52 protein-coding genes and 1 pseudogene are annotated in these 56,292 nt (G+C 60.9%); 26 read left to right on the top strand and 27 right to left on the bottom strand.

The genetic code is table 11. From position 1 onward, the window contains the following. The first annotated feature begins 35 nt into the window (after nt 1-35). The 8 genes from PG881_RS18325 (at nt 36) to PG881_RS18290 (ending at nt 6,693) form a co-directional block, all read left to right on the top strand. Nucleotides 36-776 (top strand): heme ABC transporter permease, encoded by a 741-nt coding sequence (locus PG881_RS18325; protein ID WP_011705299.1) that lies wholly within the window; start codon nt 36-38, stop codon nt 774-776. A gap of 2 nt (nt 777-778) precedes the next feature. After that, nucleotides 779-985, top strand: coding sequence for a heme exporter protein CcmD (ccmD, locus tag PG881_RS18320; RefSeq protein WP_011705300.1), 207 nt, complete (start codon nt 779-781; stop codon nt 983-985). After that, nucleotides 982-1,473: a cytochrome c maturation protein CcmE gene (ccmE, locus tag PG881_RS18315; RefSeq protein ID WP_011705301.1), complete on the top strand. Its 492-nt coding sequence runs from the start codon at nt 982-984 to the stop codon at nt 1,471-1,473. Before ccmD ends, ccmE begins: the two co-directional genes overlap by 4 nt. Before the next feature lie 82 nt (nt 1,474-1,555). Continuing rightward, nucleotides 1,556-3,511: a heme lyase CcmF/NrfE family subunit gene (locus PG881_RS18310; RefSeq protein ID WP_060388876.1), complete on the top strand. Its 1,956-nt coding sequence runs from the start codon at nt 1,556-1,558 to the stop codon at nt 3,509-3,511. Further along, on the top strand, nt 3,508-4,038 hold the full coding sequence (locus tag PG881_RS18305; RefSeq protein WP_005298853.1) for a DsbE family thiol:disulfide interchange protein: 531 nt from the start codon (nt 3,508-3,510) through the stop codon (nt 4,036-4,038). Before PG881_RS18310 ends, PG881_RS18305 begins: the two co-directional genes overlap by 4 nt. Nucleotides 4,039-4,049: 11 nt before the next feature. After that, the gene (locus tag PG881_RS18300; protein WP_270801913.1) at nt 4,050-4,529 is read left to right on the top strand and encodes a cytochrome c-type biogenesis protein; all 480 of its coding nucleotides are present in this window, start codon (nt 4,050-4,052) and stop codon (nt 4,527-4,529) included. Next, entirely contained in the window at nt 4,526-5,800 is a 1,275-nt protein-coding gene (gene ccmI, locus PG881_RS18295) for a c-type cytochrome biogenesis protein CcmI (protein ID WP_270801911.1), read from the top strand. Before PG881_RS18300 ends, ccmI begins: the two co-directional genes overlap by 4 nt. Before the next feature lie 80 nt (nt 5,801-5,880). Continuing rightward, a complete protein-coding gene (locus PG881_RS18290) occupies nt 5,881-6,693 on the top strand; it encodes an MlaA family lipoprotein (protein ID WP_029301472.1) in 813 nt (270 codons plus the stop codon). A 125-nt stretch (nt 6,694-6,818) separates the two neighbouring features. On the opposite strand, the gene sodB is transcribed toward PG881_RS18290, so the two are convergent. Beyond that, entirely contained in the window at nt 6,819-7,403 is a 585-nt protein-coding gene (gene sodB / locus PG881_RS18285) for a superoxide dismutase [Fe] (protein WP_011705306.1), read from the bottom strand. A 286-nt stretch (nt 7,404-7,689) separates the two neighbouring features. On the opposite strand from sodB, the gene PG881_RS18280 reads away from it, so the two are divergent. Next, nucleotides 7,690-8,034, top strand: coding sequence for a Grx4 family monothiol glutaredoxin (locus PG881_RS18280; RefSeq protein ID WP_010673955.1), 345 nt, complete (start codon nt 7,690-7,692; stop codon nt 8,032-8,034). Nucleotides 8,035-8,112: 78 nt separating this feature from the next. Here the strand turns inward: PG881_RS18280 and PG881_RS18275 are convergent, their stop codons facing one another. Next, nucleotides 8,113-9,324, bottom strand: coding sequence for an RsmB/NOP family class I SAM-dependent RNA methyltransferase (locus PG881_RS18275; RefSeq protein WP_029303566.1), 1,212 nt, complete (start codon nt 9,322-9,324; stop codon nt 8,113-8,115). A gap of 209 nt (nt 9,325-9,533) precedes the next feature. Between PG881_RS18275 and PG881_RS18270 the strand changes: the two genes are divergently transcribed. The 7 genes from PG881_RS18270 (at nt 9,534) to PG881_RS18240 (ending at nt 18,931) form a co-directional block, all read left to right on the top strand. Next, nucleotides 9,534-11,513 carry a reprolysin-like metallopeptidase gene (locus tag PG881_RS18270; RefSeq protein WP_270801909.1) on the top strand — a complete coding sequence of 660 codons (1,980 nt, stop codon included), beginning with the start codon at nt 9,534-9,536 and terminating at the stop codon, nt 11,511-11,513. Then, a complete protein-coding gene (locus tag PG881_RS18265; protein WP_270801907.1) occupies nt 11,510-11,833 on the top strand; it encodes a hypothetical protein in 324 nt (107 codons plus the stop codon). Before PG881_RS18270 ends, PG881_RS18265 begins: the two co-directional genes overlap by 4 nt. 168 nt (nt 11,834-12,001) lie before the next feature. Next, nucleotides 12,002-12,640, top strand: a complete 639-nt coding sequence (pdxH, locus tag PG881_RS18260; protein ID WP_270801905.1) for a pyridoxamine 5'-phosphate oxidase — start codon at nt 12,002-12,004, stop codon at nt 12,638-12,640. 29 nt (nt 12,641-12,669) lie between these two features. Beyond that, entirely contained in the window at nt 12,670-13,284 is a 615-nt protein-coding gene (locus tag PG881_RS18255) for a glutathione S-transferase family protein (protein ID WP_029303563.1), read from the top strand. Beyond that, nucleotides 13,284-14,903, top strand: a complete 1,620-nt coding sequence (locus PG881_RS18250; protein WP_270801903.1) for a GNAT family N-acetyltransferase — start codon at nt 13,284-13,286, stop codon at nt 14,901-14,903. The genes PG881_RS18255 and PG881_RS18250 overlap by 1 nt, the downstream gene beginning before the upstream one ends. Before the next feature lie 32 nt (nt 14,904-14,935). After that, nucleotides 14,936-15,445 (top strand): GNAT family N-acetyltransferase, encoded by a 510-nt coding sequence (locus PG881_RS18245; protein WP_017409969.1) that lies wholly within the window; start codon nt 14,936-14,938, stop codon nt 15,443-15,445. 618 nt (nt 15,446-16,063) lie between these two features. Then, entirely contained in the window at nt 16,064-18,931 is a 2,868-nt protein-coding gene (locus PG881_RS18240; RefSeq protein ID WP_270801900.1) for a hypothetical protein, read from the top strand. 142 nt (nt 18,932-19,073) lie between these two features. On the opposite strand, the gene PG881_RS18235 is transcribed toward PG881_RS18240, so the two are convergent. The 15 genes from PG881_RS18235 to PG881_RS18165 all read right to left on the bottom strand — a co-directional run bounded on the left by PG881_RS18235 (nt 19,074) and on the right by PG881_RS18165 (nt 35,110). Further along, nucleotides 19,074-20,204, bottom strand: a complete 1,131-nt coding sequence (locus PG881_RS18235) for a ribosomal protein uL16 3-hydroxylase (protein WP_039215278.1) — start codon at nt 20,202-20,204, stop codon at nt 19,074-19,076. Between the two features lie 165 nt (nt 20,205-20,369). Continuing rightward, nucleotides 20,370-21,740 carry an adenylosuccinate lyase gene (gene purB / locus PG881_RS18230; RefSeq protein ID WP_039215277.1) on the bottom strand — a complete coding sequence of 457 codons (1,371 nt, stop codon included), beginning with the start codon at nt 21,738-21,740 and terminating at the stop codon, nt 20,370-20,372. Nucleotides 21,741-21,866: 126 nt separating this feature from the next. Then, the gene (hflD, locus tag PG881_RS18225) at nt 21,867-22,481 is read right to left on the bottom strand and encodes a high frequency lysogenization protein HflD (RefSeq protein ID WP_270801894.1); all 615 of its coding nucleotides are present in this window, start codon (nt 22,479-22,481) and stop codon (nt 21,867-21,869) included. 212 nt (nt 22,482-22,693) lie between these two features. After that, nucleotides 22,694-23,800 carry a tRNA 2-thiouridine(34) synthase MnmA gene (mnmA, locus tag PG881_RS18220; protein ID WP_139706758.1) on the bottom strand — a complete coding sequence of 369 codons (1,107 nt, stop codon included), beginning with the start codon at nt 23,798-23,800 and terminating at the stop codon, nt 22,694-22,696. A gap of 158 nt (nt 23,801-23,958) precedes the next feature. Beyond that, entirely contained in the window at nt 23,959-24,426 is a 468-nt protein-coding gene (locus tag PG881_RS18215) for an NUDIX hydrolase (protein ID WP_077096047.1), read from the bottom strand. A 95-nt stretch (nt 24,427-24,521) separates the two neighbouring features. Then, nucleotides 24,522-25,466, bottom strand: a complete 945-nt coding sequence (gene rluE, locus PG881_RS18210; RefSeq protein ID WP_270801889.1) for a 23S rRNA pseudouridine(2457) synthase RluE — start codon at nt 25,464-25,466, stop codon at nt 24,522-24,524. A gap of 77 nt (nt 25,467-25,543) precedes the next feature. Continuing rightward, on the bottom strand, nt 25,544-26,311 hold the full coding sequence (locus tag PG881_RS18205) for a PTS sugar transporter subunit IIA (RefSeq protein WP_270801886.1): 768 nt from the start codon (nt 26,309-26,311) through the stop codon (nt 25,544-25,546). Next, nucleotides 26,312-26,617: a PTS fructose transporter subunit IIB gene (locus tag PG881_RS18200; RefSeq protein WP_017409976.1), complete on the bottom strand. Its 306-nt coding sequence runs from the start codon at nt 26,615-26,617 to the stop codon at nt 26,312-26,314. Between the two features lie 252 nt (nt 26,618-26,869). Next, on the bottom strand, nt 26,870-28,276 hold the full coding sequence (uhpT, locus tag PG881_RS18195) for a hexose-6-phosphate:phosphate antiporter (RefSeq protein ID WP_024943880.1): 1,407 nt from the start codon (nt 28,274-28,276) through the stop codon (nt 26,870-26,872). Between the two features lie 413 nt (nt 28,277-28,689). Then, a complete protein-coding gene (locus PG881_RS18190; protein ID WP_270801879.1) occupies nt 28,690-30,597 on the bottom strand; it encodes a PTS fructose transporter subunit IIABC in 1,908 nt (635 codons plus the stop codon). Nucleotides 30,598-31,177: 580 nt separating this feature from the next. Beyond that, nucleotides 31,178-31,969, bottom strand: coding sequence for an XAC2610-related protein (locus tag PG881_RS18185; protein WP_242795636.1), 792 nt, complete (start codon nt 31,967-31,969; stop codon nt 31,178-31,180). A 333-nt stretch (nt 31,970-32,302) separates the two neighbouring features. Beyond that, nucleotides 32,303-32,779 carry a GNAT family N-acetyltransferase gene (locus PG881_RS18180; RefSeq protein WP_158197698.1) on the bottom strand — a complete coding sequence of 159 codons (477 nt, stop codon included), beginning with the start codon at nt 32,777-32,779 and terminating at the stop codon, nt 32,303-32,305. A gap of 44 nt (nt 32,780-32,823) precedes the next feature. Beyond that, nucleotides 32,824-33,099, bottom strand: coding sequence for a hypothetical protein (locus PG881_RS18175; protein WP_270801872.1), 276 nt, complete (start codon nt 33,097-33,099; stop codon nt 32,824-32,826). A gap of 203 nt (nt 33,100-33,302) precedes the next feature. Continuing rightward, complete coding sequence (locus PG881_RS18170; protein ID WP_252376789.1) at nt 33,303-34,508, bottom strand: hypothetical protein; 1,206 nt, start codon at nt 34,506-34,508, stop codon at nt 33,303-33,305. A 182-nt stretch (nt 34,509-34,690) separates the two neighbouring features. Then, nucleotides 34,691-35,110 (bottom strand): MerR family transcriptional regulator, encoded by a 420-nt coding sequence (locus PG881_RS18165; protein WP_039214297.1) that lies wholly within the window; start codon nt 35,108-35,110, stop codon nt 34,691-34,693. A gap of 223 nt (nt 35,111-35,333) precedes the next feature. On the opposite strand from PG881_RS18165, the gene PG881_RS18160 reads away from it, so the two are divergent. After that, nucleotides 35,334-36,578: an NADH:flavin oxidoreductase/NADH oxidase family protein gene (locus PG881_RS18160; protein WP_270801864.1), complete on the top strand. Its 1,245-nt coding sequence runs from the start codon at nt 35,334-35,336 to the stop codon at nt 36,576-36,578. A 21-nt stretch (nt 36,579-36,599) separates the two neighbouring features. Here the strand turns inward: PG881_RS18160 and PG881_RS18155 are convergent, their stop codons facing one another. Next, complete coding sequence (locus tag PG881_RS18155) at nt 36,600-37,637, bottom strand: Mal regulon transcriptional regulator MalI (RefSeq protein ID WP_029301454.1); 1,038 nt, start codon at nt 37,635-37,637, stop codon at nt 36,600-36,602. A gap of 274 nt (nt 37,638-37,911) precedes the next feature. Here PG881_RS18155 and malX point away from each other — a divergent pair, with 274 nt between their 5' ends. Together malX and PG881_RS18145 are read left to right on the top strand one after the other, a co-directional pair. Continuing rightward, complete coding sequence (gene malX, locus PG881_RS18150) at nt 37,912-39,498, top strand: maltose/glucose-specific PTS transporter subunit IIBC (RefSeq protein WP_270801860.1); 1,587 nt, start codon at nt 37,912-37,914, stop codon at nt 39,496-39,498. Nucleotides 39,499-39,571: 73 nt separating this feature from the next. Further along, nucleotides 39,572-40,774, top strand: a complete 1,203-nt coding sequence (locus tag PG881_RS18145) for a MalY/PatB family protein (RefSeq protein WP_270801858.1) — start codon at nt 39,572-39,574, stop codon at nt 40,772-40,774. Nucleotides 40,775-40,801: 27 nt separating this feature from the next. Here PG881_RS18145 and PG881_RS18140 read toward each other — a convergent pair whose 3' ends face one another. From PG881_RS18140 to PG881_RS18130, 3 genes are all read right to left on the bottom strand, one after another. After that, entirely contained in the window at nt 40,802-41,590 is a 789-nt protein-coding gene (locus PG881_RS18140; protein ID WP_270801855.1) for a hypothetical protein, read from the bottom strand. A 91-nt stretch (nt 41,591-41,681) separates the two neighbouring features. Then, nucleotides 41,682-41,969: a hypothetical protein gene (locus tag PG881_RS18135; protein WP_041217730.1), complete on the bottom strand. Its 288-nt coding sequence runs from the start codon at nt 41,967-41,969 to the stop codon at nt 41,682-41,684. A 194-nt stretch (nt 41,970-42,163) separates the two neighbouring features. Beyond that, complete coding sequence (locus PG881_RS18130) at nt 42,164-44,050, bottom strand: PTS fructose transporter subunit EIIC (RefSeq protein ID WP_270801852.1); 1,887 nt, start codon at nt 44,048-44,050, stop codon at nt 42,164-42,166. 735 nt (nt 44,051-44,785) lie between these two features. Here PG881_RS18130 and PG881_RS18125 point away from each other — a divergent pair. Then, on the top strand, nt 44,786-44,935 hold the full coding sequence (locus tag PG881_RS18125) for a hypothetical protein (RefSeq protein WP_011705333.1): 150 nt from the start codon (nt 44,786-44,788) through the stop codon (nt 44,933-44,935). A 76-nt stretch (nt 44,936-45,011) separates the two neighbouring features. Here the strand turns inward: PG881_RS18125 and PG881_RS18120 are convergent, their stop codons facing one another. Together PG881_RS18120 and manA are read right to left on the bottom strand one after the other, a co-directional pair. Continuing rightward, the gene (locus tag PG881_RS18120) at nt 45,012-45,518 is read right to left on the bottom strand and encodes a hypothetical protein (RefSeq protein ID WP_270801850.1); all 507 of its coding nucleotides are present in this window, start codon (nt 45,516-45,518) and stop codon (nt 45,012-45,014) included. A gap of 239 nt (nt 45,519-45,757) precedes the next feature. Beyond that, nucleotides 45,758-46,957 (bottom strand): mannose-6-phosphate isomerase, class I, encoded by a 1,200-nt coding sequence (gene manA / locus PG881_RS18115; RefSeq protein ID WP_270801848.1) that lies wholly within the window; start codon nt 46,955-46,957, stop codon nt 45,758-45,760. Between the two features lie 129 nt (nt 46,958-47,086). Between manA and PG881_RS18110 the strand changes: the two genes are divergently transcribed. Continuing rightward, nucleotides 47,087-47,962, top strand: coding sequence for a helix-turn-helix transcriptional regulator (locus PG881_RS18110; protein ID WP_270801846.1), 876 nt, complete (start codon nt 47,087-47,089; stop codon nt 47,960-47,962). Between the two features lie 202 nt (nt 47,963-48,164). Then, entirely contained in the window at nt 48,165-49,418 is a 1,254-nt protein-coding gene (icd, locus tag PG881_RS18105; protein WP_017786499.1) for an NADP-dependent isocitrate dehydrogenase, read from the top strand. Nucleotides 49,419-49,505: 87 nt separating this feature from the next. Here the strand turns inward: icd and PG881_RS18100 are convergent, their stop codons facing one another. The 3 genes from PG881_RS18100 to dsdX form a co-directional block, all read right to left on the bottom strand. Beyond that, on the bottom strand, nt 49,506-49,682 hold the full coding sequence (locus PG881_RS18100; RefSeq protein ID WP_011705338.1) for a hypothetical protein: 177 nt from the start codon (nt 49,680-49,682) through the stop codon (nt 49,506-49,508). A gap of 334 nt (nt 49,683-50,016) precedes the next feature. Then, a complete protein-coding gene (locus tag PG881_RS18095; RefSeq protein WP_270801843.1) occupies nt 50,017-51,348 on the bottom strand; it encodes a D-serine ammonia-lyase in 1,332 nt (443 codons plus the stop codon). A gap of 16 nt (nt 51,349-51,364) precedes the next feature. Next, complete coding sequence (dsdX, locus tag PG881_RS18090; RefSeq protein WP_270801840.1) at nt 51,365-52,702, bottom strand: D-serine transporter DsdX; 1,338 nt, start codon at nt 52,700-52,702, stop codon at nt 51,365-51,367. 214 nt (nt 52,703-52,916) lie between these two features. On the opposite strand from dsdX, the gene dsdC reads away from it, so the two are divergent. From dsdC to PG881_RS18075, 3 genes are read left to right on the top strand one after another with little or no spacing between them, the layout of a single operon-like run. Next, the gene (dsdC, locus tag PG881_RS18085; protein ID WP_270801838.1) at nt 52,917-53,876 is read left to right on the top strand and encodes a DNA-binding transcriptional regulator DsdC; all 960 of its coding nucleotides are present in this window, start codon (nt 52,917-52,919) and stop codon (nt 53,874-53,876) included. 42 nt (nt 53,877-53,918) lie between these two features. Beyond that, nucleotides 53,919-54,584 carry a class I SAM-dependent methyltransferase gene (locus tag PG881_RS18080; protein WP_077097107.1) on the top strand — a complete coding sequence of 222 codons (666 nt, stop codon included), beginning with the start codon at nt 53,919-53,921 and terminating at the stop codon, nt 54,582-54,584. Beyond that, nucleotides 54,568-55,629 (top strand): HNH endonuclease, encoded by a 1,062-nt coding sequence (locus PG881_RS18075; RefSeq protein ID WP_270801836.1) that lies wholly within the window; start codon nt 54,568-54,570, stop codon nt 55,627-55,629. The genes PG881_RS18080 and PG881_RS18075 overlap by 17 nt, the downstream gene beginning before the upstream one ends. Before the next feature lie 189 nt (nt 55,630-55,818). Here the strand turns inward: PG881_RS18075 and PG881_RS18070 are convergent, their stop codons facing one another. Continuing rightward, nucleotides 55,819-55,983, bottom strand: coding sequence for a hypothetical protein (locus PG881_RS18070; RefSeq protein ID WP_270801832.1), 165 nt, complete (start codon nt 55,981-55,983; stop codon nt 55,819-55,821). Here PG881_RS18070 and PG881_RS18065 point away from each other — a divergent pair. Further along, a pseudogene (locus PG881_RS18065) lies at nt 55,927-56,165 on the top strand (transposase); the annotation flags it as partial. The gene PG881_RS18070 and the pseudogene PG881_RS18065 overlap by 57 nt on opposite strands. Nucleotides 56,166-56,292 lie beyond the last annotated feature (127 nt).

Below are 56,292 nucleotides of genomic sequence, written 5' to 3'. Positions count from 1 at the left end.
GCCACGATATTAATAACAGAAAGGTTTTGTGAGCTATGTGGAAATGGTTGCACCCTTACGCTAAACCCGAGCGCGCGTACCAGTTGGCAGGGACCCTGCTGCCCTGGTTTGCCGTGACAAGCCTGCTGGCATTCATCATCGGCACCCTCTGGGGGCTGGCCTTTGCACCTGCGGATTATCAGCAGGGCGACTCCTTCCGGATCATCTACATCCATGTTCCGGCCGCGATCCTCTCCATGGGGGCCTACTCCACCATGGCGGTGGCCGCCTTCATCGGCCTGGTGTGGCAGTTACGGATGGCGGACATGACGGTGGCCGCGGTCGCGCCGGTCGGCGCCGTGTTCACCTTCATCGCACTGTTTACCGGCGCCGCCTGGGGCAAACCCATGTGGGGCACCTGGTGGGTGTGGGATGCACGACTCACCTCCGAGCTGATCCTGCTGTTCCTCTACCTCGGTGTCATCGCCCTCTACAACGCCTTCAGCGACAAGGTGCTGGCCGGTCGCGCCGCCGGCATCCTGGCGCTGGTGGGGGTGATCAACCTGCCCATCATCCACTACTCGGTGGAGTGGTGGAACACCCTGCACCAGGGCGCCAGCATCACCAAGTTTGACAAGCCTTCCATCTCGCCCGAGATGCTGTGGCCGCTGCTCATCATGATCCTGGCCTTTGCCGCTTTCCTCGGGGCCCTCTCCCTGATGCGTTTTCGAAACGAGCTCTTGATGCGGGAGTGGCACCGCCCCTGGGTCAAAGAGATAGCCGAGCAGGAGAAGTAAGCATGCACTTTGCCTCATTCAGTGACTTTCTGGCGATGGGCGGTTACGCCTTCTACGTCTGGCTCTCTTTCGGTCTGACCCTGCTCTGCCTGGTCGGCATCGTCATTTCCACCCGTATGAAAACCCGCGCCCTGCTCGGTGAACTGCGCAACAAGCAGGCGCGCGAGGCCCGCCGCAAGGCGGCCCAGCAGATGGAGAACACCCTATGAACCCGAGACGCAAGAAACGCCTCACCATCATCCTGGCGATCAGTGCCGGGCTTGCCGCGGTGATCGGCCTGGTGCTCTATGCCCTCAGCCAGAACATCGATCTCTTCTACACCCCGAGCGAGCTGGTGGAGGGCAAGGGCCCGGACAAGATCAAGCCGGAAGAGGGACAGCGCCTGCGCATCGGCGGTCTGGTGGTACCGGGTTCGGTACAGCGGGATCCCCAGAGCCTCAAGGTGGCCTTCAAGCTGGTGGACAACGGCGGGCATCTGGTGACCGTCGAGTTTGACGGCATCCTGCCGGACCTGTTCCGTGAGGGGCAGGGCATCGTCGCCCAGGGCACCCTCAAGGATGCCACCACGGTCGCCGCCTTCGAGGTGCTGGCCAAGCACGATGAGAACTACATGCCGCCGGAAGTGGCCGATGCTACCAACGGCATGCACTTCAAGCCGGAATATACCGAGGCGCAGCTGAAGGGGAGCAAGCAATGATCCCGGCAGCATTCGCACCGTTTTCACCTTTTCAAGCCGGTTTACAGGGTCGTGCTGCGGCTCATTTGAAAGGAGTTCAGCCATGATCCCTGAATTGGGACAGTTTTCACTGATCCTGGCCTTCGCCACCGCCCTGCTGCTGGGCAGCTATCCGCTGCTCGGAGCCAAATGGGGGCGCCTTGGCATGATGTCGGCGGCCCGTCCGCTCGCCTATGCCCAGTTCCTGCTGCTGTTGCTGTCGTTCCTGTGCCTGACCTGGGCCTTCATCGACAACGATTTTACCGTGCAGTACGTGGCCACCAACTCCAACAGCTTGCTGCCGCTGGCCTATCGCATCTCCGCGGTGTGGGGTGCCCATGAAGGCTCTCTGCTGCTGTGGGTGCTGACCCTGGGGGGCTGGACGGCGGCGGTCGCCATGTTCAGCCGCCGCCTGCCGCTCGACGCGGTGGCGCGGGTGCTCGGCGTGCTCGGCCTCATCTCGGTCGGTTTCACCGCCTTCGTGCTGTTTACCTCCGACCCCTTCACCCGCACCTTGCCCTACTTCCCGGTGGATGGGCGCGACCTCAACCCGCTGTTGCAGGATCCCGGCCTCATTTTCCACCCGCCGATGCTCTACATGGGCTATGTGGGCTTCTCGGTGGCCTTTGCCTTCGCCATAGCGTCCTTGATGACCGGTCGGCTCGATGCCACCTGGGCGCGCTGGTCGCGTCCCTGGACCATGGCGGCCTGGGTCTTCCTCACCCTGGGTATCGTGCTGGGCTCCTGGTGGGCCTATTACGAGCTCGGCTGGGGTGGCTGGTGGTTCTGGGATCCGGTAGAAAACGCCTCCTTCATGCCCTGGCTGGCGGGCACCGCCCTGCTGCACTCGCTGGCGGTGAGTGAAAAGCGCGCCACCTTCAAGGCCTGGACCGTGCTGCTGGCGCTTTCCGCCTTCTCCTTGAGCCTGCTCGGTACCTTCCTGGTGCGCTCCGGCGTGCTGGTGTCGGTGCATGCATTTGCCTCCGACCCGACCCGCGGCCTGTTCATTCTGGGCTTCCTGCTGGCGGTAATCGGTTCATCCTTGCTGCTGTTTGCCTTCAAGGGCTCCCAGGTGAGAAGCCACGGCAAGCATGAACTGTGGAGCCGCGAGACCCTTCTGCTGTGCAACAACATCATGCTGGTGGCGGGTCTGCTGACCGTGCTGCTCGGCACCCTGCTGCCGCTGGTACACAAGGAGCTGGGGCTGGGCAGCATCTCCATCGGTACTCCCTTCTTCAACCACATCTACAGCTGGCTGATCATTCCGTTCGCCCTGTTGCTGGGGGTCGGCCCGTTGTTTCGCTGGCGTCGCCAGGAGCTGGGTGAGCTCAAGGGCAAGGTGGTGCTGGCGCTGGTATTGAGCCTGGCCGCCGCCATCTTGCTGCCGCTGCTGCTGGCCGAGGAGTTCAAGCCCTGGGCTGCGCTCGGTATCGGGCTTGGCGCCTGGATCATCGTGACCAGCGTGCAGGAGACCTGGGTGCGTGCCACCCACAAGCACAGCTTCGCCGTCGGCGTGCGCCGGCTTGGCAACAGCCACTGGGCGATGATCCTGGGCCACGTGGGCCTCGCGGTCAGCATCATCGGCATCGCCTGTACCCAGAACTACAGCATCGAGAAGGATCTGCGGATGCAGGCCGGCGATCGGGTCCAGTTTGCCGACTACGAGTTCGTCTTCACCGGCATCAAGGAGAAGAACGGCCCCAACTACGACGGCTTCAAGGGCGTACTGGAAGTGCACAAGGACGGCAAGCAGGTCGCCCTGCTCAAGCCGGAGAAACGCATGTACAAGGTGACCCGGATGCCGATGACCGAGGCGGCCATCGATGCCGGCTTCACCCGGGATCTCTACGCGGCACTCGGTGAGCAGCTCGACAGCGGCGCCTGGGCGGTGCGGATCTACTACAAACCCTTCGTGCGCTGGATCTGGTTCGGCGGCGTCTTCATGGCCATCGGCGGCGTGCTGGCGATGCTGGACAAGCGCTACCGTTTCGGTCGCCGTGACGAGGAGGCCAAGGCATGAGCAAGAAGACCTGGTTGTTTCTGATCCCCTTCATCGTGTTTCTGCTGGGGGCCGTGTTTTTGTTCAAGGGGCTCTACTCCGATCCTACCAAGCTCGAGTCCGTGATGGTGGGCAAGGAAGTGCCCGTGTTCACCCTGCAGGACATCTACGACCTCAATAAGCAGCATGACAGGAGCATCCTCAAGGGGCGCCCCATGCTGCTCAACGTCTGGGCCACCTGGTGCCCGACCTGCTATGGGGAGCACACCTACCTCAAGCAGCTGGCGGGGCAGGGGATCTACATCGTCGGCATGAACTACAAGGATGAACGCGCCAAGGCCATCAACTGGCTGGCGGAGCTCGGCAATCCCTACCAGATCAATCTTTATGATCCCGACGGCATGCTGGGGCTGGATCTGGGGGTCTACGGCGCGCCGGAGACCTTCTTCATCGACAGTCAGGGCATCATTCGCTATCGCCACGTGGGGGACGTCAACCCCGAGGTGTGGGCCAGCACCCTCAAACCCATCTATGACGCCATGAAGTGAGGGAGAGCCTGATGAGAATGTTTATTGCGTCCCTGCTGCTGCTGGCAGGACTGGGCGGGGCGGGCCAGGCGCTGGCCGCCATCGATGTCTACACCTTCGACAGCGACGCCCAGGAGCAGACCTTTCGCGAGCTGACCAAGGAGCTGCGCTGTCCCAAGTGCCAGAACCAGGATATCGCCGACTCCAACGCGGGCCTGGCCAAGGACTTGCGGGACAAGACCTACCAGATGGTGCGCGAGGGCAAGGACAAGCAGGAAGTGGTGGATTACATGGTCGCCCGCTACGGCAACTTCATCCTGTACAACCCGCCGCTGATGGCATCGACCCTGATCCTCTGGCTCGGCCCTCTGCTGGTGATCGTCATCGGTGTCGTCATGGTGGTGGTGCGCAGTCGCCGTCGTCCCGCGGCTGCCACGCCGGCGGATAGCGCCCTGAGCGCGGAGGAGCAGCGTCGTCTGGCTGCCCTGCTCAAAGAGGAAAAGAAACAATGACCGCATTTTGGATAGTGATCGCGGCCCTGCTGGCGCTGGTGAGTCTGGCACTGGTGCTGCCGTTGTGGCGGGGTGAGGGCAAGCAGAGCATCAGCCGCTCGGCCCTCAACAAACAGCTCTATCGCCAGCGTCTGCTGGAGATCGGGGAAGAGCGCGAGCAAGGGGTGCTGGCGGAAGAGCAGGACTCCCTGATCGAGCTGCAACGCAGCCTGCTGGACGACATTCCCGACGTGGAGCAGACCGCCCGCGGTGGCAAGAGCATGATCTGGATCCCGGGTGTGCTGGTGCTGCTGGTGGTGAGCCTGGGGCTCTACTACAAGCTCGGCTCCTGGCAGGAGGTCAGCCGCTGGCAGGATGCCAACAGCCGGCTGGGCGAGCTCAGCAACCGCATTCTGGTGGAGCGGGACGCCGAGGTCACCGAGCAGGATCTGCTGGACTTCACCCTGGCCCTGCGTACCCGCCTGAAGGACGAGCCGAACGATTACCGTGGCTGGCTGCTGCTGGGTCGGCTGTCGCTGGATGGCAATGATCCCGAGATGGCCCGCGAGGCGCTGGAGCGGGCCTACGGGCTGGCCCCGCAGAAGGCGATGGTGGCGGTGCCCTACGCCCAGGCGCTGATGATGACAGGGGATGACGCGCAAGCCGATCAGCTGCTGCGGGTGGCCATTGCCCAGGATCCGGCCAATATCGAGGCGCGCTCCGTCTACGCCTTCATGGCGCTGCAAAAAGAGGACTTCAAGACCGCTCTGCAACGCTGGCGCGAGATGTTGCCACTGATGGAGAAGGGCTCGACCCGTTACACCATGGTGGAGCGCTCCATCGACTATGCCGAGCAGCAGTTGAAGAAGCGCGGCATGGCCAGTGTGGCCGTGCCGGCTGAGGCGAGCGGGCAGAACGCCGCCTCTGACCAGGTGCTGGAGGTGAAGGCTGGCGAGTTCCCGCTCAAGGTGACGCTGGCCGATGGCATTGCACTGCCGGAAGATGCCCATCTGTTCGTGTTTGCGGTGATCCCCAACGGACCGCCCATGCCCATCGCGGTGAAGCGTATCCCGGGGCCGCACTTCCCGCTGACCCTGTCGCTGGGTGACGGTGACGCCATGATGGAAGGCAACAAGCTGGCTGCCTACCCCGAACTGCAGTTCAAGGCGCGCCTCTCCCGTGGCGGCAACGTCATGAACAAGGAAGGGGCGTTTGAAGGTGTCTCCGTTCCGGTCGCCACTGGTTCGATTCCTTCAGCGCCGATTGACATCCGCATCGATCACGCCCTCTAATACGCCTTTGGCCCGGCCCCTCGATGGGGCCGGGCTGCCTATAATTCAGATTAATCACAATAAAAAGCTAGGACTTCCATATGTATGTGCGTGTAGGGGCATTGATGGTGGCCTTGTTGCTGGGGGGCTGTGCTGGCGGCCCGCCCAAGCAGGGGCCCGAGAGCCTTGACCTCAAGGAGACGCCGAGCCGGCCCGGTGCGACCAGCACGGCCAGCGATGGTCGTGACCCGTTTCAGGGCGCCAACCGGGCCATGTGGGCTGTTAACTACGATGTGCTGGAGCCCTATGTGGCCCGTCCCGTGGTGCATGGCTATGCCCGCTATATCCCGCAAGGAATGAAGGACGGCATCGAAAACCTGGTGGAAAACTTCAACGAGCCGAGCAGCATGGTCAACCATCTCATCACCGGCGATTTGAAGGGGGCGGGTACCAACCTGGGTCGCTTCACCCTCAACACCACCGTGGGTCTGCTGGGTATCTTCGACGTGGCCAAGCATGCCGGTCTGGCGCGCAACAAGCTGGAGCTCAATACCGTGCTGGGTCGCGCCGATATCGGCGATGGCGCCTACCTGATGGTGCCGGTCTACGGCCCGACCACCACCCGCAAGCTGGTGGGGGATACCATCGATACCATCTACTTCCCCTATGCCTTGCTGACCCTGCCTCTGCGCATCACTCACTGGGCGCTGGATGGTCTGGGTACCCGTTCCAAGCTGATTGATCAGGAGCGGATCATCGACAACGCGCTCGATCCTTACGCCCTGACCAAGGACTTCTATCTGCAGTACAACCAGAACAAGGTGACCGGCCGTCAGACCGAGCTCAAGCAAGAGCAGCAGGAGAAGCAAGACGACAGCAATCTGGATGACTATCTGGATGAAATCGACCAGTGATGCCAGCGCATCCGGCTCGAGTAACGTAACAAAGGCGCCTGCGGGCGCCTTTTTCGTCTCAGCTGTTGCACAGGCATAAAAAAACGCCCCGCAAGAGCGGGGCGTTTTGGCAAGAACGGGGGCTATCAGGCAGCCAAGTTCTTGGCCACAAATTCCCAGTTGACCAGGGTCCAGAAGGTTTCCATGTACTTCGGACGCAGGTTGCGGAAATCGATGTAGTAGGCGTGTTCCCACAGGTCAACGGTCAGCAGCGGAGTGGTACCGGCTTCGGTCAGCGGGCAACCGGCGTTGGAGGTGTTGACGATGGCCAGGGAGCCGTCAGCCTTTTTCACCAGCCAAGTCCAGCTGGAGCCGAAGTTGCCGATGGCGGACTTGGTGAACGCATCCTTGAACTCGGCGAAGGAGCCAAAGGCCTTGGTGATGGCATCGGCCAGGGCGCCAGTGGGCTCGCCACCGCCGTTCGGGGAGAGGCAGTGCCAGTAGAAGGTGTGGTTCCAGATCTGGGCGGCGTTGTTGAAGATGCCGCCAGTGGAGGTCTTGATGATCTCTTCCAGAGACTTGCCTTCAAACTCGGTACCCGGCACTAGGTTGTTCAGGTTGACCACATAGGTGTTGTGGTGCTTGCCGTGGTGGTATTCCAGAGTTTCCTGGGAGATGTGCGGTTCCAGAGCATTGATTGCATAGGGCAGAGCGGGAAGTTCGAATGCCATTTTCTACTCTCCATTGGCTGGCCGTGCGAAGGCGACGGTTGCAAGACATTGCGTACTCTTTTCTATCTTGAAAAGAATTGTTCTTGAAATAAGGGGGCCAGATGGCCCAAAGCCCATCGATTGTACCAGCATCAAAGATGGGCTAACAACTCTTGATTCTCGCCATGATCCGGATCAAGCTGCGGCGTATTGATTCATCACTTCTTGCATCCGAGGTGGTTTGCCAGTTTGTGGTCTGCCCGGATTGCAGTAGAATGGCCGCCGAAATCGCTCTAGTGAGGCACCTATGGAAACTATTGAAAAGATCAAACAGCAGCTGGCTGAAAACCCCATCATCCTGTACATGAAGGGCTCCCCCAAGCTACCCAGCTGCGGTTTCTCTGCCCAGGCCTCCCAGGCCCTGATGTCCTGTGGCGAGCCGTTTGCTTACGTCGACATCCTGCAAAACCCGGATATCCGCGCCGAATTGCCGAAGTTTGCCAACTGGCCGACCTTCCCCCAGCTGTGGGTGGAAGGTGAGCTGGTCGGTGGCTGCGACATCATGATCGAGATGTTCCAGGCCGGCGAGCTGCAGACCCTGATCAAGGAAACTGCCGCCAAACACAAGCAGGATGACGCCGCCGCCGAATAAGGCAGCATCCGCATCATGCAAAAAAGGGGAGCCAGTGGCTCCCCTTTTTTATTTCACAACTTTATGTCACAACAGGCATCAGGCGATGCGTTCGATGCGTGCCATGTAGAAGCCATCGAAGCCGGTAGCGGCCGGGCTGACGGTGTGGTCATCCCGCAGGCGGTAGTTTTCATTGGCGGCGAGGAACTTGTCCACCTGCTGACGGTTCTCTTCCGGCAGGATGGAACAGGTTGCATAGACCAGCAGACCGCCCACCTTCACCATCTGGCTATAGCGCTGCAGGATCTCCGCCTGCAGGGCAACCAGTACCGGCAGCCGCTCCGCGGTGTCGCGCCACTTGGCATCCGGATTGCGCTTGAGCACGCCGAGGCCGGAGCAGGGCACGTCCAGCAGCACGCGATCGGCACTCTCTTTGAGGCGTTTGACGGTCTTGCTGCTGGTGATCACCCGTGTCTCCACGTTGTGGGCCCCGGCGCGGCGGGCGCGCTGCTTGAGGTTTTCCAGCTTCCACTCTTCCACATCCATCGCCAGCAGGCGGCCCTTGCCCTCCATCATGGCGGCCAGATGCAGGGTCTTGCCGCCAGCCCCGGCGCAAGCATCGATGACGCGCATGCCGGGGCTCACTTCCAGCGCGGCCGCAACCTGCTGGGAGCCGGCATCCTGCTGCTCGAACCAGCCATCGGCAAAGGCCTTGGTACGAAACAGGGCGGCATCCGAGGTCACTTGCAGGGCTGAGTCGACCCCTTCCACTGGAATGGTGGTGACCTGCTCTTTGGCCAGTGCGGCCTGCAGCTCTTCACGGGTGCACTTGAGGCTGTTCACCCGCAGATAACGCTTGGGCATCCAGGCCAGCGCGGCACGTTCGGCAGGCCAGGCTTCGCCCAGTTGCTCGCTGCCGAGTTTTTCCAGCCAGGTCGGGCAGCCATCCATCAGCACCGGGTTCTTCTTGGCTTCGGTCAGACGGCGACGAAACGCCTCTTCATTGAAGCGATCCAGTGTCGGATGGTTGGGTTGGGCTATCTTGTGAAAAGCGTGCCAGCTGTGCAGCAGCGGCCAGACGTTCTTCTCGGCCTGACGGACCTGGATGCCGGTCAGGGCGCAATAGAGGCTGAGGCGACGCAGCAGATCGCCGGTGACCAGGGCAATCCTTGCCTGTTCTTGCGGTTTGAGTTCGATGCCGGAGAAGTGACGGGCATAGGCGCGGTCCAGGGTGAGACCCTGGCCCAGCACATCGTCAACAATGGCAACGACCAGGTCCCCGAAACGGGGCAACAGTGGGGATTTGAGCATGAGATTAACCTTGGTCAGATAAAGACGAACCGTCGTCATGGTGACGCGGCTCAAAAACTGATAAATCCGCGCAATGATAGGGGCTAGACAGGGTTGGTGCAACACTCCCCATTCGGGGAATATCCGCTAGCTGGTGCTGGACTAAGCAGGGCGGCAGGCGAATGATGCCAGTTGCAGTTTGGGTGAGTGCATTTAAAAGGACTAAAAAGATGCAGTTGATGAAATTTTCTCCCTTGGCGCTGGTGGTAGCCAGCCTGATGAGCTCGGGTGGCCTCGCGGCCAAGGAGTGGGACACGGTGGCGGCGCGCGCCAGCGCCGCCGACGGCTATGAAGTGCGGGCCAACCAGTTTCGGGTCGCCAAGGTCCCCATCGATTATTTTGCCGGCCTGCAGGCCGGGGCCCGTTCGCTGACCCTGCCGTTGCCCGACGGGGGAGAGGTGACCTTCACCCTGCAAGCCTATGATCTGCTGCCGGCCGATCAGGCGGCCAAATTCCCCGAGATCCTGACCTTCAAGGGCCATAACCCGGCAGCACCGGTAGAGACGGGACGTTTTGACCTGGGGCCGCTGGGCTTTCACGCCATGTTCACCCATCAGGGCAAGACGGTGTTCGTCGACCCGCTGCGCAATGCCGACGGTTATGCCGTCTATTACCAGCAGGATGCCTACAGCCGGCTGGAAGAAGAGGCGGACAAGGTTATCGGTAGCGAGGCCAGTAGGGCGCTGGCGCACAAGGTGCAGGTGGATGGCAACGTGCGCAAGCGTTACGTCATCGCCATCTCGGCGGCGGGGGAGTACACCCAGTTCCACGGTGGCTCCAAGGTGCTGGCCACTGCGGCCATCGCCACCCTGCTCAACCGGGTCAACGAGGTGTACCAGCGCGATGTGGGGGCCGAGTTTCAGCTGGCCAGCGGCAACGACAACATCATCTTTACCGATCCGGCCAGCGATCCCTTCACCAATGGTGATGCCGACGTCGACATCAACAGCGCGGTACAGGCCAATGCCCAGACCCTGCCCAGCGCGCCGCTTGGACAGTTCGACATCGGCCATGTGGTCAATACCGGGGGCGGTGGGCTGGCCAATCTCGGTGCGCTCTGTACCGCCACCCGTTCGCAGGGCATGACCGGCTCGGCCACTCCGGTGGGGGATGCCTTCTTTATCGACTACGTGGCTCACGAGATCGGCCACCAGTTCGGCGCCGACCACACCTTCAACGGCACCACCAACAGTTGTGGCAGCGGCAATCGGGAGGCGACCCAAGCCTGGGAGCCGGGCAGCGGTACCTCCATCATGGCCTATGCCGGGATCTGCGGGGACGAGAACATCCAGCCCCACAGCGACCCCTATTTCCACAGCAAGTCCATCGAGCAGATGCGAGCGCACATGGCGACCGTGCCGGCCTGTGGTACCACCCTCAACCTCGTCAACAATGCGCCCCAGGCGGCGGCCGGGGCCAGCCGCATCATCCCGGCCAACACGCCGTTCGTGCTCAAGGGGGCCGGCGTCGATCTGGACGGGGATCCCCTGACCTACACCTGGGAGCAGATCGACCTGGGCACGGAGTCGAGCAGCCCGGCCACCATGGTGGACGACGGCAGCCGGCCGCTGTTTCGTTTCGTTTCCCCCACCAGCTCGGCGGAGCGGATCCTGCCGAGCCTGCCCTCCCTGCTCTCGGGGACGCTCGCCAAGGGCGAAGCCTGGCCCACCACCAACCGGGATCTCAACTTCCGGCTGACGGTGCGTGACGGCAAGGGCGGTGTCGCCAGCGACGACATGAAGGTCCAGGTGGTCAACACCGGCAGCGCCTTCCGGCTGACCGCCCCGCTTGGGGTGGCGTTGACGCCGGGGGCAAGCCTGGTTGTCGGCTGGGATGTGGCCGGCACCACGCTGGCGCCGATCAGCTGCAGCAAGGTGGATCTGTTCATCACCCAGAACGAGGGGACCAGCTGGAGCAATCTGGCGGTCAGTCAGCCCAACAGCGGCGCCGCCACCGTCACCCTGCCGGCGGATCTGGCCAGCGCCGCCCGCCTCAAGGTGGCCTGCAGCGACAACATCTTCTTCGCCATCAGTCCGGCCAAGCTGCCGGTCGTCCAAAGCGGCGGCAGCTCGGGCGGTGGCGGCGGTGGTGCCCTCGGTCTCTGGACTCTGGCGCTGGCCCTGCTGGGTTGGCAACGGAGGCACGGATGAGGGCTGGCTGGCTGGTGCTGGTGGCCTTGCTTGGCGGCTGTCAGGCCGACGCCGATACCCTGGAGCAGGCGGTCAGCGCCAGTCTGGCCAAGCAGGATTACCGGCTGATCGTGCGGGCCGGGCGCGGTGAGGTGGCGCCCGGCATCGCGCCGGAGCAGCAGGCCTCGGCCAAGGCGCGCTGCGGCGTGCGCTACCTCGATGGCCTGGGGGATGTCATCAAGCCCGGGCAGGAAGAGGCCCAGGCCAAGCTGGCGGCCTACGCGGCCGATTACAACCGGCGCATGCTGGCGCATTGTCCCGCTGTTGCTGGCAAGCAATAAGCCTGCGCGTACCAAGAGCGTACGACTGGCATACCAAGGGAGGCGTGAGCCTCCCTCTTTTTTTACTGCCGCCATTTGCCGGTCACAAGGCTTGTACCCATGGCGTGCTCGTCGCACAATGCCAGCACGCATGGCCGCATGGGCGGCAAAGAGAGAAGGAAAATCAAGATGATGGATGTAGCCGATCTGCGCCGCGAATACACCCGGGGTGGATTGCACCGGGCCGATCTGCCGGCCGAGCCCCTCGCCCTGTTCGAGAAGTGGCTGGCCCAGGCGTGCGAAGCCAAGCTGACCGATCCCACCGCCATGGTGGTGGGCACCGTGGATGCCGACGGCCAGCCCTGGCAGCGCACCGTGCTGCTCAAGCACTACGATGGCGAGGGCATGGTGTTCTACACCAACATGGGCAGCCGCAAGGCGCATCAGCTGGAGGGCAACCCCCGCATCAGCCTGCTGTTTCCCTGGCACACGCTGGATAGACAAGTGCATGTGACCGGCCGGGTGGAGAAGATGAGCACCTTCGAGGTGATGAAGTACTTCCACAGTCGCCCCAAGGACAGCCAGATCGCCGCCTGGGTTTCCCAGCAGTCGACCCGCATCTCGGCGCGCGGCGTGCTGGAGGCCAAATTCCTCGAGCTCAAGCAGAAGTTTGCCAATGGCGAAGTGCCGTTGCCGAGCTTCTGGGGCGGTTTTCGGGTGCGGATCGACACGGTCGAATTCTGGCAGGGGGGCGAGCATCGCCTGCACGACCGTTTCTACTACACCCGCGAGGGGGAAGGCTGGCACATCGAGCGGCTGGCGCCCTGAGTGCCCGCTGCCGCTGACAAGGAGTCTGTATGCGTCTGTATGGCGATCTGAAGTCCGGCAACTGCTACAAGCCCTGGCTGCTGGCCCGCTGGCTTGAACTGCCCCTCGACTGGGTGCCGGTGGATGTGCTGGCGGGGGAGACCCGTACCCCCGATTTTCTGGCCATCAACCCCAACGGCAAGATCCCGGTGCTGGAGCTGGCCCACGGCGATACCCTGGCGGAATCCAACGCCATCCTCTTCTATCTGGCGCAGGGCTCGCCCCTGTGGCCGACCGAGCCGCGTCAGCAGGCCGAGGTGCTCAAGTGGCTGTTCTTCGAGCAGTACAGCCATGAGCCCTATATCGCGGTAGCCCGTTTCATCGTGCACTATCTAGGGCGGCCGGAGTCTCAGGAGGCGCGCCTTGACGGGCTCAAAGCCGGCGGCGAAAAGGCGCTGGCGGTGCTGGAGCAGCAGCTCAAGCAGAGTCCCTACCTGTGCGGTGATTCCCCGACCATTGCCGACATTGCGCTTTATGCCTACACCCATGTGGCGGAGGAGGGGATCTTCTCGCTGCAGGGCTGGCCAGCTATTCGCGACTGGATCGCCCGTATCGAAGCCCATCCCCGTCACCTGAGCCTGCCGGCTGCCTGTCAGGCCGGCTGATGGAGCTGCTGATCGAGCGGGCCCTGTGGCAGCCCCACTGGGCGCCGGTGCTGCAGGCCTGGCAACGGCAGGGCGGTCGCTGGCTGCTGCTGCAGAGCAAGGCCGATGAGCGTTTGCCGAGCGACACCGGCGGACTCTGGTCCAGTTGTCCGCCCGATGGCGTGCGTTCGGCCAGCGCGCTGCTGGCCACCTGGCTGGATGGTGACTTGCCTGCCCAGCCCGCGAGGGATCCGAGCCGCCAGATCCTCATCAGCGGCTCGGCCTCCCTGCTGACCCTGGCCCAGGAGGAGGGGCTGTTGACGCTGGGGCCACAGGGCGCCGATCTGACGCTGACGGCGCAAGACGATCTGGGCGCCGTGCTCAACCGTCTGCTGGCCCGCCGCCTGACGGTGCCGGTGCTGGTCGAGCCCGCCTCGCCATCGGGGCCTGCCCTGCAACTGCGTCCTTTGTTGGCGCAGGACGAAACCGACGCGGTGCGTTATTGCAGCGATGCGGCGCTCGCCCGCTACACCCTCAACATCCCCCATCCCTACCCGCCGGAGGCTGCCCGTGACTGGTTGGCCGGCTGCTGGCGCAAGGCGGCGCTCGGGCTGGGCTGGAGCTGGGCGCTGACCCTGCCGGCGGGGGAGGGCCAGGCGCCGCTGGTGGGGGTGATCTCGCTGCACTGGAATGGCGAGCTGGCCTGGTGGGTGGGCGTGCCCTGGCAAAATCGCGGGCTGGCGACCCGGGCCGCCCGGCTGGTCAAGGCCTTTGCGTTTGACCGGCTGCAACTGCCGGTGCTGACCGCCCGCCATATGCCAGGCAATCTGGCCTCCGGCCGGGTGATGGCCAAGCTTGGCATGCGCTATTGCGGTCGGCGTGAGCTGAGTGGTCAGCCGCCGTGCGAGGTGAGCTACTGGCTGCTGGAGCGAAGCCAGACGCTCGCGGCCCCGCTGACACGGCAGTTGGCTCCTCTGCTGGCTGACGAACAGGTGGTGGCGGCCATCCTGCAAGCAGGCGCCGAGGAGGGGGAACGGAGGCGGCTGGCCCTCTTTCTGGCGCAGTCGGGGGAGCCAGGCTGCGGACCGGATGTCGACTCCCTGCCCGAGCAGGAGGACGACGGGCCGCTGGCGCTGGAGTATCACGATCAGGAGGTGCTGGCGCAGGCCGAGCCGGACCAGCTCTATCTGTATCGGGGGCTGCTGCTCAAGGACCATGAAGAGCAGGGGTTAGCTTATCTGCAGCAGCTGGCCAGCCTGCAGCGTCAGGGGCCGGCACCGCTCACGCTGGCGGAGCGGCGTCAGCGACTCGGCTGGCTGGGTACCTTGGCCCGCCGGGCCAGCGGCGAGAACACACAGGGGGAGGGTGTCAGTCGCCGTTATCACCAGCTCTGGCTGCTGGTGGAGTTGCCCGCCCTCATCGACGAGCTGGCCGGACGCTGGCATCGCGGACCAGACCCGACGCTGGGCTGGCTGGAGCAGACGGATGCCGAGCTGTTTGCGGCCTATCGGGCGGCCATCACCACCCTGCAACCGAGCGATCTGCAAGCACTGCTGCGCCTGCTGGCCGTGCGGTTTCCTGAGTCCACCCTCCCATTTCTCGACAAAGGTGCTCAGGGCGGCGGTCAGTTTGTGGAATAATGCCCGCTCTGCTGTACGAGGAGTAACGCTGTATGCTGAGAACCGAGCGCCCCGGCGACATGCTGCCGGTCTATGACCTGGTGAGCGCCGCCTTTGGCCGTTCCGACGAGGCCGAATTGGTCAACCGCCTGCGCGAATGTGGCGCCGCCGTGGTGACCATGGTCGAGGAGGAGGAGTACGAGTTCATGGGGCACCTGATGCTGAGCCCGATCACCATTAACGGCATGGAAGGGCCCTGGCTCGGTCTTGCGCCCGTGGCGGTCCATCCCGATTGGCAGGGGCAGGGCATAGGGTCGGATCTGGTACGCGAGGGGCTGGATACGGCGCTGGAGATGGACTGGAAGGCGGTGGTGGTGCTGGGTGACCCGACCTATTACAGCCGCTTCGGTTTTCGCCCCGCCAGCGAGTTCGGCCTGCACTGCATCTACGAGGTGCCCGCCGACTGCTTCATGGCGATGGAGCTGCAGGAAGGCGGCCTGAGCGGGATGCAGGGCGAAGTGCTCTACCACCCGCTGTTTGACGAGCTTCCCGAAGAACAATGAGCAACGCAAACGGCAGCCTGCGGGCTGCCGTTTTGTTATCTGCATGAGCATTAGGTGCTGCGCCTTTCCCCTTGAATAAGCGATGAGTCGTTGTGCTCCTCCGCTCCATCATCCTGGGCAGTATCCACGCCCATGCCATTGAGCAAACACCTCTTGAATCCGTGTCGGGATATATGGAGCGCGCCACCATATTCTCTGAATATGGGGTCTGCTGCCTGAGGGCTGGCCGTTGCTTTTTCCGGAGGTATTCTGTTGCAATGTCTTGTTACAATTTTTTTATCGGAAAGATCTGCTTTTGTCTAACGGGTAACATTTTTTGGTTTGACCTCATTATTGATGTTTGACTCAAATGAGGATGTAAAGGTAGGTTGTTGAATATATAAACAAGGGGGCCTGGTGCGATTGCCATGGCTTTAATTATTCATGCCCGCCCTTGTCTTATATATCGATAGCGTTGCTCTCGTTTGCATATAAATAATGCTGACGCGGTAACCTGTCTTCATCTTACACCCAAGAACAACCACCATATGCTCGGTCATGATGATATGGCCTGCCCAGCTATTGTCTGAAAATATCGGGCAATCTGGAAGAAATTGAGCACTGATAGGGATATATTATATGAAAAAACTTTCAGAAATAATCCATCGTGAGGTTTCACAAGGACGTCGTGATTTTCTGACGTTTTCCTCCATGTCGCTGATTGGTCTGGCAGCTGGCAGCGTTTTTCCTGCCCCGGTGAAGGCTGCCATTGCTGTTTTGAATAGTGGCAATTTTGCTGAACTGGATGCGATCAATTTTTACGTGATGGCGTCTAACCAGCCCGCCGTTGATTCAAATCGGGTCAACTTTGTACAAGAAACCGATGAAGCGCAATATCTTGCCCAGGTGATGTTTCAAGAGTTGATGAAGTACGAATTCCAGTATCAGAACAGCTCATTAAGCGAAGCATTGGGCCCTGGCATGAAGCCTAATAATAATGTGCTGACAATGAGTGATGGCATCAGCTCGGTCAATGCTATTTACAGCAGCAATCGACGCTATTTTACCGATAATATGGTTGAGTACGTGAGTGGCCTGTTACAGAACTCATATAGCAAGCAAACCAATGTCACAGTAGCTGACCGGAAGCTGTATAACTCTTGGGATATGGTGAAGGTAAATGCGAATATCAAGCAAGCAGAAAAGGGGGCGCAGTTTAAGGAGATTATCGATCAGCTATACTCTGTTGCCACCCATTATTGTCAAAATGGAAAGTTAACCGCCTACAAAGCAGGGGGGGAAAGCTGGGCTCGTCAACTTATCGAGCACTACTCCAAGAATGAGGTGTTAGACGAGCTTATCAGTTCTTTTAAAGTTCAGGAGTATCTGGGGTCAGGCTCATCGTTTGAAAAGGCGATGTGGCAAGTGTACAACACCATCAACAAAGTAAGAGCGCTCAATATTTCATCCGGTCGTCGCATCACCGAAGATGAGCTGAAAAAATTTGAACGTACCATGGCGGGATCTGTTTATAGCGGGTTTGCCATGAACATGAGCTGGGGTCACCAAAGCGAGAAATACACTGTCCTGGCCAACAGGAGAAATTTTGATGATGTGGTGACCTTGCTGAGAAATGAAAGCGGTACTCAGCGCACCTTCTGGAACAGTTTCTTCAACCAGAATAGTCCGGATAGCTTCTGGAATGAACTGAATAATATGAGCTTGAGAACGAGCACCTTGCAGGATGAAGGGGCTCGGCAGCGTATTCTTCAACGATATCCTGCTCTGGCAGGGACGACAGGCAGTATGGCTCCCACAGCCTTCGCCGGTGTGGCTCCCGCTGCCTTCCCCATAGATTCATTCCTTTCCGTGTTCACCTTGTTGCTGGGGGTGGGCAACTTTACCTGGTTGACGGCGACCGATCGGGAGGAATGGAGCAATCCTGTTCCTTTGATGGAGTTGGGGGCAGCCCTGTTTGATGTGACCTTGAATCTGATCCAGCTCGGTCGGTTCCTTGATAAAGTGACCATGTTTATTTATGGCAATGGTGAAGGCATCATCAATAGCATTGCCATCAATATGGGGAAATTCAGTCAATTCTTGAGCAACCTTACCGCCAAAGGCCAGCATCTCACGAATGTGCTGGAGCGGCAGATCGCCAGCAAGATGTTTCTCGCCACGCAAAATATCACTCGAGTCATCAATATATGTTTTGTTGGCTTGGCGGCACTGGGGGCGGCCCTAGCCGCGTATAACCTGTATCAGGCTGTCGAGGGCGGCGATATTGGGGATATTATATTTGCGGCAATCAATATGCTGGTCGCCACGGTGGCGTTGGGCGTCGCCATTGCCTCTTTTATGGGGTTTGCCATTGCCGGCCCCTTGGGTATCATTGTCGCGGTGATAGGCATAGTGGTGGCCATTGCCCAGTGGATCTACACGTTACTCAAAAAAGAAGAGGTCAAACCTACCCCGATCGCGAGATATACCAACGAATATATTAAGCCACGGGGGCTTGAGTATGAAGATCTTGGCGCATATATTTGCCGGGTATCCAGTTACTGGAAGCGTACTCTGGTGTGCGCATTCGATGCAAGGACCATGAATACCGATTGGGATTATGTCCCAAGTATCGCTGATCATGATAATCCAATTTATACTCAGCCAGGGGCTCTGGTAACCTCCCCGAGAAATGGCAGGATTTATAACTTTGCCAATATTCAAAAACCAGGTTACGGAAATATATCGAATTTCTTCACTGCGGGAGCCACCACACCAATCAGTAACTGGCGGCCGGGGAGTGATTTGCAGACCTGCTTGCATGCCGTTGAGAGTCAGGCAAGCAATAATAGTCGTGCTGCTATATTTGTGGCGCTGGGAAACAACTCAAGCTTTTCACGTGCTTTCTTGACGTCTCATCTGGAAGATGCCCCGACAAACAGCAATGAGCTGACAAGTCAATTAAATCTGGAGTGGCAAGAATATCCGCTGGATGTGGTTGCCATCAATGGCCTTGATGAGACCATGTTCCTTATCTTCACTACCCGACATATCTATCAAGTGAAAGCTGGTGTAGCGCGCAGGATAATCTCTGACTTTGTCGGTCAGCGCGATGCACCGATAACCTACGGCCTGAATGCCCTGGCACTCGGTACCAACGTGAATTTGATCTATCGGTTAAATGGTCTGCAGGCTCCCGAGACCCGCTACCATTATCTGCTGACCCGGGATGACAATGGTGACTATACCCGTATGAAATTACTGCGGACCATCAATAATCCCTTGTCCTCAGACTCGCCGATTGTTGGCAGGTTGTTCAAGAAAACCAACGATCTGGTTTCGCGGATGGACTTTATGTATCACGACGGCAAAAGTGGCTATGCCCGCTATGGCGCAATTATGAGCAAGACTGATGATGCCTCATTGTCGTTGTACAACGGGGTTGAGTTTCAGGTACCGGACAATGGATTCCGATCCTTCTACAAGAATGCGTTTATTCCGAAATAGGGGAGGTGACTCCCTTGTCCATCGCTTGACCATGAGTCGTCATTATTGAACCGGCCCATGTACGAAAACCAGATGCATCCACATCGGCTGCAAATAATAAAAAAGGCGCCCTCGGGCGCCTTTTTTATCTCTGTCCGTCAGCTCAGCTGAAGAACCAGTAACCGCGGTTGACCAGCCGGGTCAGCAGCTGCAGGAAGCCGGCCTGATCGGCAAGCTCCACCATGTCGGCCTGGGTGACCATGTCCTTGTCGCACAAGAGCGAAATGGCGGCCGCATCCTCGCTTGGCAGGGTCCAGGCTTCGCCGTCGATATAGCACTGCTGGCTCTCGCCGCTGAACCAGACGGTGCGCAGGCCCGGCACCTTGATGGCGGGCTCGCCCTGGGTCAGCAGGTCGGCCACTTCCTCGGCGCTGTAGTCCGGCTCCACCGGATTGACGTCCAGATCGTGCTTGGCCTCGGAGATCATGGTGCCGAACCACTCCTTGAACAGGGTCTCGTCATCGAGGGCCTGCTGCATCAGCTCGCGCAGACGGTGCAGCTCGTGGGGCTGGATCTCGCCGTGGCGGGCGCGGGGCTTGAGATCGGCATCGCCGTAACGCTCGGTGCGCACCTCGTTGTCGATCAGGTGATCGGCAAAGGAGGAGATAAGCGCCTTGGCATCCGGCGCGCGGAAGCCTACCGAGAAGTTCAGAGAGGGCTCGATGGCGTAGCCTTCGTGGGGGAATCCGGGCGGGATGTAGAGGATATCGCCTGGCTCCATGATGACGTCGATGATCGCCTCGAACGGCTCGCAGTGCAGCAGGGCTGCGTGGGCGGCGAACTCGTTCAAGGGCTTGGCATCGCCGACGCGCCAGTGGCGTTTGCCCTGGCCCTGGGTGATGAAGACGTCGTAGTTGTCGATGTGGGGACCGACGCCGCCGTGAGGGGTGGAGAAGCTCACCATCACGTCGTCAAAACGCCAGCCGGGGATGAACTGGAACGGCAGCGCCAGTTCGTTGACCTCGGGAGCCCAGTGGTTGCAGGCCTGCACCAGCACGGTCCAGTTCTCTTCACCCAGGTGATCGTAGGATTCGAAGGGGCCGTGAGCCGCCTCCCACTTGTTGTTGAAGCGGGTGACGAGGCGCGATTCAATCACCTCTTCCATGGCCAGACCCGCCAGCTCGTCCGGGCTGATGGGATCCTGAAAGTCGGTGAAGCCGCCCTTGATGAGCAGCGGGCGCTTCTGCCAGTAGTGCTCGAGGAAGTGAGCGATATCCAGATTGAGTTGGTACATAGATCTTCTCGTCAAAGGGTTCGACAAAGGTCAAGAGAGGTCTTGCCGGAGGCGGTGGCTGGCCTCGGGCAAGACCTCTTGCAAAGGGTGTATAGGGTGCCACATAAAATAACCGGGGCCCTGTTGCAGATCATGCACAGGGCCCCGGTGGTGTCACTTATCCGCTTATTTCAGCAGATCGACCAGACGCTGGGCGTCGCCGATGTAGTTGGCCGGGGTCAGCTTCTTCAGCTCGACCTTGACCGCTTCCGGCAACTCCAGCGTGTCGATAAAGGTACGCATCCCTTCGGCATCGACGCGGCGGCCACGGGTCAGCTCTTTGAGCTTCTCGTAGGGCTTCTCGATACCGTAGCGGCGCATCACGGTCTGGATCGGCTCGGCCAGCACTTCCCAGTTGGCATCCAGATCGGCGGCCATGGCGGCGTCATTGGCTTCCAGCTTGGAGATACCCTTCAGGGTCGCCTGATAGGCAATCAGGGAGTAACCCACCGCCACACCCAGGTTGCGCAGCACGGTCGAGTCGGTGAGATCACGCTGCCAGCGGGAGATGGGCAGCTTGGAGGCCAGATGCTGGAACACGGCGTTGGCCAGACCCAGATTGCCTTCGGAGTTCTCGAAGTCGATGGGGTTGACCTTGTGCGGCATGGTGGAGGAGCCGATTTCGCCGGCGATGGTGCGCTGCTTGAAGTGGCCCAGGGAGATGTAACCCCACACATCGCGATCGAAGTCGATCAGGATGGTGTTGAAGCGGGCCATGGCGTCGAACAGCTCGGCGATGTAGTCGTGCGGCTCGATCTGGGTGGTGTAGGGGTTCCAGGAAAGGCCGAGGGAGGTGACGAACTCCTCGGAGAACTGGTGCCAGTCCACATCCGGGTAGGCGCTGATGTGGGCATTGTAGTTGCCGACCGCGCCGTTGATCTTGCCGAGGATCTCCACCGCCATGATCTGCTTGTACTGGCGCTCCAACCGGTAGGCGACGTTGGCCATCTCCTTGCCCATGGTGCTCGGGGTGGCCGGCTGACCGTGGGTACGGGACAGCAGCGGCATGTCGCGGTACTCAACGGCCAGACGCTTGAGCTCGGAAATCAGCTTCTCGCAATAAGGCTTGATTACCTCTTCGCGGGCGGTTTTCAGCATCAGGCCGTGGGAGTTGTTGTTGATGTCTTCCGAGGTGCAGGCGAAGTGGATGAACTCAGCGATGGCGGCCAGTTCCGGGTTCACTTCGACTTTCTCTTTGAGGAAGTACTCCACCGCTTTCACATCATGGTTGGTGGTGCGCTCGATCTGTTTGATGCGGGCGGCATCCTGCTCGTTGAAGTTGCTGACGATGCCGTCGAGCAGGGCACTGGCGGCCGCGCTCAGGGCAGGGACTTCCGGGATCCCGGCGTGGCTGGCCAGTTTTTGCAACCAGCGCACCTCGACTTCGACGCGAAAACGCAGCAGGCCGAATTCGGAGAAGATAGGGCGCAGGGCATCGGCCTTGTCGCCATAACGACCGTCAATCGGGGAAACAGCAGTCAGCGCGGACAGCTCCATGGGGTGAACTCCTGATGATTGGTGTGGGGGATCCGTATCCACTCGCGCGTGGGCCCGGGATATCAGCAAGGGGATGTGCGGCTGTCCGCCTTGCTGTCGTCCCTCGGCCCGCGCACGAGCCGATTATTAGTAACGTTTGGCCAGCTCCACCATCTTCTTGCGAGCGAAGATGATCTGGGTGCGGCTGCCGCCGAGCTGACGCCACAGCACGCAGGCCCGGATGCCGGCCAGCAGCAGGGCGCGCACCTTGTGCTGCACCAGCGGCTGCTGCAGGAACAGCGGGGTACCCGCCACCTGGATTCTGGGGCCTATCGGGCTGATAAGATCGCTGTAGATGCTCGCCATGTTGGCCAGGATCTGCTCGTCGAGCAGATCGAAGTGCTGTTGCTGGCGGCCAATCTGGCTGATCCGCTCACCCAGCATGTTGAGGATGTCCTTGCGCTTGGCCAGCTTGCGCTCCAGCGCGATCAGGCTCACCACGTAGCGGGTCAGCTCGGCATTCTTCTGGCTGCCGTCGGCGCCCAGCTGCTCGACTAGCGCGCGGTAGCCGTCGCGAATGGCCTGGTGGGTGTTGTTGAACACCTCGAGTGGCTGGCTCGGGTTGGTCACCAGAATGCTGGAGAGGCTCTCGCGCAGGGCTGCCTCGTCGCAGCTGCCATCACGGGCCACCTTCTGCACCAGATAGGCGGCCTGGCAGATGCCGGCAAAGGCCATTGTTCTGTCTTGGAATTTGTCGCTCATATCTTCACAGCCCTGTTCTGTTCATTCACCGGCCGATGCCATGATCCGGCCTGGAAGTTGCCAATCATGTATCGCTGCCTTGTGCTGTTTTGTCTTTGTCCCCTCTCCCTCAGGGAGAGGGTCAGGGTGAGGGTGGTTACCCCCTCATCCCCAACCCTTCTCCCGCGAGGGGAGAAGGGAGTACAGCGCGGACGCTCGTGAGCGCCCAGCCCTTAGACCGGATGGCTGAAACGTTGTTCGATGATGCCGCCGCCCAGACACACTTCCCCGTCGTAGAAGACGGCGGATTGACCCGGGGTGACCGCAGCTTGCTTCTCGTCGAAGATGACCCGGATGGTCTCATCGTCGATGGGCTGGATCAGGCAGGGAATATCGTCCTGCCGATAGCGGGTCTTGACGGTGCAGCGGCGCGGCGCGCGAATGGGGGTGCGATCCACCCAGTGCAGCTGGCTGGCGATCAGGCCATCGGAGTAGAGACGGGGATGTTCGCCCTGCGCCACCACTAGCGTGTTGCGCTCGACCTCTTTGTCGACCACGTACCAGGCCTCTTCGGTGGCATCTTTGCGCCCGCCGATGCCAAGCCCCTTGCGCTGGCCCAGGGTGTGATACATCAGGCCCTGATGCTCGCCGATCACCTTGCCATCGACGGTTTCGATGGGGCCGGGCTGGGCGGGCAGGAACTTGGCCAGGAAGTCCTTGAATTTGCGCTCACCGATAAAGCAGATGCCGGTAGAGTCTTTCTTCTTGGCGGTGATGAGATCCAGCTGCTCGGCGATGCGGCGCACCTCCGGCTTTTCCAGGTCGCCGACCGGGAACAGGCTCTGACCCACCTGAGCTTCGCTCAAGGTGTAGAGGAAGTAGCTCTGATCCTTGTTGGTATCCAGACCGCGCAGCAGGCGGGGGCGGCCGGTGCTGTCGTCACGGCGCACATAGTGGCCGGTGGCGATGTAGGTGGCACCCAGCTCTTCGGCGGCAAACTCCAGGAACGCCTTGAACTTGATCTCCTTGTTGCACAGGATATCGGGGTTCGGCGTACGGCCGGCCTTGTACTCTTCGAGAAAGTGCTCAAACACGTTGTCCCAGTACTCGGCGGCGAAGTTGATGGTGTGGAGTTTCATCCCCAGCTTGTCGCAGACGGCCTTGGCATCAGCCAAATCCTGGGCGGCAGAGCAGTACTCGTCCGTGTCGTCTTCTTCCCAGTTCTTCATGAACAAGCCTTCGACCTGATAGCCCTGCTGCTGGAGCAGGTAGGCCGAGACGGAAGAATCCACGCCGCCGGACATGCCGACGATCACCTTGATTTGGCTGTTGTCTGTCATTAGTCGAAGTTACCAGTTCGTTTAAACGGGGCGTATTCTACCAGAATTTCGCGCCCCCGGTCACATATCCATGCCGCCGTTCCCATCAGGAACCCGGCAGCAGGAAATCGTTTTTCTTGTCTCGGCCCCATTGCGTCAAAAAGAGCTTCCAACGGCTCTCAAATGAAAGCTTTGAGGGCCGACAGCGGCAAGCGGGTGCCGGCCAGGTAGTCCTGAATGCACTGCCACACCAGAGGGCTGCGCAGGGCTTGTTTGCACTCGGCGATCTCCGCCAGGGTGAGCCAGTGGCAGGCCAGCACGTCGCCGTCAGGATCCTCTGGATGATGCTGACCCGGCGCCTTTTCAAGGTCGAAGATGACGGCGGTGCGCACAAAGGTGGCCTCGCTGTCCGCCGGCTTGTAGAGATAGACCCCGAGCCAGCCGGTGGGGGCGGCGGTGAGCCCGGTCTCTTCCTTCAGCTCGCGGCAGGCCGCCTGGATGAGATCTTCCCCCGGCTCCACATGGCCGGCGGGCTGGTTGAAGCGGCGCTGGCCCTTGATCTCCTCTTCCACCAGCAGGAAGCGGCCCTGCCAGTGTACCAGGGCGGCCACGGTGAGGCGGGTGGGCAGCGGTGGGTGATCGCTCATAGGGACTCCTTGTCTGGTTGGCTGTGCCCCGGTGGGGCGCTGGATTCAAGTGTGCTGTTCATATGACGGCACGCTGGCCAAATGGCTTACTCGTGTCATTCCGACGGCTTGCTGCGGGCCGGGCGACGGGCGGTGCCGCGCCCGCCGCTGCGATTGCCGGGGCGCGGCTCGGCCTCACGGCTGCCCCGCCCTTGGCCGGGGGCCTGCTCTTGGCCCTGATGCTGGGGGCGGCGAGCCGCTCGCGGTGCGCTGTGGCTGCCTGTCCGTTGCGGCTTGGCGGATGGCCGTGCTTTCCCTTGCGTGGTAGCTGGCCGTGGCGCCGGGGCCAGCTCTGGAGCGGGCAGGGCGCGGCTCTCCCCCGGTGCCAGCGCGTCGAGGGTCCAGTCGCCGATGGCGTAGCGGATAAGGCGCAAGGTGGGGTGACCGATGTGGGCGGTCATCCGCCGCACCTGGCGGTTGCGCCCCTCCACTATCTTGATCTCCAGCCAGCAGGTGGGGATCTCTTTACGCTCGCGAATGGGCGGGTTGCGCGGCCACACGGCAGGTTCCTCCATGATGCGCGCCCCGGCGGGCAGGGTCATGCCGTCGTTGAGCTCCACACCGGCGCGCAGGGCAGCCAGTTTCTCCTCGCTCGGGATGCCTTCCACCTGCACCCAGTAAGTCTTGGGGGTCTTCTCCCCAGGCTGGGTGAGGCGTGCCTGCAGCTTGCCGTCGTTGGTGAGCAGCAACAGCCCCTCGCTGTCACGGTCGAGCCGGCCCGCGGCATAGATGCCGGGCTCGGTGATGTAATCCTTGAGGGTCTCGCGGCCCGCCTCGTCGGTGAACTGACAGAGCACCATGTAGGGCTTGTTCAAGAGCAGCAGCTTGCGATCGGCCGGGGCGGGAGCCGGTTTGCGCTCGCCCTGCTTGTCTCTCAAGGCGTGCTGCGCCTCCCGGCGTTGGGATGGGCGCGCCGTGGCGGCGGGTCCGCTGGCCGAACGTTCGGCGTCAGGACGGGCGGAGAGGGAGAGACGGGGGCGGGCTGATTTCATCGCATGCATACCAAAAACAGGGGAAGGGCGAGTGTACCACAGGGGGCTGTCACGGGCATGAACGACGGGGACGGGAGGCCAGCCGCTCAGCCGAGCAGGCCGTCGATGACGATGGCCTGACGGGCGGGGGCCGAGCCGGCGTGCAGCAATGCGGTGCCCACCTGCTCGTCCATCAGTGCGCGGGCCAGCCGGGTGAGAGGGCGCAACTGCTCGGGAGCCAGGCCGGTGGGCACCGCCAGCAAAATCAGGGTCTGCACCGGCCCGAGTGCGGAGCCCCATTCGATGGGCTCGCTGCTGCTGAGCAGCGAGAGCGCGGGTCGATGGATGGCGGGGCAGATGACGTGGGGCATGGCGAGCCCGGGCCGGATAATGGTGGCGGCCAGTTGCTCGCGCGCGGCGATGGCCTGCTCCAGCGCTGGCCTGTCGCTTATCAGCGCGGCGGGCAGCAGATCCACCAGCACCGCCAGTGCCTGGGCCTTGTCGAGGGGCGCCGTGGCATGACCAAGCTGAGCCAGGGTGAAGCAATAGTCGGGCAGTACCTGGCCGAGGCGCTGTTCGGCCAGGGCGGCGCTGCCGGGGCGCCCCAGCGGCTGGCCCAGCTCCACGCACCAGCAGGTGAAGGCCATGTGGGCGAGCTCGGCATCCAGCCCCTCGATCAGCAGCAGACAGAGATCGCCTGGCTGGGTGGCCAGGGTGAGCAGGGAGAGCTGGTTGGTCGCCTCTACCGCCTGACGGCGGGTGACGTTGATGAACTGGATATGGGACTTGAACAGCCCAGCCAGCCGACTCAACTGCTTGGCCTGGGTGATGGTGAGCCCCAGCCGGCAGTGAAAGGAGATCTCGCGGATCAGCATTCAGACGCCGGGGGCAGCGGTCTTGAGCACGGCCACCGCATCGAGTAGCACCGCCTCCAGCGCCACCTGGTGGATAGGGCAGCCGAGGAAGCGATCTTTTTGCTCAATCTCGATATCGGAGGCGATCAGCACCAGATCGGCGCCGGCGATGTCGCGAGCGGTGAGGATGTTCTCCAGCCCCATGGCTCCCTGGGTTTCGACCTTGATCTTGAGCCCCAGCTTGTCGGCGGCTTTTTGCAGCGCCTCGGCGGCCATATAGGTGTGGGCGATGCCGGTGGGGCAGGCGGTGACGGCGAGGATCTTCATGGGCTCTCACGGCAAATTCGGGTGGGGCAACAAGATAGCGCCAAGGGGCGGCCTTGCCAAAGGGACGGAGGCAAAAATGGGATCCCGACTGCGCTCTGCTGAAGGGATGGGCAAGGGGTGAGCGCTTTTGCGGCCCCAAAAGGGACAAGTGGAGAAAACGGAGATAAAAAACGGCCCGCCAGAGGGCGGGCCGAATGCACACTACGGAGTGAAATCGTGTTACCGGGCAGCTACTGCCCGGTCAGCCGGGGCTCAGGCGGACTGGGTCGCCAGGGTGGCGGCTTTCAGCTCCCGCTTGATGCGGCGGATCTTGCGCTCTTCGGCAACCGCGACGCAGGCCATCAGCACCAGGCAGGCGGCGGCGGCCATGTCCAGCGCCGCGAAGGTGCCGGTCCAGCCGGTCAGGCCGAAGATGGGGGTGCCGTCGGCAATCATGCCCAGACCCAGTTTGGCGAAGCTGTCACCGATGAGGTAGGCGAAGGTGCCCTTGACGCCATCGGCCACGCTGATGCCCTGCTTGGGCACGAAGCCCACGGCGGCCACGCCGATCAGCAGCTGCGGACCGAACACCAGGAAGCCCAGCAGGAACAGGGAGCCCAGGAACATGAACTGGGTAGTGGCGTGCTGGTAGAGGCCCAGGGTGGCGATGATCAGCGCCAGCGCCACGCAGGCCACCAGACCACGGCGACCGTTGGCCAGATCTGAGAGGTAACCCCACATCAGGGTTCCGACCAGGGCGCCCACTTCGAAGAAGGTAAAGCCCTGAATGGCTACTTCCTTGGAGAAACCGAGCTCCTGGTGGGCGTAGACGGTGGACCACTGGTCGATACCGATACGCACCACGTAGAGGAAGATGTTGGCAAAGCAGAGCAGCCAGATCACCTTGTTCATCAGCACGTACTTGACGAAGATCTGCCACTTGGTCAGCTGCTGCTCTTCGGTGGCGATATCTTCTTCGCTGGCCACTTCGTCAAACAGCTCTTCCACCTTGCCCAGGCCATAGGCTTCGGGCGAATCGCTACCAAAGCGCAGGCCGATGAAGCCGACGATCAGCGCGATGATGGAGGGGAAGATGAACATGCCGAGCACGTTGCCATCGAACAGGTAGTTGGCACCGAACAGTGCCACACCGGCCGCACCGGCCCCGCCCACGTTGTGGGAGAGGTTCCACATGCCCAGATAGGTGCCGCGCTTGTTGCGGGGTGTCCACTTGGTGATGGTGGAGTAGCTGCAGGAGCCGCCGCAGCTCTGGAAGAAACCGCTGGCCGCGTAGAAGAAGATCATCAGGTAGAGACTGAAACCCGTGCCACCCATGCTGGCACTGAAGCCCAGCATGCAGAGGGAGGAGAGGATCAGCATCAGCGGCAGGAACTGCTTGGTGTTCTTGCCATCGGCATAGTAGGAGACGATGGTCTTGCCCACCCCGTAGGTGATGGAGAAGCCAAGGCCGATCATGCCGAGCTCGGTCATGGAGAGACCGTACTCCTGGATCATGTCGTTCTGCGCAATGTTGAAGTTCTTGCGGATCAGATACATGGTCAGGTAACCGATGAACACAACCAGATAGGATTGCATAAACGGTTTGAACCAGAGCTTGCGCCGGGCTTCGACCGGCAGGTTCAGGGTGGGGACCCGGACCTGTTCGAGCAGTTTAAACATCTTCGTTCATCCTCTGCGAGATAGACGCTGTTTCCGCCGCGTTCCTCACTTTTTGATTGGTGTTGGAGGTCACGCCACGGAAAGAACAACAGGAAGCGGGCGCGGTGCGCGGCGAGCCCCTGTCGATTGAACCCATGCCCGTCCCTTGCGCCGTGGCGCGGGTCGGGTAACGACATCAGGTAGCGTGACTTTAATGAGGCGCGCTGCAAATGGCGTGAGAGCCATCCCTAGGGGGGGTAGGAAAATTTCCTAGTTTGGCGGGATCCGGCCGCGAAGCGTGAAGAGGATCACAAGCCGGCGTCGTACAGCAGAGGTGAACGGGCTCTCTCGAACCCGACAAAAGACGAGGCCACCCGCAGGTGGCCTCGTCCGGTTTGGTCACCGCCAGCAGGGGCGGCTTGGTTGGGCGGGGATCAGGCGGCCTTGGCCAGCGTCACCTCGTCACTCTTCTTGACCCGCAGTTTTTTCAGGGCAACCGCCACCACGCCGGTGACGATGGCGCCGCAGATCATGCAGAGCAGGGCCAGCAGCGGCTTGTTGACGGCGCCGAGCAGGGCCACGATGGGGCCACCGTGGGCGACGCTGTTGGTGATGCCGAACAGGAAGGCCATCACGGCGGCGGTCATGCTGCCCAGCACGTTGGCCGGGATGACGGCGAGCGGATCACGGGCGGCGAATGGAATCGCACCTTCGGAGATACCCACCAGGCCCATGGCACCGGCGGCTTTGCCCGCCTCAATCTCGGTGGCGTCGAAGATGCCGAGCTTGCGACCCAGTACGGTAGCCAGCGACATGCCAAGCGGCGCGGCCGGGATGGCGCAGGCCATAGCGCCCATAAACTGGGTCTGGCCGGAGGCTATCATGCCCACCGAGAACAGGAAGGCCACCTTGTTGACCGGGCCACCCATGTCAAAGCCGGCCATGCCGCCCAGCACGATCCCCAGCAGCACCAGGCTGCCGCCGCTCATGGAGAGCAGCATGGCGTTCAGACCCGTCATCATGTCGGCGATGGGGGCACCGATGATGAAGATGAAGACGGCAGCGATAAAGAGCGACCCGACGATGGGGGCGATCAGGATCGGCACCAGCGGCTGCACCATCTTGTGGTAGTGGCGGGTGGCAATCCAGCGCACCAGATAACCGACCAACAGGCCCGCGATGATGGCACCGATAAAGCCGGTACCGGCATCGGCGCCGTAGAAGCTGCCGTTGTTGGCGATCCAGCCGCCGATAAAGCCTGGAGCAAGGGCTGGTCGATCACCGATGGCGTAGGCGATGTAGCCCGCCAGAATGGGGATCATCAGGGTGAAGGCGGCGACACCCACGTTGAGGATCTGGTTCCACATGCTCCCTGCCGGGATCTGCATACCGCTTGGGGTAGGATCGCCGCCGATGGCCAGTGCCAGGGCGATCAGCAGACCCCCGGTGACTACGAACGGGATCATGTGGGAGACGCCGTTCATCAGATAACGGTAAAGATCCGAGCTGCCGCCTGAGCTCTTCTCCTCGCTCTTGCGCTCATCCTTGTCCGCCACGTAGGCGGGGGCCTTCAGCGCCTGCTCGATGAGGCCCTTGCCATCTTTGATGGGGGCCTTCACGCCTGTCTTGATGAGCGGCTTGTCGTTGAAGCGGGCCATGTCCACCTGCTTGTCGCAGGCCACCACGATGGCGCTGGCACGGGCGATCTCGGCCGCAGTCGGGCTGTTCTTGACGCCGATGGAGCCGTTGGTCTCCACCTTCACCTCAAAGCCCAGCTCCTTGGCGGCGCGCTCCAGGGATTCTGCCGCCAGATAGGTGTGGGCGATGCCGGCCGGGCAGCCAGTGACGCCGATGATCAGCCCCTTGTCGGCGGTGGGGGTAGCCACTTGCGGCTCTTTCTTCTCGAGCAGCAGCGCCAGCGCATCGGTAGGCGTCCTGGCTGCCAGCAGGGCATCGATAAAGCCCTCTTCAATCAGCTTGGCGGAGAGTTCGGCCAGCACCTCGATATGGTGGTTGGCGCCACCGGCCGGGGAGGCAATCATGAAAAACAGCCGGGACGGCTTGCCATCCTCGGCGCCGTACTCGATACCGGCGCGGCTGATGCCGATGGCCACCGCCGGGGTGCTCACTGCCGCACTCTTGGCGTGGGGCAGGGCGACGCCCTCTTCAAAGCCGGTGTTGTCCAGCTCTTCCCGGGCCCACAGGTCCTTGATGAACTGCTGCTCGTCGCTGACCTTGCCTTGCGCCGCGAGCAGACGGGTCATCTCGGTGAAGACCTCCTCCTTGCGCGTGGCCTTTAAATCGAGCGCGATCAGCTGCTCGTTGATAAGGGTGGTGATCATGGCGTTCTCCCTGCTCCTGGCCGGAGCCTGTTGGCATCTTTTCCTGGGCTATCGCCCAGGAGATGCAGACAAAAGTGACCCCACTATTATCCCGCCCGCTAGGCATCACACCTATCGGACAAAACTGCGAAATACTGGATTTTTGTGCGGAGTCGCCCCGAGTGTGACCCCGATCGCACAGCAGGCCAGCTGAAAAGATGGGTCTGGATTGAATCGGAAAGTGATTTTTTGTCTTTAATAATCAGCATCTTGATTTTGATTCTTTCAACGTGCTTTTATGATGGAGGGTGATGTTATCCGGCCAGGAAGCGGTGTGAAACTGTAAATTTGTGAGGTAAAAAGAGGGCGCGGGGTGTGAGCTGTCGCACATAAATGGCGGTGATGGGGGGCTTGGTAAGGGGAGGCCGGCGAGGGAATAGGTGGAGAAATGGATTGAGCCATTGGAGCCAGATAGCTCACCACAACGCGCGAGTGAAACCACAGGCATTGGCCCCGTAGGGTGCAATGTGCTGCGCTTATTGCACCCTACCGAATTGATGACGCGAATGTCTAAGTACGCTTGGGTATTAAAAGTTCTAGGTTAACTTTTGGCTATTGCTTCTGGAAGATAGAGCCAGCGGACAAGGGGGCCTTTTCTGGAGGCAAACCGAATCTTAATCCAGTCATCTTTCTGCTCGAGAATTTCTACTTTGTCGTTATGAATAAGATAGGCTTTGGTCTTTGATGTTTTTTCAGGTGATGAGTAGAGAGAGGCTTTCTCGGCTGTGACTGGCCAGAGAATTTTCTTGCCATCAAAGTCAATCGCAACTGTGTCCAGTTTCTCTCCCTTCTGATTAAATGTGTGCTCGTAAAAAGGGAAGGTATCAATCTCGGAGTTTTGGATCTGATACTCTGTTGTTTTATATAGCCAGAGTTCACCTTGGGCGTTATATCGGTAAGTGTCGTAATACCATACAGGGCCGGAGCGGCAAGAGCTAACCAAAGAAAGATCATCTAATCGAACTGAAAGGTTATAGAGATCTTCGCAGGCAGATGTTGGTGCCTTTGAGTCTGCAATTTTTAGCTCTTTAAATGCAGTATTTACATGGTCATATAGGAATACATAAAAAATATTATTTACCATACCAAGATAGTTGGTAATGGCAATGTCCTTATAACCATCAAAGTTGAAGTCCTTTATTATAACATCAGACTCCAAGTTATCATCAATACATTTAAGTTGCTGCTTTTCTTTTTCTGCTGTTATCAAGTAAAAGCATTCACCCTCTTTTTTAATGTCTATTTTTACTCCGTCAATTATAAATGTGGAGTCTGCTCTTGCAGAGATGGAGAAGCATAGTAATAAAGTTGTGATGATGATAAATAATTTCATGTTGATTTATTCTGCCACTTGAATTTTTGTAAAGTGTTGCTTGCGTCGTTTATTTACTGTCTCGGAGCGTCTTAAATTGAGTTGAATAAAGAGGCGAAATTCCACGCTACCGACCGTGGATTACAGCCTCCAGCCTGCTGCGGTCATCCGGCGATGTGGTGGATGGCGAAACGGCTGCACAGATGTGTCTCTGCAAGAATGGTTGCCAAGTGGGCATCTTAACCAAGGTGATTGGGTAGCAAAACAGGAAGCTGATAAAAATCAGCCTCAGATCAACAAATTACTTAATAAGGAAGGGGGGTTGATTGGCCGCCACCTGCCGGCAGCAACGGGTTACTGGCCGCTATGGAGCGGGTTATTGGGTTCCAGCGCCAGCGAGAGCCGCAGCATATCCTTGTGCTGGATGCCGTGCTCCATCAGGGGCTCCGGGTAGTGGGTAAGGAAGTGATCCTTGATGACGGCATCGACGCGAAAGCCGTGGCGCTGGTAGTAGGTGAGCTGGTGGCCGAAGCTGCCGGTACCGAGCTCGACGCGGCGTACCCCTTTCCCGGCCAGGCTGGTCAACACGAAGCGCAGCAGGCCGGAACCTATGCCTTGCTGCTGGCGGTTGGGGGCAACGGCGATATTGAAGATCTCGGCCGTTTGCTCCCCCACCAGACCCGCCACGCAGGCGCCCACTATCTCGTTGCCCGCCAGGGCGGCAAAGCCCCAGGCGCCGGGCAGATAGGCGGCAATGCACTGCTCTGCGGGATCTGCCTCCAGCAGCAGTACCAGCGGCAGTTGGTTGGGGTCCATCTCGACAAACGTCATCTTTATCTCGCTGTGACGGTCCGGGGCGCGCCGTCCTCTGGGCCTCAATACTCCAGAAACTTCTCGCCGCAGCGCTCGCAAATCAGGTGCTTTACATGGGTGGCCTGGTAAGCCAGCGTTTCACCAAACGCCCAGTTGGTGATGCTGCTGGAAGTAAAGGCTTGCCAGAAGGCTTTGTGCGGATCCTTGGGCATGATGTCCTGAGTGTGATCGCGGGCTACCAGAACTACGATATGGCGGGTGCGCTCCCGGCATTTGTCACAGCGATGGATTTCACTCGGTGGCTCGCTTTGGGGTTGGGCGGTGCACTCTGTTGTCATGATGATGACCTGTTATGTATGGCGCGCCCATCATAGTCTTCTTCAGTTGGCTCTCAATCCCCCATGCTGGGGGCGTGTGCTGGTTGCGATCGGGATCACCTTTGGGACAAAGAGTTGAGGGGGTCATGGGGACTTGGTAGTGCGGGGGCCGGAGCCCCCGTGGCGCTGCTCGACTCTTGTATAGCCGGTTGTGAGGCAGGCCTCTAGAAAATAATCCCGATCACCCGATCCAGCATCACCTCGAACGGGAACAGGGTGAAGAGCAGCGGCACGAAGGGGACCAGGGTGGCCAGGATGAGCTGCATAAAGGTGTCCCGGCTAAAGGGCAGGGGGCGGATCTCCTTGACCACGGCGTAGGCATTGCCGAGATCGGCGAGGGACTGGATGTCGGCGGCGCCCAGCAGGGCTTCGCCATCCCGGTCTTGGCTGCGCAGCCAGCGGCGCTCGAAATCGCGGGTGTATTCGGCCGCCAGGGCACCGTATTCACGCATTCCTTGGCGTTTGGTGCGCATGATCTGGCTGGCGAAAACAGTGAGCGGGGCGAGTACCAGCAACAGCCCCACGACCACCAGCAGGGCAATTTCCGGCTTGTAGGCGGTGAGCACGGCGCCATCGTGCAGGATGCGGTTGGCCACATAACCGGCCAGCTGGGCTCCGAAGGCGGTCAACAGTGGCGAGTAGGCATAGGCCGAGGCCCCGAGAAAGCCGAGGCCGGCATTGCGATCGGGATGGGTCGGGATCAGCGCGAGGGGCAGGCAGGAGAGCTGCCACAACAGCCGGCTCCAGATCAGGATGCGGTAGAGCCAGCGCAGCACCAGAAACTGGGTGATGGGGATGCTGATCCAGAAAAACCAGATGCCGGCGAAGGAGAGATGATCCTGACCGTCACTCTGGGTGACGTACCAGGTGGATGCATCGAGCACGAAGGTGTTGGTGCGGATGAAGTAGCCGCTGGAGAAGACAAACAGCAGCAGGGCGAGCTCGACGGCCACCGAGTTGCGCCATGCCATGGCGCTGCCTATGGCCTGATTAAAGCGTGGCAGCGAGGCGTCTGGCACCAGTTGGCGTTCAAGAAACTGGGCGATGATGCCCCGGATCCGCTGATGGACGATCAGCTCGGCAAAGACCAGCAGGGGCACGCAGATCAGAAAGCGGGCCTGGGACTCGATGTCCAGCAGGAATGGGACGGTGACCCCTTCAAGCAGGGTGCCTTCCCAGGCGCTGAGCAGCAGCAAGGGCAGCCAGCACAAGGCGCTCAGGGTGACGATGCGCAGCCTCAGGTGGGATGACACATTGCCGAGATGGGCGCGGCTCCACAGCTGATAGAGCGGGCCGCCCAGCACCAGAGAGAAGTTCTCCAGAGGTAGCGGGGAGGTGCTTTTGCCCCCGGTGGGTTGGTGTGATGACATGATGGCTCACCTTGCAGCAGAGACGGCGGGCGGGGCCGTGATCCTCCCTGCGCGGACGGCAAGCCGGGGCAGAGATGCCTGTGCGGGGTCTCGCCAGCCTCGCACTGTTAGGTATAGTGCCGGCGCCGCTGAAGGGGCAATGTGCCTTAAGCAAGGGGCTGCGCGAGAGGGGGCGGTTTGGCTCAGGATTGCCGCGGGGGCGTGATACCCATGCTGGCCAATACCCGGGCAGCATTCTCTTCACACGGCATCTCGTCAGGTTTGGATTCCACCAGCCCGATCAGGGCCTGCAACTGCTGCTTGCTGTGGGCAAGTCTTGCCTCCAGCGCTTCTATGTCGCTCACCTTGGCCTTGAGCGCCGCCAGCAGCGGGGCATGTTGCCAGGTGCTGATATCCGCCGGCACCAGCTGCTTGATCTCGTCGAGGGAGAAGCCCGCCTGCTGCGCCAGGGCGATGATGGTCAGCAACTGCGCCGTCTCGGGCGGGTAGTCGCGATAGCCGTTGGCACCCCGCCGCACCTTGCTGAGCAGGCCTCTGGCTTCGTAGAAGCGGATGGCCGAGGCCGCCATGCCGGTCTGTCTGGCCAGTTCACCGATCTTCATCTTGTCTCCTGGGCTACGGGTTGGCGGCTCCGCCCACTGTCATGGACGAAGGGCGGGATCAAGGGGGATTCTAAGATTAAAGCCGACTTGAATGTCAACGGCCCTGAGCAAGGGGGGTCGGGTGGATAGCATTTCTCCTATCGCAACGGCATCCCGACAAAGGGGCTTGACCTTCAAGTCAGCTTCAAACTTATGGTGGGGCCCTCACTATGAGGAGATCGCCATGAACCCATTTACTCCCCTGACCCTGCCCAATGGCAGCCAGCTTATCAACCGTCTCGCCAAGGCAGCCATGGAAGAGAACATGGCCGACCGTGACCATGCCCCCTCAGAGGCGCTAATCCGCCTCTATCGTACCTGGGCAGAGGGTGGCGCCGGCCTCGTCATCACCGGCAATGTGATGGTGGACGGCCACGCCATGACGGGGCCGGGGGGCGTGGTACTCGACTCCCACGATCTCTCCCCGGCGCTGGTCGGGCGTTTCAGTGCCTGGGCCGAGGCGGCCAAGAGCGGTGGCGCCCAGATCTGGATGCAGATCAACCACCCCGGTCGCCAGATGCCGGCGGCGCTGGGGCAGCCCACCCTGGCCCCTTCCGCCGTGCCGATGGCGCTCGGCCGTTTCTCGAGGCAGTTCTCTCCGCCCAGAGCCATGAGCGAGGCCGACATTGCCGAGGTGAAGGCGCGCTTCATCAACACGGCGCTGCTGGCACAGCGTGTCGGTTTTGACGGGGTGCAGATCCATGCCGCGCACGGCTATCTGCTGAGCCAGTTCCTCTCGCCGCTCACCAACCTGCGCCGCGATCGTTGGGGTGGCAGCCTTGAGAATCGCGCGCGCTTGCTGCTGGAGATAGTTGAAGGGATCCGCCAGCAGGCGGGCAGCGGCTTCGCACTGTCGGTCAAGCTCAACTCCGCCGACTTTCAGCGTGGCGGCTTCAGCACCGAGGATGCAAAGGCGGTGGTGGAGATGCTCAACCCGCTCGGGGTGGATCTGGTGGAGCTATCCGGCGGCAGTTACGAGGCGCCCGCCATGCACGGCCAGGCCCGCGATGGTCGGACTCTGGCGCGGGAGGCCTATTTTCTGGAGTTCGCTCGGGAGATCGTCTCTGTTGCCTTTATGCCCGTGATGGTGACCGGGGGAATTCGCCGCTACCCGGTGGTGGAGCAGGTGCTTGGCAGCGGGGTGGCGGTCGCCGGCATGGCCACTGCGCTGGCCATCGCCCCGGATCTGCCTGCCAGATGGCACCGTGAGCAGGCGGCAAGTGCCGAGCTCAGGCCCATCCCCTGGCGCAACAAGGTGTTGGCCTCGGTAGGTTATATGGCGATGGTGAAATACCAGCTGCGGCGGCTGGGGCGCGGCCAGCCGAGCCTCCCCAAGATCGCTCCCGCCCTGGCGCTGGCCTGCCAGCAGTGGCAGACCCTGCTTGGCAACGCCCGCTATCGACGTTGGATCAAGGCGCAGGAAAAGTGAAGGGGGCGCTTGCCACCCAGCTTAGGCCGATGCCCGCTTTTGCAGGCTGGGGATGATGAGATGGCGGGTGGGGGCGAGTTCGGGTTGCTGCAATCGGGTCAGCAGGCGCAGGGCGGCCTGGCGGCCGATGTCGCGGGCCGGTGAGCTGACGAAGGTGAGGGCGGGGAAGGTGAGTTCGGCCTCCGCCACGTCGTCAAAACCGAGCAGGGCCACCTGCTGGCCGACGTAGTTGTCCTTGCCCACGCTGCGCCCGCTCGCCTCGACGCCGTAGATGGCGCCGAGGGCCACCTCCGGGTAGTGGCAGAGCACGGCGGTCACCTTGGGGTGCCGGTGCAATAGCTGGGCGATGGTATCGGCGGCGCTGCGCTGGGTGCGCTCGCACTCCAGTACCCACTCCGGTTTGAAGGGGAGGCCGTATTGCAGCAGGCTGGCACAGTAGCCGCCGATGCGCTCAGCGCGGGTGAGGGAGTCGGCCCGCCCGCCGACGTAGGCGATATGGCGGTGGCCCTGCTCGATGAGATAGGTGGTGGCCTGCTGGGCGGCGTGGGTGTTGTCCGGGCCGATAAAGTCCACGTCGTCCCGATAGTAGGAGCGGGCGGCGCACACCAGCGGCAGCGCCGAGCCAAGCAGATTCTCCAGCGGCTTGGCGGCGGCGCCGCGCACCGGGTTGAAGATGATGCCCGCCACCCCCTGGCGCGACAGGGACTGGATGCTCTGCTGCAACCGCTCCGGGCTGTGGCCGCACTGGGTCAGAAACAGCAGATAGCCCTGCTGCTCCAGCACCTCGCTCACCCCGGCGGTCACCTCGGTATAGAAGGGGTCGGTGATGTCGCGCAGGATCAGCCCCACCAGGTTGGATTGCTGGCTGCGCAGGTTGGCGGCGGCGCTGTTGGGCACGTAGTCGAGCTCCCTGATCGCCTGCTGCACCCGCTCGGCGGTGGCCGGCGAGATGCGCCCCTTGCCGCGCAGCACCATGGAGACGGTGGTGACCGAGACCCCGGCCAGCCGGGCCACGTCGGTGATCTTGGGGTTGTTGGCGAGCAGCGGTTTGGGCGACATAGGCAGGCGGTGGCGATCAAGGCGAAGAGACGAGGTGCACAGCATACCCGCTTGGGTTGCCGAGTGAAACGTTACATCCCGCGCCCATGGATCTGCCTCACAAATTTGAGGACAGCGTCCAGCAGGGCGGTTGAACTGTGATCCTGTCGGCACTTGTGAGCTGATAAAACGTTTTATCATCCAGCAAAACCAGATACGGCTCGCCGTTGCCATCCGTCAGGGAGGCTAGTGGGCAGGCGTATCGAATGACCCTCACCTCACAAGGATCTGACACATGGCCAAGTCCCCCGCCAAATCCACCGTATGGGAGTTCCTGCAGAGCCTCGGTAAGACCTTCATGCTGCCGGTCGCTCTGCTGGCCTTCTCGGGCATTCTGCTCGGTGTCGGCAGCTCGCTCACCAGCGATGCGGTCAAGCAGAGCATGCCCTTCCTCGACAATACCGTGCTGCAACTGCTGTTCCTCTGGATGACCAAGGTCGGGCTGGTGGCCTTTATCTACCTGCCGGTGATGTTCGCGGTGGCCATTCCGCTGGGGCTAGCACGGGAAGAGAAGGGGGTGGCGGCCTTTGCCGGTTTCGTCGGCTACGCGGCGCTCAACCTCTCCATCAACTTCTACATCACGGTGGCCAACGTCATCGGTGACGCGGCAGCGGAGAAGGCCTACGGGGTGAAATCCATCCTCGGCATCAGTTCCATCGACACCGGCATTCTGGGGGCCATCATCGTCGGGGTGATCGTCGCCAAACTGCACGCCCGTTTTTATACCTACCAGATGCCCGATGCGCTCGCCTTCTTCGGCGGGGCCCGCTTCGTGCCCATCATCACCGCCATCGTGCTGGGGGTGGTCGGTCTGGTGGTGCCCCTGGTCTGGCCCTGGTTTGCCGCCGGCATCAACGGTATCGGGACGCTCATCTCCCACGCCGGCCCCTTCGGCCCCTTCCTGTTCGGTACCGGCGAGCGGCTGCTGCTGCCGCTCGGCCTGCACCACATTCTGGTGGCGCTCATTCGCTTTACCGAGGCGGGCGGCACATCGCTGGTGTGCGGCAACGAGGTGAGCGGCGCGCTCAACATCTTCTACGCCGAGCTCTCCTGCGCCGACACCACCCAGTTCTCGGTATCGGCCACCTCCTTCCTCTCCCAGGGCAAGATGCCGGCCTTCCTCGGCGGCCTGCCGGGAGCGGCGCTCGCCATGTATCACTGCGCTCGCCCGGAAAATCGCGGCAAGATCAAGGCGCTGCTGGTCTCCGGCGTGGTGGCCTGCGTCATCGGCGGCATCACAGAGCCGCTGGAGTTCCTGTTCCTGTTCGTGGCGCCGGTGCTCTACGTCATTCACGCCATCCTGACGGGGTTGGGCTTTATGACCATGGGGCTGCTCGGCGTCACCATCGGCAACACCGACGGCAACCTCATCGATTTTCTGGTGTTCGGCGTGCTGCAGGGCACCGCCACCAAGTGGTATCTGGTTCCGGTCGCAGCCGCTATCTGGTTTGCCATCTACTACGGGGTGTTTCGCTTCGCCATCGTGCGCTTCAACCTCAAAACCCCTGGCCGTGAAAAAGAGAGCCGCGAGATTGAGGCCAGCGAGGCTGCCCAGCCCGCGGGCAAGAAGGCCGGCAATAGCGGTTACAACGGCGAGGTGATCCTCAACGCCTTGGGCGGCGCCGACAATATCCTGGCGCTCGATAACTGCATCACCCGCCTGCGGATGTCGGTGCAGGACATGAGCCGGGTCGATGACAAGGTATTGAAGGCGAACGGCGCCATCGGGGTGATCAAGCTCGACGAGCACAACCTGCAGGTGGTGATCGGCCCGCAGGTCCATCTGGTGAAAAACCAGCTGCAGAGCCTGATGAGGGCCTGAGTCGGCCCTCTGTTACCCTACCTCGGGGGCGCCATGCCCCCTTGTTCATTGCTGTTTTACTGGTGAGAAAGAGATGCCCAATACCGACTCCTTTGATTTTGATCGCGTCGTCGATCGCCACGGCACCTACTGCACCCAGTGGGACTATGTGGCCGATCGCTTCGGCCACGCCGACCTGCTCCCCTTTACCATCTCCGACATGGATGTCGAGACTGCCCCCTGCATTCGCGCGGCCCTGGCCAAGCGCCTTGAGCACGGGGTCTTTGGCTACAGCCGCTGGAATCACGACGACTTCAAGGGGGCGGTGAGTGACTGGTTCGCCAGCCGTTACGGGGCAACCCTCGACCCCGAGACGCTGGTTTACGGCCCCTCGGTCATCTACATCATTGCCCAGCTGGTGAGCCTCTGGTCTGCTCCCGGCGAAGGCGTGCTGGTGCATACCCCCGCCTACGATGCCTTCGGCAATATGCTGGCCGCCAACGACAGGGTGCTGCTGCCTTGCCCGCTCAAAAAAGCAGAGGGGAGTTATCAGATCGACTGGGCCTGCTTTGAGCAACAGGCGGCTCGCCCCGAGTGCCGGATTCTGCTGCTGTGCAGCCCCCACAATCCCACCGGCCGGGTCTGGACGTGGGATGAACTCGGCCGGATGGCCGCTATCTGCCAGCGCCACGGGGTCAAGGTCATCTCGGACGACATCCATATGGATGTGAGCTTTGCCCGCTACCTGCCGTGGAGCGAGGTGGCAGAGGACGAAAGCTGGGCGCTGGTGAGCTCGGGCTCCAAATCCTTCAATATTCCGGCCCTTGGCGGCGCCTACGCCTTTATCGCCAACGCCGAGACGCGGGCCGGCTATCTGCTGCGGCTCAAGGCGGCCCACGGCCTCTCATCGCCCCCCATTCTCGGGGTGCTGGCCCATATCAGCGCCTATCGGGACGGCGGCGCCTGGCTTGATGCGCTCAAATCCTATCTGCACGGCAACCTCACCCAGGTGGCGGTGCGGCTCAACGCCGCCTTCCCCGCCATCGACTATCGGGTGCCCGAGGGGACCTATCTTGCCTGGATTGATCTGCGCGGCCTTGGCATCGACACCACCGAGCGGATGGATGCGCTGCAAACCTTGCTGGTGGAGAAATACCGGGTCGCCATCATGCGCGGCGACACCTACGGCGCCGAAGGAAAAGGCTATCTTCGCCTCAACGTTGGCTGCCCTCGCTCAAAAGTAGAGAAAGGCCTCGACGCCCTGATAAGTGCACTGCAAGAGCTGCTGGCCGGATAGCGCGCCGCCGCCCGAGGGCGGCGGTTGCTATTTCGAGGCGGCCTTGTCAGGCCGATAGCGGGTCTCTTCTATCTGATCAAAGCGCAGGATCAGGGTATCACCCCCCTTGAGGCGATAGGCGCAGTGGGAAGCGTTGCAGGCGATGCGGATATGGGGCTCATCCCCGAGCATAAGCCACTGACTATGGGCCTCTGTCTGCGGCCACTTGTTTTGCTGGAGGCGGGTGATTTGGAGATTGGCCTCCTTTTCTCCCATTGGTTTAGTGTATTCGGATGCCCAAACAACCAGCAGGAGGGGAAGAATAAAAAGTGCAAATTTTAGATAGGCGCCTTTTAACCAAGTCAGGCAATTAAAAGTAAAAGGTGCTGGATAGTTGTGAGCAATTTTCACTCCCTTCAGCACGATCGGTTGTAGAGCAAAAAAACGGATCGCCCACCAGGAAAGCGTTAGTCGCCACTTAACCTTGAAAAATAGGGCTGAGAGTATGACGAACAGTATCCCCACGGTCATAACCAGAGGAAGTACGTAAGGTAAAAACAGCTTGAGTAGTAGAACGAATCCGTGGAAGAGAGTGACATCTGCGGGTTGAGAGAACTCGGTATACTCCAACCCGAATTGTCCCAGATAACCGTGGTAATAACGCATTCCTACAAAGTACACAGCCGCCGTCATTAAGGGGATAAGAGCGCATAGAATACCGACGAATCCCAGTATGCCTCCTTTCTCTTCTTCCTCATTTTTTGCTGCCCGCAGTTCTTGCAAATGTTTTTTAAGCCAGCGTCTGCGCAGGGTGTTCAGATCCAGATTTGGTGTCATCAAATCCCTTCGTGCTGTTTGGGCTTGGTTGTGATGAAGGTTAAGCCGTCAAGGAGGAGGCGTACAGTAATGGCATGGCGGTGGCATCCTGTCAGAGAATGGCGCGGCTGCGAAACAGCACCTTGCCACAGGCCAGGCAGGTGTGGCGCAAACGGTAATCGCCGGCGCCGGTCAGCGGCTGAAACAGCACCTTGTGAGAGCCGCAGGCACAGCAACTGGCGTTTTCACTGTCGTCGGTGGCGCATTCGGGATGGCGGGCGAGATACTCGGGCAGGGTAGGTAGCTTGTCCCAGTCAGGCTGGGTCACCGCGCGATTCTTGAGAATGATGCCGGCGGTCACCAGACCCGCCAGGGTGAGCAGTACGTCCGTCAATTCCATGTTTTGCAAGGCTCCATCCAGGTGCGGTCGCCAGGCCAGCGAAGGCACAATATGGCTCCTATCTTATCGATCCTGAGGGTGAGGGCGCTATCCCCGTTCGGGCGGCTGATGAAGAAGGACTGCTGTTATCTGATACCGAGATAAAAGAAGGAGCCTTTGGCCCCTTCTGTCGTAGGTACTCTCAAGTGCCGTTGTCAGGCCACCTGGCACCCCGGCTGGGTGCGGGCCAGCAGCCCTTCCGGGTTGTGGATGGCCTCCCGGGTCTTGACGTCGATGACCTCGATATGGGCGAAGCGCTCCTTGTTCTTGATGGCCACATCGTGGGCAAAGATCACGCAGCGGGCGTTGGCCACGTCCTTGGCGCTGATGCGGTTGATGATGCCGTTGGCGCCCTGGGTTTCCACTTTGAGCTTGATGCCGGCCTTGGCGGCCGCTTTTTGCAGGCTCTTGGCGGCCAGGAAGGTGTGGGCCACGCCGGAGGGGCAGGCGGTGATGGCCAGCACTTCGGCTTCCCCTTCCGCCTCGATGATCTGGTACTCCTCCTGGCGCTCATTGCTCTCTTCGGTGTCACTGACCGGCTTTTTCAGCAGGTTGACGATAAGGGCCGTGGTGAGGGCGCCGAGCAGGGTGCCGAGGATATAGCCCATCTTGCCCTCCACCACCGGCAGCACGATCCAGCCACCCCAGGGGGCGTGGTTGATGCTGTGCATCATGAAACCGGTGATGTTGCCGACGATGCCGCCTGCGACGATGGCCGGGATGACGCGCACCGGGTCGGCGGCGGCAAACGGAATGGCCCCCTCGCTGATACCGATCATGCCCATGATGGCGGCTGCCTTGCCCGCTTCACGCTCCTCTTTCTTGTAGCGCTTGGGCGAGAGCAGGGTGGCCAGCGCCATGCCGAGCGGCGGCACGCAGATGGCGATGCCGACCCCGCCCATCAGCCAGGGCTGGGTGTTGACCTGGGTCTGGGCGAACAGGGTGGCGACCTTGTTGATGGGGCCGCCCATGTCAAAGGCGGTCATGCCACCCAGGATGGCCCCCAGCATCACCTTGCCCGAGCCCGCCATGCCGGAGAGCCAGTGGTTCATCCCTTCCATCATGGCGGCGATGGGGGCGCCGATGACCCACATCACGATGCCGCACGCCAGGAAGGTGCCGATGAGCGGATAGATGAAGATGGAGCCGAGCGAACTCATGGAATCCGGCAGCTTGATGCGTTTGAGCTGGTTGACGATGAGGCCGGCGATAAAGCCCACCAGGATGGCGCCGAGAAAACCGGTGTGAAACTGCTGCACTGCAATCCAGGAGCCGATCATGCCGGGGGCCAGGCCCGGTTTGTCCGCCATGGAGTAGGCAATGTAGCCGCCCAGCACGGCGGTAAACAGGGTGAGCCCGGCAATTCCCATGTCGGCCATGTCCTTGAGTACGCCCGCCTCGGGCACGGCGCCCTTGCCGCTGATCATCACCGACAGCGACAGCAGCACGCCCCCCGCGACTATGAAGGGGATCATGTGGGAGGTGCCGAACAGCAAATGCTGCTTGAGGGTGTTGAGCTGGGCCTTGATGCCGCGCTCCTGCGCCTCCGCCGGCTGGGCAGGTTGCGCCTGAGGGGCGGCAGGGGCTGCGGACGGCCCTGGTGCGGCCAGCAAGGCGAGTACCTCGGCACGACTGGTGGCTGCCTGCATGCTGGCGATGAAACCGGGTTCCAGCAGCTTGGTGGAGAGCTCGGCCAGCACCTCGATATGGTGGTTGGCGCCCCCCGCCGGGGAGGCAATCATGAAGAACAGCCTGGAGGGCTCGTCATCTTCGGCGCCGTAGTCGATGCCCTGGCGGCTGATACCGACCACGATGGCGGGCTCTCGCACCGCCTCGCTCTTGGCGTGGGGCAGGGCGACTCCCTGCTCGAAGCCGGTGTTGTCCAGCTCCTCTCGCGCCCAGAGGTCGCGAACAAACTGCTCCTGACTGGCTATCTTGCCGCTGGCCTTGAGCTTGGCGGCCAGTTCGACAAACAGCGCCTGCTTGTCGCGGGCCGCAAGTTCGAGGCAGATCAATCCTTCATCTATCAGGGTGGTGAGCATGGTTCTCTCCTGGCTGGTGCCGTCCGAATGGAAGTGGTCCTGTTGAAAAGGGTGGTGCAACGGGTTGACCTGCCTATTGTTTCTCCCAAGTGCCTCGGCCGAAATCGGAGATATGTGCCCTTTACTGGATTTTTGTGTCGATGGCGCCTGCCTGTGACCCTGCTCGCATTTTGTCCCGCCTGAGCGGGTGATCCCGCTTGTATAAAAATGCATTTTAAAACAGGTGGTTATTTTTAATCTGAGTGCGGCTGATGACCAATAAGTGGTGAGCCTGAATGCTGCCGGCAGGCGACGGGATGGAGATTTGTGCGCTGGAACGGGTGGAAGAATTGTGAGCCGGTCGGCAAAAGCGGCGGCCTGGCCGTGGGGGATGCTTATGGTGGCGGGGCGGCAGGAAACGCAAGAAGGGGGTGTGAAAAATCAGTGCATAATCGGCCGATTGAAAAGGGTGTGTGGATTTGTAGTGGTGTGTACTTAACTATTTGATAATTAATATGTTGTATTTTCTTGGTCGGAGTGAAAAGAGGTGGTTTTGACCTTCTTTTGATGGCCTGCCGAGAGACGTTTAATCATTTTTTAGATTGCTTTTTGCATATCCAATCGTTTATTTAGTTGGACAGTTTTGGCAAACCGGAAGTCAAACCTGATGAACCGACAGGCCAACGCCCTTGATGCGGAGTGTGCCGTCAACCCGTTTTACTTGTCATGTTCACCCAGATGTAAGGAGACATCCCGATGGAAAAACTGGTCCAAGAGATCGACACCATGCGCGAAGAGTTCAAGCAACAGGAGCGCAAACAGGCCCACGACAAATGGCAGGCCAGGGTCGAAGAGCTGCAGCAGATCCGCGCTGAAGAGCCTCAGCCGGAGGCCGTGGAGGAGTGACCCCGTGGCCAGCCCTGCGCTGAGGCGCACGTGGCCCGGCAGAATACAAAACCCCCGCCAGCACGGCGGGGGTTTTTTATTGCGGTTCGATGGCGTTGTGGCTCTGCCATTGGCGCAGGCGCTGCTTGAGGGAACTGTCGCCGGGGGGGATGAAGTCATCCATCAGGTAGCAGCGGTTGTCGCCGCTCTTTTGAAAGTGGAGGCTGACCGTCTGCGGCTCTTTCTGGGTGTCGGAGAGGGCGAACAGATACTGCATCCTGACCGTTACCCCTTGCTCTTGCTCGTTGGCCAGGGTGAAGCTGACGGGTTCGCTCACCTCGCCATCCTGGGCGTTGATCCAGGGATCGGCATCAATGGCACACACCTCGCCGTCGGCGTTGCAGGCAGCTTCGCTGCTCAGCACGGCGAAGAAGTCGGGGGTGAGCAGCGCCTTGAGCGGCGCCGGGTCGGCGTAATAGAAATCCTTGTGCTCGTTCCAGAACGCCTTGGCCAGCCTGAGCGCCACCCCCTTGTCACAGGCGGCATGCACCGGGCTGCCCAGCAGCGCCAGCAATAAAACGGATAGTCCGCAGTAGCCTTTCATGATGTTCTTCCTGAACGGGTGCCGGGTGACTGTGGTGGCCCCGGCGAGGGTCAAGGCGCAGTGATAGCCAGACGGGCATGATAGCCAACCCGGCAGAGGACGACAGCAGGATCTGATGAATTTATGCCGCACATCAAGAAATTTGTCGGCAAAGGGCAAAGGAGCGCGGGGGCTGAGACCGCCAAAAAACAAGGGCCATCCTGGATGGCCCTTGTGGTCGTGGGTCGATGCAGACCGGTTTAGCTGCGGTTGCCGGCGCGGGCGACCCGGCCCTCGGCCAGCAGCTGGTAGCGGCCGGTGGCGGCCGGGATGAAGGCGGACTGCCCCTTCTCGAGGCGCAGAGTGTCGTCACCGCGCTTGAGGATCACGGCCTCGTCGATGGCAAACAGGATCTCGGCGCTGGCGGTGGTGAGCTGGTGCTCGCCCGCCGGGTAGACGCTGAAGGTGAAGTCCGGCACCGGCACCTCGAAGTGCTGCACCGCCCCTTCCATGCGGGGGACCAGCAGGATCTGGTCGTCCGGCTTGGGCAAGCAGCGGGTGCAATCCAGCAGCTCGGCCACGTCTATGTACTTGGGAGTGAGCCCGGTACGCAGCACGTTGTCGGAGTTGGCCATGATCTCAAGGCCAGTGCCGCGCACATAGGCGTGCGGGGTGCAGGCGTCCAGATACATCGCCTGACCGGGCTGCAGGGTTACCACGTTGAGCAAGAGCGGCGAGAAGAGCCCCACATCCCCCGGATACTGGGCGGCCAGGCTGGTGATCAGCGCAAAGGTCTCTTCATCCTGATGCTGGCCTGCATAGGCCAGCAGGCCCGCCAGTGCCTCCTCCTTGCGCACCCCTTCCAGCACCAGCAACTGGTGGAAGAAGTGCTGCAGGCCCGCTTCATTCTGGCTGGCGGCGAGGGTGGCAACCAGCTCGGCAAGGGCGGGCAGCTTGACCCGCTCGAACAGCGCCAGGATGGCCGGGATGGCGCGAAAGCCGTTCATCGCCTGATAGGGGGTGAGGGCAAACACCAGCTCGGGCTTGTGGTTGGGATCCTTGTAATTGCGATTGGTGGCCTTGGGCGAGATGCCAGCGGCCTCTTCCTTGGCAAAGCCCGCTTCGGCCTGCGCCTTGCTCGGGTGCACCTGAATGGAGAGGGCCTTCTCGGCGCACAGCACCTTGAACAGGAACGGCAGGCTGCCGAAACGGGCCTGGGTGGCCTCGCCCAGCACGGCGGCGGGGGCGTTCTCTATCAGGGTCGAGAGCTTTTGCGCCTGCCCGGCCAGCACTACCTCGGAGCAGCCATTGGGGTGGGCACCCATCCACAGTTCGGCCTGGGGCTTGCCCGCCGGATTGGGGATGCCGAACAGGGTGGTGAGGGCGTCATGGCTGCCCCAGTCGTAGCCTTGAATCGGATTTTGCATTGACAAAAAAGAGGGCAGATCGCGACTGCTCATAAGGGATGCCTCATTTGGTGTGCAGAAAATCGGGTGCAGAAAAGGGTGGCATTGCTGCCGTGGACCGGACTATAACATGGGCGGTCGCGGGCACCGCAACCGCTTGCCTCTCTCTTGATCAGGATCAGCATGTCTCTTGTCTTCAGCCAGTTGCTCGATGGCGCCCTCCACGAGCAGGCCCCCTTTGACCAGATCTGGTTTGCCCAGGATCAGGGGGTACCGCCCGGTTTCAGCTATCAGGTCAACTTTCCCCGCCTCGAGCTGGTGTTCAGCGGTGAGTATTGCAACCAGATCTGGGACAGGGAGCAGGGCTGCCAGGAGATCTGCATCGCCCCGGGGCAGGCGCTCTACATCCCCCCCAACGGCTGGAACAAGCCGCTCTGGACCACCGACTGCTCGGTGCTGAGCCTGCTGTTCGGCAAGCGCCAGCTCGGCTTCAGTCTGGTGAGCAAGCGGCAGGAAGACCCCGATTTCTTTGACGTACAAAAGCACAGCATCATGGCCCGGGCCGGCCATGTGAACGAACACATACTGGCGGCGCTCAACGTGCTGACCGAGGATCCCGCGCGCTCCCCCACCGACAATCACCTGCTGCAGGCGCTGCTCACCAGCGTGCGCCAGCTGCTGGCCGAGTCCACCTTCGAGCGGCCGCGGGGGGCCGAGCTGTTTCACGGGATCTGCATCTATATCCAGGAGAACTTTCACCGCCCCATCAGCCGGGATTCGATCGCCCATCGCTTCAACGTCTCGGCCAGCCACCTGTCGCACCTGTTTCGCGAGCAGGGGCACATGCGCCTGGCCGATTACATCAGCTGGGTGCGCATCGATAGGGCCAAGTTCATGCTCAAGAAATACCGCTTTCGCCTCGAAGAGGTGGCCAGCCGCTGTGGTTACAGCGATGTGAACTATTTTTGCCGGGTGTTCAAGCAGAAGACCGGGCTGACCCCCTCCCAGTACCGGGCACTCAGCCAGCCGCAGGGGCAGGCCGAGGGGCTGGTGGGATAAGCAGGGATGCTGCTGGAGCCTGTCCGAGTCAGGCGCCGGCGGGGCTGCTTCGGATCCGGAGCAGGCAGAAGGGACGCATTGTGATCCAGTGCGCGACTATGGTCTGACATGCGTGCTCGCCATTTGATTCTGCAAATGGATGGGCTTAAGATGGCCGCGCGCAACTTACAGATTGATAACAAACGGAAGTTAGGAGATGCCGATGGAAAGCAAAGTAGTTATCCCGACCCAGGGCCAGAAAATCACAGTCGATGCCAACGGCAAGCTGCAGGTTCCCAACCATCCGATCATTCCGTTTATCGAAGGGGATGGCATCGGTGTGGACGTGACCCCGGCCATGTTGAATGTGGTGAATGCCGCGGTCGAGAAAGCCTACAAAGGCGAGCGCAAGATCGCCTGGATGGAGATCTACACCGGCGAGAAGTCGACTCATGTCTATGGCGAAGGTGCCTGGCTGCCGGCCGAAACCCTGGATTTCATTCGTGAATACTGCGTGGCCATCAAGGGCCCGCTGACCACCCCGGTCGGCGGCGGTATTCGCTCCCTCAACGTGGCCCTGCGCCAGGAGCTGGATCTCTACATCTGCCTGCGTCCGGTCCGTTACTACGAGGGCACCCCGAGCCCGGTCAAGCGTCCTGATCTGACCGACATGGTGATCTTCCGCGAGAACGCCGAAGACATCTACGCTGGCATCGAGTGGAAAGCAGACAGCGACGAAGCCAAGAAGGTGATCGCCTTCCTGCAAAACGAGATGGGCGTGAAGAAAATTCGCTTCCCCGAGACTTGCGGCATCGGCATCAAGCCCATGTCCAAGGCCGGTACCGAGCGTCTGGTCCGTGCCGCCATCGAGTATGCCATCGACAACGATCGCGACTCGGTGACCCTGGTGCACAAGGGCAACATCATGAAGTTCACCGAAGGTGCCTTCAAGGATTGGGGCTATGCCCTGGCCCAGAAAGAGTACGATGCCCAGCTCATCGACGGCGGCCCCTGGTGCTCCTTCAAGAACCCGAAAACCGGCAAGACCATCGTGGTCAAGGACGTCATCGCCGACGCCTTCCTGCAACAGATCCTGCTGCGCCCGGCCGAGTATGACGTCATCGCCTGCATGAACTTGAACGGCGACTACATCTCCGACGCGCTGGCGGCCCAGGTGGGCGGCATCGGCATCGCGCCGGGTGCCAACATCGGCGACGGCGTGGCCCTGTTCGAAGCAACCCACGGCACCGCGCCGAAATACGCCGGTCAGGACAAGGTCAACCCGGGCTCCCTCATCCTCTCTGCCGAGATGATGCTGCGCCACATGGGCTGGGTTGAGGCGGCCGACCTCATCATCAAGGGGATGGAAGCGGCGATCCGCAACAAGACCGTCACCTATGACTTCGAGCGTCTGATGGAAGGCGCCACCTTGCGCTCCTGCTCCCAGTTCGCCCAGGACATGGTCGACCAGATGTGATCTGGGTCACTGAAATGCAAAACCGGCGCCATGAGCGCCGGTTTTTTTATGGGTGATGGGCGAGTGCCGATGGGGGCACCCAATGGGTCAGGTGGTCTTTTCCACGTGCTGCTGGTAGATCTGCTGCCATTTGCTGAATTCGGCCTCGTCTCCCTGGGCCTGCCAGAACTCGCAGATGGAGCTGGCGAGTTCGGATGCCATGGCGTGATCCCCATCGCGGCGACTCATCAGATATTGTCCCAGCCAGCTTTGATATTGTTTCATTGCCCGATCTCCTTATCTCGTGTGTCTTGCTGACCGCCGCCAGGCTTTGTGCCGGACGGGGCCATCAGGCCACGGTTTTTCTGCATGCCCGTGATGGTTGTGATCAACGGATTGGGTCGCGATCTCGCCGGATCAGGGCGCCAACGTGGGTGCAGATGTCAAAAAACGGCCACTATCGTATCACAAAATAACCAGCTTGGGGGGATTGTCGGCAATTCAAGGTGTCCAGCTGTCTGGCCGTCTGATGTGTGGGATGGTGAGAAGGGGCGCCATCTTGCTGATCCCACACGAGAAAAACCCGCCAGTCTGGCGGGTTTTATGGCTGAAAAAAAGATCAGCGGCGGGCGCTGGCCAGGTACTTTTCCATCTCCTCGGCAGGCACCATGCCGCCACCGGTGGCCCACACCAGGTGGGTGGCCCGAGCCATTTTTGCTGCATCCAGCCCCTGACCGGCCTGCCACGCAAGGTTGGCCGCTACGCGCCACGGACCTGCCATGCCGGCCAGCGCAGAAGGTTCGAGCTTTATCTGCTCAGCGCGGGCCAAGAGTCCCAGCAGGTCGTACATCTCCTGATCGCTCAGGGTGTAGAAACCTGCCAGCAGCCGCTCCATGGCGCGGCCGACAAAACCGGAGGCGCGCCCCACGGCGAGGCCGTCGGCCGCAGTGAGGTTGTCGATGCCAAGGTCTTGCACCGCAATGGCATCGTGCAAGCCGGTGTGCACCCCGAGCAGCATGCAGGGGGAGTGGGTCGGCTCGGCGAACAGGCAATGAACGTTGTCACCGAAGGCGAGCTTGAGGCCAAAGGCCACCCCGCCGGGGCCGCCACCGACGCCGCAAGGCAGGTAGACAAACAGCGGATGGTCGGCGTCCACCACAATCCCCATGTCATCAAACTGCTTTTTCACCCGCTCACCGGCCACCGCGTAGCCGAGGAACAGGGTGCGGGAGTTCTCGTCGTCGATGAAGAAGCAGGCGGGATCGCGCTCGGCCTCCTTGCGTCCCTGCTCCACCGCCACCCCGTAATCCTCGGCGTATTCCACCACGATGGCGCCATGTTCGCGCAATTTGCGCTTCTTCCACTCCCGCGCATCGGCCGACATGTGGACGGTGACGCGAAAGCCGAGGCGGGCGCTCATGATGCCGATGGACATGCCGAGGTTGCCGGTGGAGCCCACCGCGATGCTGTACTGGCTGAAGAAGTGGCGGAACTCGTCTGTGAACAGCTTGCGATAGTCGTCCTCTTCGCAGAGCAGACCGGCCTTGATCGCCAGCTGCTCGGCGTGGGCCAGCACCTCGTAGATGCCGCCGCGCGCCTTGATGGAGCCGGAGATGGGCAGATGGCTGTCTTTTTTCAGCAGCAATCGACCGCTGACCTCAAGGCCGTAACGCTGGTTGAGAGTGGCCTGCATCGCGGGAATGGTTGCGATCTCGGACTCCAGAATGCCCTTGCTGGCACGGGTCTCGGGGAAGGCTTCGCACAGGTAGGGGGCGAAGCGGGTCAGGCGGGTGGAGGCATCCGCCACATCGCTGCCATCGAGCCCCACATAGGGAAGACCTTCCACCAGGGTGGTGGCCTTGGGGTTGAACCAGCTGACCGGTTCCAGCGCGATCAGGGATTGCAGCAGCGGAAACTGCTGGGTGAGTTGTGATACATCGATGTTTTTCATGGTGTTCTCGGCCTCGTTACACGATACAGGAGAGCAGGAAAGTGCCGGCCAGCGCCATCAGGGAGGCGACAAAGGTGGCGGTAGTGTAGTACTTGAGCGTTTCGTTCAGGGTGGCGCCGCAATACTGCTTGACCAGCCAGAACAGGGAGTCGGTCACCATGGTGCAGCCAATGGCACCGGAGCCGATGGCGAGCGTCATGATCTCCGGGCTGATGTTCGGGTAGTGCACCATGATGGGGGAGATGATGGCGGTAGCCCCCATCATGGCGACGGTGGCGGAGCCCACGGCGGCGTGCAGCACGATGGCCACCAGCCAGGCCAGCAGGATGGGATGCATGTCGAGCTGGGAGAGAATGGTGGCCAGGCCGTCCCCAAGGCCACTGGCCTTGAGTACCCCGTTGAAGGCGCCGCCGGCACCGATGATCAGCAGTATGTTGGCGATGGAGGAGAAACACTGCTCGGTCTGGTCCAGCAGCCCTTCCATCTGCATGCGCCGGCGGATCCCCAGCACGTAGTAGGCGGTGAAGGCGGCGATGAACATGGCGGTGATGGGGTTGCCGATAAACTCCAGCAGGGTATAGAGGTGGCTGGCGTGATCCATGTTGAGCTCGGCCACCGTCTTGACCAGCATCAGCAGAATGGGCAGCAGCACGGTAAAGAGCGAGGCGCTCAAGGTCGGCAGCTCGTCCTCGTTGCGGGCCTGGATGTCGGCAAAGGCGGCAGGCACCTCCTTGAACGGTACCCGCTTGCCCAGCAGCTTCAGAAACAGTGGGCCACCCACCAGCGAGGCAAACAGCCCGACGGCGAGGCCATAGACGATGACGGATCCCACATCGGCACCCAGCTGGTTGGTGACATAGAGAGCGGCGGGGTGGGGCGGCACTATGCAGTGCACGGCCATCAGGGCGGTACAGAGCGGAATGGCCAGGGTCAACAGCGAAGTGTTGGTCTTGCGGGCGATGGAGAAGGCCAGCGGAATGAGCAGCACCACACCCACCTCCACAAACAGGGTGATACCGCACACCAGACCGACCAGCACCATGGTCACCTGGGGTGACAGCCAGCGGCACTGCTGCAGGGCGAGGCCGATGCGCTCGGCGGCGCCCGACACCTCCATCATCTTGCCGAGTATGGTGCCAAGACCGATGACGGCGGCCAGAAAGCCCAGGGTGCCGCCTATGCCTTCCTCCATGGCATTGACCATCTTGAGCGGGTTCATCCCCATCAGGGCGCCCACATAGAAGCTCGCCAGCAGCAGGGCGAGGAAGGGGTGGACCTTGCCTTTCACTATGGTGACGACGATCAGCAGTATGCTGGTCAGCAGGGTTCCGACGATCCACATTTCTGAATTCATGGCGTGCCTCTGTCATGGGAATGATGTTGGCGCTATTGAATGAAAATGCAGGTTCCCTGACAAATGATGAAATCGGCAGCTTGGATGATCTGGGTTGATGCAAAGGTGCCACATTCATCACATTTATGGTGTGAAGGTGGTTTTGCATGGTGTGAGCTGATGCAGCGGGCCGCTTTTTCGGTATCATCGGTGCCGGTTTCGCAAGGGGAGGCATATGTACGGCGAAGAGAACTATGTGGCGAGAAGCAGTGTTGCGGGAAACAAACTGCTCAACGGCTATCAGCTGGCCAGACTGCACACCTTCGAGGCGGCAGCCAGACACGGCTCCTTTGCGCTGGCGGCCGACGAGCTGGCGCTCAGCCCGAGTGCGGTGAGCCACCGCATCAGCGCGCTGGAGGAGGATCTCGGCTTCAAGCTGTTCCAGCGCTTTCACCGCAAGGTGGCGCTGACGGCAGACGGGCAGCGGGTGTTCTGGGCGCTCAAGTCATCGCTGGAGTTCATCAACCAGGAGATCCTGGAGATCCGCCATCAGGAGCTGTCGGGCATCCTGACCGTCTACTCGCGCCCCTCCATCGCCCAGTGCTGGCTGGTGCCTCGGCTGGCGGATTTCTCCCGCCTGCATCCCCAGATCGAGCTCAACATCATGACCGGCAACGAGAACATCAACCTGCACGGTTACGGCATCGATCTCACCCTCTATTTCGACGACAAGACGCCTGCGCGGCTCGCCATCCATCCGCTGATGGACGAGTACATGGTGCCGGTGTGCAGCCCTGAGTATGCCGAACAGCACGGGCTGCTCGGCAACCCGGCCAACCTGGCGCACTGCCGCCTGCTCCATGATCGGCAAGCCTGGGGCCATGACTCCGACGGCGACGAGTGGTCCAGTTGGGCCGAGCAGTCCGGCGTGTCGCTTTCGGCATGCAGGGCCAGCATGGGGTTTGATCGCTCCGATCTTGCCATCATCGCCGCCATGAATCACGCCGGGATCGCCATGGGACGGCAGAACCTGGTGAGCAAGCGGCTGGCACGGCGCGAGCTGGTGGCCCCCTTCCCGGACATGGCGGTGCGCTGTGCCCAGCGCTACTACATCGCCACCCTGCCCAATTGCCAGAACCCCAAGGCGCAAGCCTTCATCGACTGGGCCTGCCAGCAGGCGGGGGAGAGGGATTGAGCTCCCTTCTGTATATGAAGGAATAGCCAACTCACTGATCCTGTGAGATTATTTTTATTCCTTTCCCGATTGGAACGCATCGTGTCTCTTGCTTACTACCAGTATCATGCCCACGAACTGGCGGCCCGCTATCAACAGATCCCTGCCCGTGCCGTTCATGGTGATTGGCTCAGATTGCTGGAACCCTGGCTGGTGGTGGCCCCACGCAGATTGCTTGACGTAGGGGCGGGCAGTGGACGGGATACAGCCTTTTTGGCTGGCCTTAACCCCGGCCACCATGTGGTGGCGGTCGAACCTTGCCACGCCTTCAGTGCGTTGGGTCAACACCATACTCGCACGCTAGCGGTGACGTGGGTCAATGATTCCATGCCAGCACTCTCTCATGTAATCGGCCCTTTTGATCTGATCCTGCTCAGTGCGGTCTGGATGCATTTGTCTTTGGCGGATCGCCCGCTGGCCTTGGCTCGTCTTGGTGAGCTGCTGTCGCCACAGGGTTATCTGGTGTTGAGCCTTCGCTTCTCCGTATCGGAGCAGGAGGCGCGGGAGCGGGCTATGTTCCCGGTGAGCCTCGAGGAAGTTGAGTGTCTGGCACGGAAGGAGGGGCTGACGATCCTCCATGCCTCGGCCCTACAACAGGATGTCATGGCTCGTGGTGAGTTAAGTTGGCAGAGCCTGATCCTGGGGGGAACACATGCACGCCTCCCCTGAGCAACAACTTGCTTTCATCGCTTATCTGCAGCGTATTTTCACCGAAGGCGACTTTGTGGCTACTTACAAGTGCGCCTTGCTTCACGGAATTGCAGATATCGCCATCGGGCGTAATGCCGATAGCCATGAACTGGCAGCTGCCCGTACCATCACGCTGGATGAGCTTGCAGCCAAGTTTGTTGAGCTTTACTGGCAGCACTCTCTACCTTACTCGGCAACGGAAGAGAGTGCTGCTTTGCTTAAGCAGAGCAGCGGACGTCAGGCAATCATGCTGACAGAGTTGTCTCGGCTGCGTGAAGAGGGTGTGAGTTCGGTGACCGCTTTGCGGGGCCATTCTGCTTGGCGGCCTCTCATTGCCCGAGTGCGGCGTATCTTGATTGAAGGCCCGTTATGGCGTTTGCAGATCCTGGGAGGGCAGGAGGTGTGCCACCTCTATCCTCATCACAAGGGGGCGGATCACATTTGCCTTAACCCCGGTATTCTCTACTGTCTTCATCGCTTTTACGATCTGGTGGTTTCCCTCTCCCGACAACATTGGTTGCAACTTATCTGCGACATAAAGGGGAATCAGGGGCTGATTGGTCCCAGTGTGGGGCTGGAAGATTTTCTCTTTGGTTCACGCCGGCAGGGGCTGGGACGGGTTGGGAAAGTACTGAGAGAGTTGCAGGGGGGAATCTGCTTTTACTGCCGCAAGGCGATACAGGGGGCTGGCGAGGTGGATCACTTCATCCCTTGGCGCCGTTATCCTCTTGATCTGGGTCACAACTTCGTGCTGGCACATGCTAACTGCAATCGCAGCAAGCGAGACTTCCTCGCAGCGCCAGAACACAGGGATGCTTGGTATGAGCAGAATATTGTGACGCACGGAACACTCCTCACCGACGAGCTCAGGCTTTTGGTGGGGGTTGATGCCGAACGTTCTACCGCTATAGTGACTTGGGCCTATCAGCAGGCCGTTCGTGAGCAGGCTCGGTTGTGGCGGGGCATTGACGAGTTTGTTGACGTTACAGTGCCTGGGTTGGATATCTCCCTGCCTTCTTGGTAGGCGTGAATCTTTTCTAAGTGTCAGGATGCCGGATATAAAAAGGGCCAGCTCTTGCGAGGTGGCCCTTTCCAAACGTTTGGCTGGGGGAGTCTGAATTGTGCTATTAAGCCATTGATTTTAAGTGATTAAATTTTTCATGTTAAGCTTTGGTGGTACATGCAGTGGTACATGCTGTAAAACCATCTTGTCTCAAGGAAAATCCAGAATATTTGGTTGACGTGTGATTGTTTCCCAAATCGGCGTTTGAATTGAACTAACTGAGGGAGTGGTGATCATCACCATTCCCTTCATGTTTGCATCAAGTCGCGTCACCCCATCACCAACTGGTCTCAATACATCAAGTTTCTGATCCACTGTGGCTCCCTCGCCTTCTGGGTTGATGCAGATGCAATGGACAATTGGTTCCACCCCGACCATCACGGGCGACGGGGACGTAGCCAGTTTTCACTGGCCAGACCATCTCTACCTTCTGGATTCTCAAGGGGATTTTCGGCCTCTCCCAGCGAGTGACCCAAGGACTACTCGACTCTCTGATTTAGTTGATGAATGTTTCCTCTGTGCGCCCCCGATTACAGCTGTGCCAGCAAGGGAAGGTGCGAACAAGTCCCTGATATGAGATCATGTTTGTCATCTGGAGCCATGGAACAGGGTTCATCATGAGTC

It is taken from the genome of Aeromonas sp. QDB54 (assembly GCF_027707385.1).
GTDB lineage: Bacteria > Pseudomonadota > Gammaproteobacteria > Enterobacterales > Aeromonadaceae > Aeromonas > Aeromonas hydrophila.
Note: the sequence above shows the minus strand (reverse complement) of the source record. Positions and strands in the feature narration are given on the sequence as shown.

Excerpts from the sequence above, each read along its gene's own strand:
- PG881_RS18325 (WP_011705299.1), top strand. The coding sequence starts at position 36 with ATGTGGAAATGGTTGCACCCTTACGCTAAACCCGAGCGCGCGTACCAG.
- ccmD (WP_011705300.1), top strand. The coding sequence starts at position 779 with ATGCACTTTGCCTCATTCAGTGACTTTCTGGCGATGGGCGGTTACGCC.
- ccmE (WP_011705301.1), top strand. The coding sequence starts at position 982 with ATGAACCCGAGACGCAAGAAACGCCTCACCATCATCCTGGCGATCAGT.
- PG881_RS18310 (WP_060388876.1), top strand. The coding sequence starts at position 1,556 with ATGATCCCTGAATTGGGACAGTTTTCACTGATCCTGGCCTTCGCCACC.
- PG881_RS18305 (WP_005298853.1), top strand. The coding sequence starts at position 3,508 with ATGAGCAAGAAGACCTGGTTGTTTCTGATCCCCTTCATCGTGTTTCTG.
- PG881_RS18300 (WP_270801913.1), top strand. The coding sequence starts at position 4,050 with ATGAGAATGTTTATTGCGTCCCTGCTGCTGCTGGCAGGACTGGGCGGG.
- ccmI (WP_270801911.1), top strand. The coding sequence starts at position 4,526 with ATGACCGCATTTTGGATAGTGATCGCGGCCCTGCTGGCGCTGGTGAGT.
- PG881_RS18290 (WP_029301472.1), top strand. The coding sequence starts at position 5,881 with ATGTATGTGCGTGTAGGGGCATTGATGGTGGCCTTGTTGCTGGGGGGC.
- sodB (WP_011705306.1), bottom strand. The coding sequence starts at position 7,403 with ATGGCATTCGAACTTCCCGCTCTGCCCTATGCAATCAATGCTCTGGAA.
- PG881_RS18280 (WP_010673955.1), top strand. The coding sequence starts at position 7,690 with ATGGAAACTATTGAAAAGATCAAACAGCAGCTGGCTGAAAACCCCATC.
- PG881_RS18275 (WP_029303566.1), bottom strand. The coding sequence starts at position 9,324 with ATGCTCAAATCCCCACTGTTGCCCCGTTTCGGGGACCTGGTCGTTGCC.
- PG881_RS18270 (WP_270801909.1), top strand. The coding sequence starts at position 9,534 with ATGCAGTTGATGAAATTTTCTCCCTTGGCGCTGGTGGTAGCCAGCCTG.
- PG881_RS18265 (WP_270801907.1), top strand. The coding sequence starts at position 11,510 with ATGAGGGCTGGCTGGCTGGTGCTGGTGGCCTTGCTTGGCGGCTGTCAG.
- pdxH (WP_270801905.1), top strand. The coding sequence starts at position 12,002 with ATGATGGATGTAGCCGATCTGCGCCGCGAATACACCCGGGGTGGATTG.
- PG881_RS18255 (WP_029303563.1), top strand. The coding sequence starts at position 12,670 with ATGCGTCTGTATGGCGATCTGAAGTCCGGCAACTGCTACAAGCCCTGG.
- PG881_RS18250 (WP_270801903.1), top strand. The coding sequence starts at position 13,284 with ATGGAGCTGCTGATCGAGCGGGCCCTGTGGCAGCCCCACTGGGCGCCG.
- PG881_RS18245 (WP_017409969.1), top strand. The coding sequence starts at position 14,936 with ATGCTGAGAACCGAGCGCCCCGGCGACATGCTGCCGGTCTATGACCTG.
- PG881_RS18240 (WP_270801900.1), top strand. The coding sequence starts at position 16,064 with ATGAAAAAACTTTCAGAAATAATCCATCGTGAGGTTTCACAAGGACGT.
- PG881_RS18235 (WP_039215278.1), bottom strand. The coding sequence starts at position 20,204 with ATGTACCAACTCAATCTGGATATCGCTCACTTCCTCGAGCACTACTGG.
- purB (WP_039215277.1), bottom strand. The coding sequence starts at position 21,740 with ATGGAGCTGTCCGCGCTGACTGCTGTTTCCCCGATTGACGGTCGTTAT.
- hflD (WP_270801894.1), bottom strand. The coding sequence starts at position 22,481 with ATGAGCGACAAATTCCAAGACAGAACAATGGCCTTTGCCGGCATCTGC.
- mnmA (WP_139706758.1), bottom strand. The coding sequence starts at position 23,800 with ATGACAGACAACAGCCAAATCAAGGTGATCGTCGGCATGTCCGGCGGC.
- PG881_RS18215 (WP_077096047.1), bottom strand. The coding sequence starts at position 24,426 with ATGAGCGATCACCCACCGCTGCCCACCCGCCTCACCGTGGCCGCCCTG.
- rluE (WP_270801889.1), bottom strand. The coding sequence starts at position 25,466 with ATGCATGCGATGAAATCAGCCCGCCCCCGTCTCTCCCTCTCCGCCCGT.
- PG881_RS18205 (WP_270801886.1), bottom strand. The coding sequence starts at position 26,311 with ATGCTGATCCGCGAGATCTCCTTTCACTGCCGGCTGGGGCTCACCATC.
- PG881_RS18200 (WP_017409976.1), bottom strand. The coding sequence starts at position 26,617 with ATGAAGATCCTCGCCGTCACCGCCTGCCCCACCGGCATCGCCCACACC.
- uhpT (WP_024943880.1), bottom strand. The coding sequence starts at position 28,276 with ATGTTTAAACTGCTCGAACAGGTCCGGGTCCCCACCCTGAACCTGCCG.
- PG881_RS18190 (WP_270801879.1), bottom strand. The coding sequence starts at position 30,597 with ATGATCACCACCCTTATCAACGAGCAGCTGATCGCGCTCGATTTAAAG.
- PG881_RS18185 (WP_242795636.1), bottom strand. The coding sequence starts at position 31,969 with ATGAAATTATTTATCATCATCACAACTTTATTACTATGCTTCTCCATC.
- PG881_RS18180 (WP_158197698.1), bottom strand. The coding sequence starts at position 32,779 with ATGACGTTTGTCGAGATGGACCCCAACCAACTGCCGCTGGTACTGCTG.
- PG881_RS18175 (WP_270801872.1), bottom strand. The coding sequence starts at position 33,099 with ATGACAACAGAGTGCACCGCCCAACCCCAAAGCGAGCCACCGAGTGAA.
- PG881_RS18170 (WP_252376789.1), bottom strand. The coding sequence starts at position 34,508 with ATGTCATCACACCAACCCACCGGGGGCAAAAGCACCTCCCCGCTACCT.
- PG881_RS18165 (WP_039214297.1), bottom strand. The coding sequence starts at position 35,110 with ATGAAGATCGGTGAACTGGCCAGACAGACCGGCATGGCGGCCTCGGCC.
- PG881_RS18160 (WP_270801864.1), top strand. The coding sequence starts at position 35,334 with ATGAACCCATTTACTCCCCTGACCCTGCCCAATGGCAGCCAGCTTATC.
- PG881_RS18155 (WP_029301454.1), bottom strand. The coding sequence starts at position 37,637 with ATGTCGCCCAAACCGCTGCTCGCCAACAACCCCAAGATCACCGACGTG.
- malX (WP_270801860.1), top strand. The coding sequence starts at position 37,912 with ATGGCCAAGTCCCCCGCCAAATCCACCGTATGGGAGTTCCTGCAGAGC.
- PG881_RS18145 (WP_270801858.1), top strand. The coding sequence starts at position 39,572 with ATGCCCAATACCGACTCCTTTGATTTTGATCGCGTCGTCGATCGCCAC.
- PG881_RS18140 (WP_270801855.1), bottom strand. The coding sequence starts at position 41,590 with ATGACACCAAATCTGGATCTGAACACCCTGCGCAGACGCTGGCTTAAA.
- PG881_RS18135 (WP_041217730.1), bottom strand. The coding sequence starts at position 41,969 with ATGGAATTGACGGACGTACTGCTCACCCTGGCGGGTCTGGTGACCGCC.
- PG881_RS18130 (WP_270801852.1), bottom strand. The coding sequence starts at position 44,050 with ATGCTCACCACCCTGATAGATGAAGGATTGATCTGCCTCGAACTTGCG.
- PG881_RS18125 (WP_011705333.1), top strand. The coding sequence starts at position 44,786 with ATGGAAAAACTGGTCCAAGAGATCGACACCATGCGCGAAGAGTTCAAG.
- PG881_RS18120 (WP_270801850.1), bottom strand. The coding sequence starts at position 45,518 with ATGAAAGGCTACTGCGGACTATCCGTTTTATTGCTGGCGCTGCTGGGC.
- manA (WP_270801848.1), bottom strand. The coding sequence starts at position 46,957 with ATGAGCAGTCGCGATCTGCCCTCTTTTTTGTCAATGCAAAATCCGATT.
- PG881_RS18110 (WP_270801846.1), top strand. The coding sequence starts at position 47,087 with ATGTCTCTTGTCTTCAGCCAGTTGCTCGATGGCGCCCTCCACGAGCAG.
- icd (WP_017786499.1), top strand. The coding sequence starts at position 48,165 with ATGGAAAGCAAAGTAGTTATCCCGACCCAGGGCCAGAAAATCACAGTC.
- PG881_RS18100 (WP_011705338.1), bottom strand. The coding sequence starts at position 49,682 with ATGAAACAATATCAAAGCTGGCTGGGACAATATCTGATGAGTCGCCGC.
- PG881_RS18095 (WP_270801843.1), bottom strand. The coding sequence starts at position 51,348 with ATGAAAAACATCGATGTATCACAACTCACCCAGCAGTTTCCGCTGCTG.
- dsdX (WP_270801840.1), bottom strand. The coding sequence starts at position 52,702 with ATGAATTCAGAAATGTGGATCGTCGGAACCCTGCTGACCAGCATACTG.
- dsdC (WP_270801838.1), top strand. The coding sequence starts at position 52,917 with ATGTACGGCGAAGAGAACTATGTGGCGAGAAGCAGTGTTGCGGGAAAC.
- PG881_RS18075 (WP_270801836.1), top strand. The coding sequence starts at position 54,568 with ATGCACGCCTCCCCTGAGCAACAACTTGCTTTCATCGCTTATCTGCAG.